The organism is Corynebacterium sp. c3Ub_189 (genome assembly GCF_039907195.1).
Taxonomy (GTDB): domain Bacteria; phylum Actinomycetota; class Actinomycetes; order Mycobacteriales; family Mycobacteriaceae; genus Corynebacterium.
Genome location: NZ_JASBOF010000001.1, coordinates 170,882 through 228,552, shown reverse-complemented (window position 1 = coordinate 228,552; position 57,671 = coordinate 170,882). Strand labels below are relative to the sequence as shown.

Here is a 57,671-nt window from a genome sequence, read left to right as displayed (position 1 = left end):
TGCGCACCGTAGGTGACCTGCAGCTTGTCGCCCTCTACCAGCGTTTGGATAGTGCGGATATCAGTAAACGGGACCATGTAGGCCACGTCGACCTTCTCGTAGTAGTCCTTTGGCAGGGAAAAGGCGAACTTCTGAACGGAGCCGATGGCCTCGACGTGGTCGAGGTTCATCTTCCAGTTACCTGCGATAAGTGGGGTGCGTGCCATGAATTTTTCCTCTCTTTCTGGCAAATTAAGAAGGCAGTTTTAGGCTTCCAGGACAGATACGCCCGGAAGCTCCTTGCCCTCGAGGTACTCGAGGGAGGCGCCGCCGCCGGTGGAGATATGGCTGAAGCCATCCTCGTCCAAGCCAAGCATGCGCACGGAGGCAGCGGAGTCGCCGCCACCAACGACGGAGAAGGAACCGTTCTTTGCGGTGGCGTCGATAATAGCCTGCGCTACACCAGCAGTGCCCTTGGAGAAAGCTTCCATTTCGAATACGCCCATCGGGCCGTTCCAGAAGACGGTCTTGGAGGAAGCAAGCACCTCTGCAAACTTTTCCACAGACTTTGGTCCAATATCCAGGGACATCCAGCCTTCAGGGATGCTATCGAGCTCGACCACCTGGGTCTCTGCATCCGCTGCGAACTTGCTTGCAGCAGCGAGGTCAACCGGAAGCACCAGCTTGTCGCCAAAGCGCTCGAGCAGGTCCTTGCAGTTTTCGATCTGATCTTCTTGCAGCAGGGACTCTTGAACGTTGTAGCCTTTGGCAGCCAGCAGGGTGTAGCACATGCCGCCACCAATGATGACCTTGTCTGCCTTGTCGGCCAGTGCTTCAATCACGCCGAGCTTATCCGAAACCTTGGCGCCGCCGAGGACAACCACGTACGGGTGCTCCGGCTCCTTGGCTACGGTGGACAGAACCGACAGTTCCTTTTCTACGAGCTTGCCTGCGTAAGCCGGCAGGCGCTTAGCGACGTCATACACAGATGCCTGCGCACGGTGGACAACGCCAAAGCCATCAGAAACAAAAGCGCCGTTATCGGCTGCCAGAGCAACGAGCTCGTCAGCGAACTGGCCGCGCTCAGCCTCGTCCTTGGAGGTCTCACGGGGGTCGAAGCGGACGTTTTCGATCAACATCACATCGCCATCGTTGAGGCCGTTGGCACGCTCATGAGCGTCTTCTCCGGTGACGTCGCGGGCTAGGGCAACGTACTGGTCAAGCGCTTCAGACAGCGCTTCCGCTACTGGAGCCAAAGAGAACTTAGGGTTTACCTCACCCTTTGGACGACCCAGGTGTGCGGAAAGAATGACCTTTGCACCACCCTCTACCAGTGCCTTGATGGTCGGAAGAGAAGCGTTGATGCGTCCGGGATCGGTAATGTTTCCCTCTTCATCAAGTGGAACATTGAAGTCAGAGCGGACGAGGACGTGGCGGGATTCGACGCCCTCCTTGAGAAGATCGTCAAGAGTCTGGAAAGCCATTATTTACTCCTTAAACAATTCGGACGGGTTAAAAGGCTATAGATATAAGAATACCGGCCGCGACGCAGCGCCGTTTAGGCTTGCATCGCGGCCGGATCCTCATTGCTAGAGCTCTAGTTTAGAGCTTGTCTGCCACCAGGTTGGTCAGTCGAACGAGCTGGGAGGTGTAGCCCCACTCGTTGTCGTACCAGCCCAGAACCTTGACCAGGTTGCCGTTGGAAACCTTGGTCATGCCGGAGTCGAAGATGCAGCCGTGCGGGGAGGTAACAATGTCGGTGGAAACCAGCGGATCCTCGGTGTATGCGAGGGTGTCCTTGAGCTCGCCCTCAGCAGCTTCCTTCAAGGCAGCGTTGATTTCCTCGGCAGTGACGTCGCGGGAAGCGGTGAAGGTCAGGTCGGTAGCGGAGCCGGTGATAACCGGAACGCGCATTGCGTAACCATCCAGCTTGCCGTCCAGCTCAGGCAGAACCAGGGATACGGCCTTAGCAGCGCCAGTGGAGGTAGGCACCATGTTTACTGCAGCGGCACGGGCGCGGCGCGGGTCCTTGTGCGGAGCGTCCTGGATGCGCTGGTCGCCGGTGTAAGCGTGAACGGTGGTCATCAGGCCCTTTTCAATGCCGAACTTATCATTGAGAACCTTTGCCATCGGTGCCAGGCAGTTAGTGGTGCAGGATGCTGCAGAGATGACGTTGTGGTTTGCCGGATCATAGGTGTCAGAGTTGACGCCGTAGACGAAGGTTGCGTCTACTTCCTTGCCCGGGGCGGAGATGATGACCTTCTTGGCGCCAGCCTCGAGGTGAGCCTTGGCGTCGTTGCCGTTAGTAAAGCGGCCGGTGGACTCGATGACGAGGTCTACGTTGTACTCGCCCCACTTGAGCTGCTTCGGGTCCTTTTCTGCGGTTACCACGATGCGGTGACCATTAACGGTAATGGACTCATCGTCGTGAGTAATTTCGCCATCGAAGCGGCCCAGCACGGAGTCGTACTTCAGCAGGTTAGCCAGCGTGCCGTTGTCGGTCAGGTCGTTTACTGCAACAACTTCGAGGTTGTTGTCACCCTGAGCGACTGCACGGAAAAAGTTACGGCCAATGCGGCCAAAGCCATTGATACCTACGCGGATAGTCACTGTATTTCTCCTCAAAGAGTCGAGTAAATGTGTGTACGGGTATGTGCGCGGGTCCTTCGATGAAGTCTGTGTTTGAGAAGCGCCCGAGCGGTTTCCCTTACATGGCCGATACTACCGAGCGTTTTTTGTCAGCGCAGGCTCCCAACGACCTTAAGAACTAGTAGATGACAGACTTTCCAAAAGCGCGTACACTCTTTCCGATCCTTTTTATTTCCCACATATAAAACCGCTGGATAAGCCCGAACACGTGGGTTTATGTTGGGTTTACCCTGTTACCATGAGATATATCACTACTACACTTTAGGGGTTGCGCCCGCCTCTGTCCGATCGGACATTGAGAAATGCTGCCGCTGACTCCCATCAAGACGACCGTATTGTCTCCGTGACGCCCACCGCACGATATGCTTTCCTTACTCACTGGCTCACAAAGCGTTTAAGGCAAACCCTGCCTGCTCTAGCGCCACCGTTGGTCACCGTGAGAATGCTTCATGTGCCCGTAATTTCCTACGGGCAAGACCACCGTAGAAACCAAGGACTTCTCTTGTTCGAAATAAATACCTCTGCTGTGGGTGACAGCCTCGGGCTTACCGCCCTGGTGGCGATTCTCCCGCTCATTGCATTCTTTATCATGCTGCTAGGCGTAAAGGCACGCGCGCATACTTCTGGTGCCGTTGCCCTGGCAGTATCCCTCATTATTGCCATCGCCGGCTTCTCCATGCCGGTAGATATGGCTTTGTCCTCCGCCGTACGTGGCGGGCTATTCGGGCTCCTACCCATTGTCTGGGTCATCATTACCGCAATCTGGTTCTATGAAATCACCGTAGCCTCCGGGCGCTTCGAGGACCTGCGCAAGACCTTTGACCTTTTGGGTGACGGCGATATTCGCATCCAGGCTATCCTCATCGCCTTCTGTTTTGGCGGTTTGTTGGAAGCCCTCGCCGGTTTTGGTGCCCCCGTAGCCATTACCGCGACCATGATCATGGCCCTCGGCGTGAAGCCACTGCGCGCGGCTACAGTAGTTCTGATTGCTAATACCGCTCCGGTTGCTTTTGGCGCGGTTGGCATCCCGGTAACCACTGCGGGCGAGGTTGCTGGTCGCAGTGCCGAGCAAACCCACGACATTGCAGCACTTATCTCCTTGCAGGTGCTGCTCATCGCCGCCATCGTGCCATTCCTCATCGCCTTCATCTTGGATGGCTTCCGCGGTGTCAAGGAAACTGCCCCGGCCGCTGCCGTGATTGGCATTTCCTTCGCGTTGGCTCAGTGGATGGCTGCGACTTTCTTTGCGTACCAGCTCACCAACGTCATCGCCTGCATCGTCTCTTTGGGCTGCGCTTTCGCCTTCCTCCGAGTATGGAAGCCGAAGGGCGTCAAGGAGTTGCGCGAGCGTCTCGAGCTTCCTGCCGCCGAGTCCACCACCGATCTCAACGGACGCCGTATCTGGATGGCGCTGCTTCCCTACGCCGTAGTGACCGTTGTCTTTGCCGTGGCCACCGCCGCCCCCGCTATTTTCGGATTCCTCAAGCTCCATTTTGCCTGGCCTTTGCTTGATGACGCGATTGTCGACGCCGACGGCAACCTCATGGATACCAGCTTCAGCTTCAATGTCTTTGGCAATCCGGGTACGCTCCTGCTGCTCTCGGGCATTATCGTTGCGGTTGTCTACCACTACTTCAATGAAAATGGCCGCTACAGCCTAAGCTTTGGGCAACCGGTGAGCGCCTTTGGGGACGTCGTCAGCCGCATGAAGTTCTCGGCTCTTACCATCATCTTGGTGCTAGCCTTGGCCTACACGATGAACTACTCCGGCCAGACTATTGCTATTGGTGAGTTCGTCTCTTCTGCCGGCAGCATCTTTGCGCTCTTTGCTCCAGTCCTGGGCTGGATTGGTACCGCGGTTACTGGCTCCGATACGTCTGCTAATGCCCTCTTTGCCAACCTGCAGGTTGCAGCGGCAGAGCGAATCAGCGTGAATCCTGACCTCATGCTCGCGGCCAATACCGCAGGCGGCGTTGTGGGCAAGATGATCTCCCCGCAGTCCCTTGCAATTGCGGCTACCGCCGTCAATATGGAGGGCAAGGAATCAGTCATCCTGAAGAACGTAGTGGGCTACTCCGTGGCCTTCCTGGCCTTTGTATGCGTCATCGTGTTCTTGATGACCAACGTCCTAGGATTCCTCGTGCCCTAGTTCTTTAGCGCTTCTGGCTAGCCGGTTGTGCACCTGCTAGCCGGGAAGGCACTAAAAATCTCCCCGCAGCTGCGCCTACCGCTTCGGTATCCGCACTGCGGGGAGTTTTGTCTTAGTTGATGCTTGCGAGCGTTAGGACTCGTTAAAGAGATCGTCTGTAATCGCTTGGTTGGTATCGGGGATATCGAGCTCTTCGGCTCGTTTATCGGCCATAGACAGCAAGCGGCGAATGCGCCCGGCCACCGCGTCCTTAGTCATGGGTGGCTCGGCCAAGCGTCCCAGCTCTTCTAGAGATGCCTCGCGGTGCTGAACTCGCAAGCGGCCCGCGTCTGCCAAGTGCTCAGGAACATCGTCACCTAAGATCTCCATGGCGCGGTCAACGCGCGCTGCCGCGGTAACCGCAGCGCGAGCAGAGCGCCGAAGGTTGGCGTCATCAAAATTGTCCAAGCGCCGAGACGTATCGTGCGCCTCCCGCTTAACTCGCTTCTTTTCCCAGCTCAATCGAGTCTCCTGAGCACCCATACGCGTAAGAAGCGCCCCGATAGCATCACCATCGCGTACAACGACGCGATCTTCGCCGCGAGTTTCCTTGGTCTTCGCAGAGATACCAAGGCGGCGGGCGCAGCCCACCAGTGCCAATGCAGTCTCTTGGCACGGGCAGGTAACTTCCAGCGCGGAAGAGCGGCCTGGCTCCGTGAGACTGCCATGGGCAAGGAAGGCTCCGCGCCATGCTGCTTCGCTATCGGCCACGGTGCCGGAGATGACCTGCGGCGGCAGACCCACTACTGCATGACCGGAGCGGGTGATAAGGCCCAGCCGACGAGTCAGCTCTTTCGCACCGGTGGAGATACGGACCGTTACGCGAGTCTTCTTGGTGGTTCCTGCCGGGCCAGCAACATGGCTATCGGCAGTGATCCCATAGAGGTCATCAAGAGCGTTCATGAAGCGCCGCGCAATGGCGTGGCTTTCTAGCTCCAGCTCATAGGACATGCTGTCACCGGAAACATCTAGTTCGCCGGCGAATCGCAACATCGCCGCCAGTTCGGCAGCGCGAGCGGACTGGCGTGGCACGACGACAGCCGTCAATTCTTCTTTGACCTGGTCGGTCAATGGTGTGGTCACCTAGTTCGCCCCATTTCTATTCTCACAGTCACAAAGTACGCATACCGGCTAGAGCCATTGCTTCCAGCCCAGTGCGGTGAAAGGATTTCTGACATCATACCGCGCGGGCTCGATCGCCGCGCAGTCGGTCGAGTGCGGCCGCTCGCACGATACCGCGGTGAATTAGCGCCGGTTCTAATCGCGAGTGCTGCGATAGTCCGAATAAAGGTCCAAGAGCGCCGCAGACAGCTTTTCCGGATCGTGCTTATTGATGCTGCGACCATTGGCATCAACTTGGCTCACATCCGCGAAGGTAGCGCGAGCGCCTAGGGACTGCGCGGCGCGCTGAATATAAACGCGCTCACTATCGGTGGGCAAAGCCGCCTCGTCCACCAAAATACGGTCAATCCGCAGATCAGGGGCGTGCTGCGCGAGCACGTGCAAGTGACGCTCTGCGGAGAAGCCATGAGTTTCGCCCGGCTCGGCCGAAAGGTTCAAAACAACGACGCGCAACGCATCGGAAGCAGAAATCGTATCCACTACCTGCGGGACGAGAGTATGCGGCAATACCGAGCTAAACCACGAGCCTGGGCCGATGGTAATGAGATCCGCGCGCTGGATGGCATCGAGGGCATCCGGATTCGCGCTGGGTCGTTCGGGCACGATGCGCACGCGCCGCACCTGGCCCGGTGTGGAAGCGACCGCAACCTGGCCGCGGACCTGGCGCATGACACGGGGGTCGTCGTCAAGCCCGGCAACATCCGCCTCAATCTCTAAGGCTTGATTGACCACTGGGAAAACTCGCCCCTGGGAATTAGTAAGTTCTGCGATGGTATCCAGGGCAGCTTGATAATCGCCGAGTACATCCGTTAATCCCGCAATCATCAGATTGCCTACCGCATGCCCTGCCATAGCGCCATTGCCGCCGAAACGGTGTTGCAAGGTTCGCGCCCACAAGTCCCCCACTGGGTCACTATTGGCCAAGGCAGCCAGCGCCATGCGCAAGTCACCCGGGGGAATGATTTCCAGCTCGCGGCGCAAACGGCCAGAGGAGCCGCCATCATCCGCGACGGTAACGATGGCAGAAATATCGGCCGCCTCGCTAAAGCGTGCGGACAGAAGGGTTTGATAAAGTCCATGGCCGCCGCCGAGGCAGACCATGTGTGAAGGATTGGTCATAAAAGCGTTAAAACTCCTGTGCTCTAGCCTCGTGCGATATCCCTATGCAAGGTGCTGACGTCCAAGGTGTCATTGTCCCGCAGTCGCGCCGCTATAGCCTCTGCGATGGCGACGGAACGGTGGTGGCCGCCCGTGCAACCGACGCCAAGCGTGATGAAGTTCTTGCCCTCATGGCGGTAGCCATCCAGCATGGTAGAAAACATCTGCAAGAAACTATCCACGAACTCCTGCGCCGCTGGCTGCGAGAGCACATAGTGGGCAACCGGGTCATCCGTGCCGCGGTATCCCCGCAGTTCTGGAACCCAATAGGGGTTGGGCAGGAAACGCACGTCTACCACTAAGTCAGCATCGCGGGGCGAGCCATTCTTAAATCCAAAGGACTCAACGGTGACATGTTGCTTTTCATTTTGCATCTCACCAAAGGCCGCCTCAATAGCGCGGCGGAGATCATGAATGGATAGGTTCGTCGTATCGATAATGATATCCGCATGGGAACGCACGTCTGCCACCGCCCGACGCTCGCGTTGGATACCTACTTTGAGCGTGTCCCCCTCCTGCAGCGGGTGGGTGCGACGCACCGAATCAAATCGGCGAATGAGCACATCATCACGAGCATCCAAAAAGAGCACGGTGGGCTTCATATTTAGTTCCGTAAGCTCATCCATAATCTCTAACAGAGACCCTGGAAACATGCGCGAGCGCACATCTGTTACGGCTGCTACCTTGCCCACCGGAGTCCCCTCTTGGTTGCACAGCTTGAGCAGGTCAACAATGGCGCGAGGCGGAATATTGTGGGCCACGTAGTAGCCCTTATCCTCAAACACTTTGGCAGCGGAACTCAACCCGCCGCCGGACATGCCGGTTATCAAAATGGGTGGAGTTTCGAAATGCGTCATGCCCAACAGTCTAGCGCTTTAGGATTCGCCGCTTCTAGGAGAATTCCACTTAGTTGCCCGAAGAATCATGCAAACTCTCGTAGACGGTCTGGGCCAGTTTTGGACCGAAGCCGTTTACCTCGCAGATCTCATCCACAGTGGCGGCCTTGAGCTTCTTCACCGAACCGAAATGCTTAACCAGATCGGTGCGCCGCTGCGGTCCCAATCCCGGCACGGAATCAAGAACTGAGGAACGCATCCGCTTTGAGCGCTGCTGCCGGTGGTAAGTAATGGCGAAGCGGTGGGCTTCATCGCGAATCTGCTGCAAGAGGAATAGCGCTTGCGAGTTTCGCGGCAGAATCACCGGCTCATCATCGCCGGGAACCCAGATTTCCTCGAGACGCTTGGCCAGGCCCACCAGGGTTACATCCACGATTCCTAACTCATCAAATACCTCTTGAGCTGCGGCCACCTGGGGCGCGCCGCCATCCACAATGAAAAGCTGCGGTGGATACGCAAAGCGGCGCCCTGCCTCGGCGGATTCTTCCGCCACCTTCTCCTCTGCAAAGGACGACTCTTCTACTTCCTCATCCGGATGGGCCAGCTTATCTTGTTTGTGGCGCTTAAACCTACGGCGCGTAATCTCTGCGATAGAACCGACGTCATCCGAGCGGCCATCACCAGCCGCCTCCTTGATGCGGTAGCGCCTATAGTCCGACTTCTTGGGCAGGCCATCTTCAAAGACCACCAGGGAAGCAACCACATCTGTGCCTTGAATGTGGGAGATATCAGTACATTCGATGCGCAATGGGGCTTGCTCCATGCCCAGAGCTTCTTGAATATCCTGCAAGGCCGCCGAGCGTGCGGTGAGGTCTCCTACCCGCTTGAGCTTATGCTGGCGCAACTGCTCCTTGGCGTTTTTCTCCACCGTGGCCATAAGCTGCTTTTTATCGCCGCGCTGGGGAACGCGCAGGTCCACCTGGGCACCGCGCAGCTCCTCCAACAACGCGACGACCTGCTCCGGTTCATCCGGCAGGGCCTGAACCAAAATCTGGCGTGGAATAACCTGCACGCGGCGGGATTTCATGTGCGATTCTTGGTCCACCCCGCGCCGCTTCACGTCCGCGGCGAGCGCAGCGTCTTCCTGCGCTTCTTGCTTCTCACGCTCTACTGCATCGGAATAGAACTGGATGAGGAAGTTCTGTACCAACGCTGGCAGCGCGGGATCAGGCTGCCCCTCTTCCAAGGGCTCTGAGCTTGCCTGATCGCCGGCGCGTTCGACTACCCAACCTCGCTGACCACGAATGCGCCCATCGCGGACATGGAAGATCTGCACCGCTGCCTCAAGTTCATCGGAGTTGAAAGCAATGAGATCAGCATCTGTGCCGTCTGTAAAGACCACGGCCTGCTGTTCCATGATCTTGTCAATCGCGCCCAAGTCATCGCGCAGGCGCGCCGCGCGTTCGAACTCTAGGTTCTCGGCGGCCTGCTCCATGTCCTGGGTGAGTTTGCGGCGCACTGAACCGGTGTTGCCATTCATGAAGGACACGAGATCGTTGACCGTCTCGCGGTGGTCTTCCTTGCTTACTCGGCCAATGCAGGGTGCATCGCACTTGCCGATGTATCCCAAAAGGCACGGACGCCCGAGCCGCTCATGCCGGTTATATACACCCTTCGAGCAGGTGCGCATGGGAAAGACGCGGGTAAGCAAGTCCAAGCTTTCGCGCACGGCCCAAGCATGGGAATAGGGGCCGAAATAGCGCACGCCCTTGCGCCGCGGGCCACGGTAGAAAAAGGCGCGAGGGACCGTCTCCCCGACCGAAACCGCGAGCATAGGATAGGTTTTATCATCGCGGTACATGACGTTGAAGTGTGGATCAAAGCGCTTGATCCACGTGTACTCCAACTGCAAGGCTTCCACCTCGCTGGCAACTACCGTCCACTCCACCGAGTTGGCGGTGAGCACCATTTGGCGCGTGCGTGGGTGCAGTTGCGTGATGTCCTGAAAGTAGTTGGACAGCCGAGCGCGCAAGTTCTTGGCTTTGCCCACGTAGATAACGCGGCGGTTTTCATCGCGGAACTTATAGACGCCCGGGTCGGTGGGAATGGTTCCCGGAGCTGGGCGGTAGGTGGTGGGGTCAGCCAATTGTTAATCCTGGGGCATGTACTTGGCTTCCACGTCGCGGAAGCGGCGGACGTTGTCAATGACGGTGTCCTTATCGCCGGACTGCAACGCCCAGACGGGAACGAACTCGAACTCGGGCAGCTCAAGGCGTGCCATACGCTGGCCTACGGGGAAGGAAAGTCCGTAGACCACCTGCCACGGATAAAAGCGGGTGCCCACGATATTGCGGACCTCTACCCCATCCTCATTGGCGCGCAAGCGTGGACGGTTAAGAGCGATCCAGGACAAAACGGAAATGAGAACACCAACGCCAGGGAAGGCGAATTTGTCGATGGTAGTCACGTGCGCACCGGTAAAGGACACATCCAAGGTGATTCCCATGAAGATATGGATGGCCAGAACGAGGATCACCCAGGCGATAGCCACCTTGCGCAAGAAGGGCGAGGTCGCCGTAAATTCCCACGGTTTAGAGGTGGTCTGTGCGAAGGGATCGGCACTGGTATAGGCCAATACTTCGGCGTCGCTAAGCTGGTGGCTGTGCTGCGGATTCTTTGGGGCCTGCGCCTCGTTCATGTGCATACTCCTTTGGGGCGCGCCCCGCCGGCCACCTTAGTGGTCAAGCATCGGGCGCTGACGCATTGCTAGAGGTTACTTCTGTGCTGCGTTTAGTGTACGCAACTGCAGCGCGGTATCTAAAGCCGCAATCATGGCTTCGGCGCCCTTGTTTTCTACCGAATCTGCAAAACCGGCGCGGTCGATAGCTTGCTGCTGGTCGTTAACGGTCAGGACGCCGTTAGCTACCGGGGTGGATTCATCGAGGGAGATGCGGGTCAGCGCCTGGGTGACGGAATCGCATACGTAGTCAAAGTGCGGGGTGCCGCCACGGATAACACAGCCTAGCGCCACCACGGCATCGTAGGCGCGGGCTGCTGCTTGGACGACAACGCCAAGTTCCAGGGCACCTACCACTCGGTATTCGGCAACCTCGGCACCATTATCGGTAGCGGTCTGCACTGCCTGGGCATGAAGCTGGTCGCAAATTTCTGCGTTCCACGTAGCAGTAACCACGGCAACGCGCAGTCCACTGCCATCTACCTGGGCAATATCAGGTAGTCCTTCTTTACTCATCGCTATCCTTTCGATTGGACGTCAAAGTTCTACTTATGTTCGGCGTCCCACTGGGCGACCTGCGGAAGGTCGTGGCCCATGCGGTCGCGTTTAGTACGCAAGTAGTCAATATTATCCGCGTGGGCAGGGGCTGCCAGCGGCGTGTGGTGGCTGGCGTCCACGCCAAAGCCACTCAGCCCCTCGCCCTTATGCGGATTATTGGTTAAGAGGTTTGCGGATTCTATGCCGAGATCGCGAAGGATCTGCCCGGCCACGGAATACTCGCGGGCGTCCTCGGGCAGTCCCTGCTCCAGGTTGGCATCGACGGTATCCATGCCCGAATCCTGCAGGCGGTAGGCCTCCAACTTGTGCAGAAGTCCGATGCCACGGCCCTCTTGACCGCGCAGGTAGATGACCACGCCGCGGCCTTCTTGGCTGATAAGGCGCATGGACTCATGCAGTTGGGGCCCGCAATCGCAGCGCCGTGAGCCAAAGGCATCACCGGTTAGGCATTCGGAATGGACGCGCACCATGACGTCGCGCGCGCCGCGCAGTTGGGCGGGATCCCCTGCGACCAACGCAACGTGTTCCTGCCCGTCTACCTCATGGTGGTAACCGATGGCGGTGAAGTGGCCGTATTCGGTGGGGAGCTCAGTGGCAACCTGGCGGGTGACCTGCGTTTCATTATGGCGGCGCCACTCGATGAGCTGCGCGATAGAGATCATGGAGAGTCCATGCGTATCGGCAAAGCGACGCAACTCTGGTGAGCGCGCCATGTCCGTGGGGTCATCTTCGGAGACGATCTCGCACAGCACACCGGCCGGGCGCAGGCCCGCTAAGCGGGCCAGATCAATGGAGGCCTCAGTATGTCCGTCCCGCTCCAGAACGCCGCCTGGGCGGGCACACAGCGGCACCACGTGGCCTGGCCGGGTGAATTCGCCCGGCGTGGTGTTGGGGTCTGCCAGACGCCGGATGGTTTCTGCGCGCGAGGTCGCAGAAATACCGGTACTACCCGTCGCTGCATCCACGGTCACCGTGTAGGCGGTGCCGCGAACATCCTGGTTGACCGCCAGCATCGGCGGTAGGTTCAGCCGGTTGCAATCTTCTGGCAGCAAGGGTGCACAGATATATCCAGAGGAATAGCGCACCATGAAGGCCACAAGTTCCGGGGTGGCTAGCTCTGCGGGGAAAATCAGATCGCCTTCGTTTTCGCGATCCTCATCGTCGATGACAACAACCGGCTTACCAGCGGCGATATCCGCGATGGCCTGGTCGATGGAATCTAGACGGATGGAATTCTCACTCGCGCTCATAAGGTAGCAGTCTAGTCCTTAGCCTCAGGGGGTTTAGCTTCGGGGTGAAGCATCTTTTCTACATACTTGGCCAGCACATCCACCTCGAGGTTTACCTCTCCTCCCACCGGCAAGGCGCCGTGAATGGTATCGCGCAAAGTGGTGGGGATAAGGGATACTTCGAACCAGTCGGGGCCCACGGCGCTCACGGTCAGCGAGGTGCCGCTCACGGCAATAGAGCCTTTTTCCACGACGTACCGGGCAAGCTCGGATGGCAAGCTAAACCGCAGCACATCCCAATTCTCGGAGCTAGTTCGGCTCTGCAGCGTAGCGGTGCCGTCTACGTGGCCCTGCATGATGTGCCCGCCCAGCCGGGTGGTGGGAAGCAGTGCCGGTTCGACATTGACCGGATCTCCCTCGGCAAGGCGCCCCAGTGCGGTGCGGTCCAGGGACTCCTGCATCACATCCGCACAAAAAGTATCCGCAGACAGATCCGCCACGGTAAGGCATACGCCGTTAATGGCAATGGAATCACCCAGTGCGGCCTCCGCAACGGTACGCGGGGCACGAATGCTCAGGCGCAGCGCGTCTGCGTGCGGTTCCATTGCCTCCACGGTGCCCAACTCTTGTACTAGCCCAGTAAACACGTCCAACCTTTCTCGCTCACTGCTATGTCCAGCGTCTAGCGCACGTACTCAATAAGAACGTCATCACCCAGCGCCTTCATTCCCACCCGGCGGAAACGGGTGGCCTCTGCCAGCGTCTGAGTCACGGGGTGCGCGAGTACACCGCGGCCCTCGCCTAGCAAGAGTGGCGCAATATAGGCGGAGATGGCATCCACCAAGTCGGCCTTGAGGAAGCTACTGGCTAGGCCTGCGCCTCCTTCCACGAGGACGTCGCGGGCACCGGTGGCGTAGAGCTCGTAGAGAGCTTCTTCAATGCTGTCGTACTGCTCGTACCCCAACTCGCGCAGGTGGCTTGCTGCACCGCCCGCCGATGCCAAATCACGCTTGCCAATGACCACCCGGCGTGGCTGGTGCGCGCGCAAGCTGCCGTCGCTAAAGCGCGCGGTGAGCGAGGGATTATCAGCCAGCGCCGTGCCGGTGCCCACCACGATGGCATCGCGGTGCGCCCTATCGGCATGCACCCAGTCGCGCGCTTCCTCGCCCGTAATCCATTGGCTGGTTCCATCGGCCGCGGCCGTGAAACCGTCCAGCGTTTGCGCGAACTTCAAGGTGACGTGGGGCCGTTGGGTGCGCACGGCGAATAGCCATGGCACCAAAGCATCCTCGCCGTGCGGGGGCTTTTCTAGCTTGGCGACGTCCACTCCAGCCTCCGCCAACACTTCTGCTCCACCCGCAGCCTGCGGGGTGGGATCGGCGTGGAGGTAGTACACGCGAGCCACGCCGGCATCGATAAGCGCCTGCGCGCAGGGACCCGTGCGGCCGGTATGCGCGCAGGGTTCCAAGGTGACCACGGCCGTGGCCCCGCGTGCTTTACCTCCGGCCTCCTGCAACGCCATGACCTCGGCATGCGCGCCTCCCACGGGCTGGGTGGCACCGACGCCCACAATTTCCCCAGCTGGCGACACGATGACCGCGCCTACCGGTGGGTTAGGGCTCGTGGTTCCACGGACTTCAGCACCCGCGGCCATTGCGCGCAATAGCGCAGCGGAGAGAGTGCTGTCTTGTAGCTCCGCACCCATTAGGCACCAGCCGCCAGATCACGCAGCTGCGTCACGACGCCGGCGGGATCGTCCGAGTTGAATACAGCTGAGCCTGCCACGAAAGCGTCGCAACCCGCCTCCGCGGCTGCCTCGATGGTCTCGGGCGAAATGCCGCCATCGATCTCGATGACGGCATCAAGGCCCTGTTCATCAATCGCACGGCGCAGCTTACGGACCTTCTCCAACATCTCCGGCATGAACTTTTGCCCGCCGAAGCCGGGCTCCACAGACATCACGAGCACCTCATCGAAATGGTGCAGCTTGTCCAACCACGGCTCGATGGCGGTGCCTGGCTTGATGGAAAAGGCCGCGCGCACACCCAAATCGCGAATGCGCTTGGCCAAGTTCACTGCCGCCTGGTCATCGGCGACGGCCTCCACGTGGAAGATAATCGTATGCGCGCCCGCCTTGGCATAGGTCTCCACCCACTTTTCGGGTTCCTCAATCATGAGGTGGACATCTAGTGGCTTATCGGTGCTGCGATGGACCGTGGCCGTGATATCTGGGCCGAAAGACAGGTTGGGCACAAAGTGCCCATCCATAATGTCCACATGGACCCAGTCTGCGGTATCAATCGCCGCTAGTTCCTCGCCCAAGCGAGAAAAATCAGCGGCCAGGATGGAAGGGGAAATAATCGGTGCGGACATGCCCACCAGTCTATCGCGATTAGTCGGCTGCGCGGCGAAGGGCCGCAAAGAACATGGCGTCGGTACCGTGCCGATGCGGCCACATCTGCACGGATTTCTCATGGCCCACATCGCCCATATCAGGAATGAGAGCATGTGCGTCGAGTTCTTCCGCGCCAAGTTCGCGCACAGCGCGGTCAACGATGCCCCGGGTTTCGCGCAGATCTGGCGAACAGGTGGAATAGATGACCACGCCACCTGGACGCACCAGGTTTAATGCGGAAGACAAGAGCTCGAATTGCAGCTGGTTAAGCTCGGCAATATCGGCCTCCGACTTGCGCCACCGCGCCTCGGGGCGGCGACGGAGCGCGCCAAGGCCGGAACAGGGGGCATCGACAAGCACGCGGTCAAAGCCCTCTCCCACGCCGGGATTGCGGCCATCGGCCACATGGACGTCCACGGGTAGATCGCTGACCGTCTTTTCAATCAGCGCCGCTCGGTGCGGGGATACCTCCACCGCATCCACGTGCGCGGAGTCGATGCGGGCAAGCGCGCCCATCAAGGCCGCCTTACCGCCGGGACCGGCGCAGAGATCCAGCCACCGGCCGGTGTCCTCGCCCTCAAGGGGCGCCTCGCATACCGCGCGGGCAATCAGCTGCGAGCCCTCGTCCTGGACGGCCGCCAATCCCTGGCGCACAGGTTCCAATTGGCCGGGGTCACCGGATTCCATGTACACCGCATACGGGGAATAACGCCCCTCCGCATTGCCGGTCATCAGGGCCAATTCCTCGGCCGAGATTTCCCCGGGGCGCGCCACTAGATGCACCGAAGGTCGATCCGAATCCGCCGCCAGGGCAGCCTCCAACTCCCCTAGGCCCAACACGCGGCTAAACGATTCCGCAATCCAGGTGGGGTGGGCATGCTTAAAGGCGATGCCGGCGATCTCCCCCTGTGGAGCGAGCTTGTCCAGCCAGGCCTTGGCCGGCGTCCGCGTAATGGTGCGCATGATGCCATTAGCAAAGCCCTTGGCCTTGACTTCACCGGCGGCTTCTACCAAACGAACGGTGGTATCAACCGCCGCGTGTGGCTCCACGCGGGTATAAAGAACTTGATAGGTGCCTAGGCGCAAGGCATCAACCACAGCTGGGGAAATGGCCTCGAGGCCGCGCGAAGAGCACTCTGCGATGACGGCATCAACTACGCCAAGGGTGCGCAGCGTCCCGTAGGTGATTTCGGTGGCGAAGGCGGCATCGCGCCCCTTGAGCTTTTGCTTGCGCAGCGCCTTGGGCAAAATGAGGTTGGCAAAAGCATCATCCTCGCTTACCCTGCGCACCACGTCGAAGGCGACCGCACGCGGCGCATCCACGCCCGCAGCCAGCGCGGCCTGAATCAGGCCGCTTTCCTGGCGCTTGCCGGGACGCTGGCCCTTAGCAGCAGCCTGCCGGCCCCTGTGCTGCCCACCGCGGCTAACATGCTGCTGCCGTTGCGGGCGGCCACCGCGGCCCTTCGCACCAGCGGATTTGTGGGAGTCCTGCGGCTTACCCGCCGGCGACTTATCCCCGGACTTGCTGCGGGAACGGAAACCACCACTCATTGAAACTTCACCTCGGCATCCTTGCCTAGTCCACGGGCCCAATCGGCCGCATTCATCATCTTCTTTCCCGGAGGCTGGATTTTACCCAGCTGGACTGGCTGCGTACCGGTACCGATGAATACGGCATTCTTGGCAATGTGCAGCTGCCCTGGTTCTAGTTCCTGTGGAACCGCCGCCTCTTCTATGAGGCTGACCGGTCCAATCTTCACGCGGGCCTCGTCCCACATGGTCCATGCACCCGGACCAGGCGTATGTGCGCGAATGTGCCGATCGATGGCAAATGCCGGTTGGGTCCACTCCACGCGGGCCTGCGCGGTAGAGATTTTCGGCGCATAGGTAGCCTCACCCTGCTGCGGTTGTGCCTCCAGCTGCCCCGCCGCTAAGCCATCCATGGTGGCCACAAGCAGATCGCCACCGGAATAGGCAAGGCGCGTCAACAGGTCATCAGCAGTATCGGTGCCTTTAATCTCCTCCGTCACGGTGCCGAGCACCGGGCCGGTATCAAGGCCCTCTTCAATGCGGAAGGTTGATGCGCCGGTCACGTCATCGCCTGCGGCAATGGCCGCCTGCACTGGTGCCGCGCCGCGCCATGCCGGAAGCAAGGAAAAATGCAGGTTTACCCAGCCATGCTGTGGTAGTTCCAGCAGGTCCTTAGTTACCAGATTGCCGTAGGCCACCACCGGAATCGCCTCTGGTTGCAATTCCTTTAAGCGGGAGCGCAGCGCCTGACCATCCTCCGAGTCAAGGCGCAGGGTGGTTGGAGTCAATACTTCAATGCCGCGTTCCTGGGCGAGCGCCTTCACTGGGCTCGGGTGAAGAGTGCGGCCGCGGCCCTTCTTCGCGTCTGGGCGAGTGATTACCGCCACCACCTCGTGCGACGAGGCAAGCAGCTTTTCCAAGGCCACAACGGCTGGCTCAGGGGTACCGGCAAAAATAATCCGCATGCGGGGAAACTCTCCTCTTAATGTCGTTCAAAATACTAGGCTACAACGCCGCAACGCTGCCGCCACAGCGAGCGGGCTACGAGGCGTTAAACCACTCGGATTCACGGATGGCGCGCATGGCCTCCTTGCGCACTGGCGCCTCCAAGCGTTGTAGGAAGAGCACCCCATCGAGGTGGTCCGTCTCATGCTGGATGCACCGAGCCATCAGTCCTGAGGCCACCATGGACACAGGGCGCCCCTCAATATCCTGGCCAGTCACAAAAACCTGGTTGAACCTCGTGGTTTCCGCGCTAATTCCCGGAATGGATAGGCATCCTTCCGGGCCTGTTTGCTGCTGCTCTCCCACCGGAGTCCAGGCCGGGTTAACAATCGCCCCACGCAGCCCAGATTGGGTATGCGAGCAGTCATAGACGAAGATTCGCTTCAAAATCCCCACCTGATTAGCCGCTAGCCCTACTCCCCCAGCTTTGTCCATGGTCTCGAGCATATCGCTCGCCAGAGCACGCAGACCGGCATCAAATTTACTAATTTCCTCCGCGCGGCTACCCAAGACTGGGTCGCCGTAGATGCGCAGCTCTCGAAGGGACATGGCAATCACACCTTTCTCATAGCACCGAGACCAAGCCGGCCGGCGGTGGCGGCTTCCTCCGTCGAGATTAGCGCATGAGCGCCTATGGCCCCGATATGGCTAACCCACGTGGATAGGGTCAACCACAATGCGCAAAGGCAGGTCATCCTTTCGGGCGCTGCGCGCGGCGTTGGCGCTGCGCAAAGCCCGCCCCAATTGGGACCGCGGCCCCAGCGGGGTGCGCACGACCAACCGCTGCGGTGGGCCAAAGCGCTGGCTATCGTAGTCACCAGGCAGGCTCTGCCCCGGCGGAAGGGGAACTGGTCCTAATACCTCCGCGTGGTCGGGAAGATCCACAAGCTCGGCAAAGCCATCCAAGGATGCATCCGCACCGTCGATGGCAGCAAAATGCACCGCGGGCGGGAAGCGCACTTCGCGCCGGGCAGCAAGCTCTGCCGCGGCCGCGCCCACCATATCCCAACGCAGGAAATGCTGGACTACGGTAAGCGAGTCATCGGCCGCCAGGATTACTCGACCACCCTTGAAATGCGGCTGCACCAAGGTAGCCGCCTGCGCCCACTTCGCTAGGGTATCCTCCGTGGCGCGCAGGTCTTGCCGGTTGAGCAATGCCCCGGCATCCAAGAGCAACGCCGCGCCATAGGCTCCATCGTTTACTCTCGGTTCCGCACCAGGGGTGGCAATGACCAGCGCCGGCGCATTGTCCACCGCATCGAGCACCTTGTTTCCGCCCGAGACCACCACCCGCGTATTGGGAAAGGCCCGGCCCATTTCTTCCGCAGTGCGCTCCGAGCCCAACACGATGGCCCGCAGGCGCGGAGACCCGCATTCGGTGCACCGATGCCGCGCCTCAATGCGACCGCACCAGCGGCAGGTAGGCATTCCCGCTTCGTCCGAGCCTGCGCTTGCCGACGCCCCCTTGGGCGGCAGCCCCAATGGCCCATTGCAATGCCGGCAGCGAGCCGGCGCTCGGCACTGGCCACAGGCCAAAATGGGCGCATACCCCTTGCGCGGGACCTGCACCAACACGGGCTCTCCTCTATCCAGCGCCTGGTGGGCGGCTTGGAAGGCCTGCGCCTGTACTTTTGTGGTGCCGCCCTGGAGGTCGCGGGCGATAGACAGACCGAACGACCCCACCGCCTCGATAGCCGGGCAACGCGCCGATATGGTCTGCTCTTTGGCCACCACGTCGTGCGCCCATCCGGATTCCACGAGCAGTTGTGTCTCTGCTGTCCGCGAATGGTTGGCCAAAACCATGCTGCAGCCTTCGAAGGCTGAGCGGGTGGTAAGTACTTCCCTCGCGTGGACATAGGGCTTGAGGTTGTCAACCAAATTATCATTGCCATCATCGAGGATCACCGCCAGTTGCAGGTCTTTGACTGGGGCAAAAGCGGCGGACCTGGTGCCAATGACCACGCGGGCTTGGCCCACTAGAGCGGAGAGATAGCGGCGATAGCGCGCCTGCGGGCCCATGCTATTAGTCAGCACCGTAATCTGCTTTGCCCCAAGGACCTGGCGAAGCGCGGCGTCTAAAGCATCAACGCCCTTCTGGTCCGGGGCGACGAGGAGAACCCCTCCTCCCCCAAGCGCCACTTTGGCAGCGAGTGCAGCCAGCGCATGTGCCCAATCATCGCCCGGGGCGATTTGCCAGGCGGCACGGGCGAGCTTGCCGGCCAGAATCGAATCGACGAAAGCCTCGCCATGTTGATAGGCCGACCATCCTGATAGGTCGGGCTCGGTCGTGGTGCCGAGCTCCTCCCACGGGGTTTCTAGGTCGGATTCTTCCGCTTTGGCGTGCCGCGGCGGGATGGCGGAGCGGATAATGTCTGAGCGTACCCCGCCGTAGCGGTCAGCGAGGGCGTCGACAAGCCGGGCCAGCTGCGGCGGATAAACCTGGAAGGGTGAGATGATGCGCTCGATAAAGCGCAGGTTGCCGCCAAAATCAGAATCATGCCGGCGTTCTATGACAATCGCGTCCACCAAGCGCCCGTTGAAGCGGATGCGCACCTTAATCCCCGGTTGGACTTCTTCCGAGTCTGCCTCTTCAACGAGGTAATCAAATCCTCGGTCCAGGTGCGCAACCCCTAAAAGAGGCAACACCCGCGCAACCGGCTTCCGGGTGGCGGGTGTTTTCTTAGGCATAGGCCTCGATTCTACAGACCAGCGGCAGCACGCAATGCTTCCACTCGGTTCAACTGCTCCCACGGCAGCTCAACGTCGGTGCGGCCAAAGTGTCCGTAGGCCGCAGTTTGCGCATAGATGGGACGCAACAGGTCGAGCTCGCGAATGATAGCGGCCGGGCGCAGGTCAAATACCTGATTCACCGCAGCCTGGATATTCGCATCGCTCAGCCCTTCCTTGGCGGTACCAAAGGTCTCCACATACAAGCCGACCGGCTTGGCGCGGCCGATGGCATAAGCCACCTGGACTTCAGCGCGATCTGCCAAGCCCGCCGCGACGATATTCTTAGCCACCCAGCGCATGGCATAAGCAGCGGAACGGTCCACCTTGCTTGGGTCCTTGCCGGAGAAGGCGCCGCCGCCGTGGCGAGCCATGCCGCCGTAGGTATCGACGATGATCTTGCGGCCGGTAAGACCGGCATCGCCCATCGGTCCGCCAAGAATGAAGGAACCGGAAGGGTTGACCAACAAGGTCGTCTCTTCGGTGTAGTACTTGTCCAAGCCGGCGTCCTTGATAACCCATTCAAGGACCTCACTGCGCAAGGGACCTTCCAACCAAGCGCTATCGACCTCGGCATCGTGCTGCGTGGAAATGACCACGGTATCCAGGTGGGACGGCTCATTGTCGTCGGTGTAAGCAAAAGTCACCTGGGTCTTGCCATCCGGGCGGAGGTGATCGACGATGCCTTCCTTACGTACCTGCGTCAGGCGGCGGGACAGGCGATGCGCCAAAGCGATAGGCAGTGGCATGTACTCTGCGGTCTCATTGGAAGCATAGCCGAACATCAGGCCCTGGTCGCCTGCGCCAGCGGTATCGTTTTCGGCATCATAGTCCTCGTCGTGGGCGCGGGCTTCAGTGGAGTTATCTACGCCCGCGCCAATTTCCTGGGACTGCTCGCCGATGGCGATATTCACACCGCAAGTATTGCCATCAAAGCCGACTTCTGAAGAAGTAAAGCCGATGGATTTAAGGGTGTCACGCACCAGCGCCGGGATTTCTACGTATGCCTCGGTGCGAACCTCGCCCACCACGTGGACTTGGCCGGTGGTTACCAACGTCTCAACGGCCACGCGGGATGCTGGATCCTTTTCTAGCAGGGCATCAAGGATGGCGTCAGAAATGGCGTCACAAATCTTATCGGGATGGCCTTCCGTAACGGACTCGCTGGTAAAAAGACGAGTTGCCACTGCAGCGTTATCAGTCACAAAAACTTCCTTATGTTCTCACTGTTGATTCGATGCTGTGGGTTTTCTACGCCCAAGCCTAATACCTCGCAAGCCTAGACCAAGCGGTCTATAAAAGCAATTTTAGTTGTCTACCCTTGAAACATTTCATTCACGGCCGAAAGAATCTGAGCGGCGACAACCTGCTTCGAGCCATGCTCCACGCGTTGCGGCGCGGAATCCGGGCGCAAGATCCACCCCTCGCTGGACTTTTGACCAAAAGTCTTTCCACGCCCAACCTCATTGGCCATGAGCACATCGCAGCCTTTACGCGCAAACTTTTCCTGGGCGTAGTCCAAGGCGGACTTCTGAGCATCACCGGTTTCGGCGGCGAACCCCACAATTACGCACTCGGCAGGGATTTCCGAGCGCTCGCGCGCAGCGACGAGCCCTTTGAGCACATCCGGGTTTTCCACCAGATGGAGCGTCGAGAGTGCATCGTCTGCCTGTCCCTTCTTCATCTTTGATTCGGCGACCACCGCCGGACGGAAGTCAGAGACTGCAGCGGCCATGATCACCACGTTCGCATCGCGGGACTCCTCGCGCATGGCGTCCTCCAACTCACGGGTGGAGACAATGTGCCGGAGCTTCGCACCGCTTGGCACAGGAAGCTGGGCGGTATTACCCGCAACGAGGGTGACCTTGGCCCCCATCTGGGCGGCCCATTCCGCGAGCGCGAATCCCTGCCTGCCGGAAGAGCGATTACCCAAGTATCGGACCGGATCCAGCTCTTCCTGGGTACCGCCGGCCGATATGACGACTTTCTTGCCCTGCCAGGTGTGCTGCACTCGATAGCCTGCCAGTTCAGTACGGATAATCTCGGCGATTTGTTCCGGCTCCGGCAAACGACCTGGGCCAGAATCCTTGCCGGTAAGGCGTCCGTGGGCGGGCTCGATGACGGTAATACCGCGGCGTCGCAAAGTAGCCACGTTGTCCTGCGTAGCGGGGTTATGCCACATCTCAGTGTGCATGGCCGGGGCCACAATAACCGGGCACGTTGCGACCAATACGGTGGCCGTGAGCAAATCGTCTGCTCGGCCTGCAGCCAAGCGCGCGATAAGATCCGCGGTGGCGGGCGCAATGACCACTGCATCCGCATGCTGTCCTACGTTGACGTGCTGCACCTCATCCACGGCCTGAAACACACTCGTGGCGACGGGATGGCCGGACAGTGCCTCAAACGTGGCCGCGCCCACGAAGTTCAGTGCACTTTCCGTGGGGACAACGCGGACATCATCGCCCCCTTCTTTGAGGTTGCGCACGAGGTGGCACGCCTTGAAGGCAGCGATGCCGCCAGCGACGCCCAGAACAATATTGCGAGAGGTATCTTTATCAGTCACACCGCCCGATGGTACCTGCCGACGTAGAGAAAGGCTCCACCCGCCGCGACCAAGAGGTGCACCCTAATTCGGGGATGCACATCCGTGGCGGCGCGTGGAGCCTTAAAGCTATTACACGCTTAGTGCTAGCTACTTGCCTTCCTCGTGGTCAAGCAGGCCAGCATCAATCTCGCGCAATGCGATGGACAAAGGCTTTTCGCCTGGCTCTGGGGTAACCAGCGGGCCTACGAACTCGAAGACACCTTCATCCTGCTCTTGGTAGTAGCTATTGATCTGGCGTGCGCGCTTAGCGGCAAAGATGACCAAAGCGTACTTAGAGGAAACCTTGTCCAAAAGCTCATCGATCGGGGGATCAGTAATGCCGATCGGATCATCAAATACTGGTTCCGCCTTTGCGGCTTCAGTGTTAGAAGGGGTGGTCACGTTAGTCACATGCACCTTTACATTGATTGAAGATGGTCAAAAAGGAGGTCTATGCCCGCAGGATATCACTAATGGCAGATACTGCCTCGTCCAGATCCTCGTTCACAACGACGTGATCGAACTCGTCCTGTGCGGCTAGTTCCTCATGCGCAGTTTGCAACCTACGGTCAATGACGTCTTGCGGCTCGGTACCGCGGCCGGTAAGCCGCTCCACAAGTACCTCCCATGACGGGGGTGCCAAAAAGACCAGGTCTGCCTCCGGCAGCGCTTTCTTAACACTCCGAGCACCCGCGAGGTCAACCTCAACGAGTACCGGCCGGCCAGCGGCCAAAGCTTCCTCTACCGGCTGGGCAGGCGTTCCAGAGCGCTGCAACCCGCCGTGGATATCAGCCCATTCGAGCATCTCCCCGGCATCGATTCGCTGCTGAAAGATTTCTGGGGTGACGAAGAAGTAGTCGACACCGTCCTGCTCCCCGGGGCGGGGCTGGCGCGTGGTCATAGACACGCTGAAATACAGCCCCTCGACGTCACTGCGCAGACGCGAAACTACGGTGGATTTTCCCACTGCGGAAGGCCCCGCCAATACGACGAGGCGCCCGCGTGTAGTTGCGTCAGCCATGGTTGTGACTATTCGCCGTAGCCGAAACGCTCGAGGAGAGCACGACGCTGACGCTCACCTAGGCCGCGCAGACGACGGGTCTGAGCAATCTCCAGGTCCTCCATGATTTCCTTAGCCTTGACCTTGCCAACCTTCGGCAGAGCCTCGAGGAGTGCAGAAACCTTGGTCTTGCCGATGATCTCATCAGTCTCGGCCTTTTCGAGCACGTCCTTCAGGTCGGTCTCGCCGCGCTTGAGCGCAGCCTTGAGCTCGGCGCGAGCCTTGCGGGCCTCAGCGGCCTTTGCGAGAGCTTCCTTGCGCTGCTCATCAGTCAACTTTGGAAGGGCCACGGGTTTCCTCCGATTCATTAGATTGATTCTGTTACGTCTAGTACTTGGTACCAGATTACGGTTGCCTAACGCAGTTAATACACCGCGGAAAGTTATTAATAACCTTCGAGCAAACCGACTTCTGGTAATCCTAGCACTGCTCATTGAACGGTGACGATTAGCGGGTCCAAAAGCACGCCTATTTTAGCACGTCACCGCACATACCTTAAACAAAGTACCAGGTAAACGGCGCGGCTGTTAATCAGCCACGCCGCCCCTTTTAGTCCCGGAACTCCGCTGCCACCTGAGCAACTGCTTTGCGCAGGTCAGCGACGTCCGGACCCTGCTCCAGCACTGCTCGGGACACATTGGCAAATCCCAGCGATGGATGAGCAGAAACAATGCCGTGCACCTGCTCTGGGCCAGCGCCCTGGGCGCCAACACCGGGCAGAAGCACCGGACCATTGAGTGCATCGAGGCGCGGCGGATTGTCCAACGTAGCGCCGACGACTACGCCGACATCGCCAGGCTTGTCGGCCTTGTGTGCCTCGACATTGAACGCGGCGCATTCATCAACGACACCCTGAGCGATAGTGCTCTCCTCGCCCACCGGGACCGACTGAATGGCACGTGCCTCCGGGTTGGAGGTAGCCGCCAGGACGAATACACCGCGGCCGGTTTCTTCGGCCTTGGTGAAAACCGGCCCCAGTGCGCCAACGCCTAGATAGGGTGACACGGTCACAGAGTCTGCGCGCAGCGGCGAGCTTTCGCCGAGCCACGCATCTGCATAGCCGGCCATGGTGGAACCAATATCGCCGCGCTTGGCATCGGCGACAGTCAGGCACCCCGCTTCCCGCAGGGAAGCTAGGACTTCTTCGAGGACCGCAAAGCCCTGAGAGCCAAAGCGCTCAAAGAAAGCGACCTGTGGCTTTACCAAGGCGGCGGTATCGCTAAAGGCTTCAACGCAGCGCATGCTAAAGGTCCGCAGACCTTCAGCGGTGGGCTCCAGCCCCCATTTCTCCAAGAGATATGGATGCGGGTCGATGCCAACGCACAGGCGCCCACGTTCCTGCCCGGCTTCTTCTAGCCGCTCGCCAAATCCTTTAGTGCTGTGGGCCATGCTCAAGCTCCTGGAGTGCGCGTACCTGCAGGTTGCCAATGCGCATAGCTTCGATGCCTTGGACGGCCGCGGTTACACCCTGCACGGTGGTCACCAGCGGGATCTCCATGTGCACGGCGGCGGCGCGGATATCGTAGCCATCGTGGCGGGCACCCGCGGAGCCGGCAGGAGTATTGAGAATCCAGTCAATCTCGCCATTGAAAATCTTATCCACGATGGACTCTTCGCCATCCTTGGCCTCAGAGACCTTGGCGGCAACCTCACACTCGATACCGTTGCGGCGCAGCATCTGCGCGGTGCCGGCGGTAGCGACGATGTTGTAGCCCATGTTGGCCAGGCGCTGAATGGGGAAGATCAGGGTGCGCTTGTCGCGGTTGGCAACAGAAACGAAGACGGTGCCCTCCGTGGGCGGTACGGCAAAGGCCGCGATTTCGCCCTTGGCATAGGCCGCACCAAAGTTGGTAGCCAAGCCCATGACCTCACCGGTGGACTTCATCTCTGGCGAGAGCAGCGTATCGAGAAGGCTGCCATCAGGGCGGCGGAAGCGGTTGAACGGCAAGACTGCTTCCTTGACGGCAATCGGGTGTTCCAGCGGCAAAGAGCCACCGTCGTATTCGGAAGGAATCATACCTTCGGCACGCAGATCCGCGATGCTCGAGCCCATCATGACGCGAGAAGCTGCCTTAGCCAGCGGTACGCCAGTGGCCTTGGATACGAACGGCACGGTACGGGAAGCACGTGGGTTCGCCTCGATGACATAGAGGATGTCGTCCTTCAAGGCGAATTGGACATTCATCAGGCCCTTGACGCCAATGCCCTCGGCGAGCAATCGGGTGGACGTGCGGACCTTTTCAATGTCCTCGGGTCCAAGTGTCATCGGAGGCAGCGCACAGGAGGAGTCACCGGAGTGGATACCGGCCTCCTCGATGTGCTCCATGACGCCACCCAAGTAGACCTCGGTGCCGTCGCACAGCGCATCAACATCAATCTCGATAGCGGAATCCAAGAAGCGGTCCACCAGAACCGGGTGGTCCGGAGACAGCTCTGTGGCACGTTCGATGTAGTCTTCCAACGCCTTTTCGTCGTAGACGATTTCCATACCGCGGCCGCCCAGCACGTAGGACGGACGAACCAGTACCGGGTAGCCGATGGAGGAAGCAACCTCGCGGGCCTCCGCGAAGGAGGTGGCGGTGCCGTATTCCGGTGCTGCCAATTCTGCCTCATCGAGGACCTTGCCAAATTCGCCGCGGTCCTCGGCGGAGTCGATAGCTGCGGGGCTGGTGCCCACAACCGGAACGCCTGCCTCCTCTAGGCGGGCAGCGAGGCCCAGTGGTGTCTGTCCACCCAGCTGGACGATCACACCGGCAACGTCACCGGAAGCGGCCTCCGCGTGGTAGACCTCCATGACATCCTCGAAGGTCAGCGGCTCGAAGTAGAGGCGGTCTGCGGTGTCATAGTCGGTGGAGACGGTCTCCGGGTTGCAGTTGACCATGACGGTCTCGTAGCCCTGATCCGAAAGTTCCAGGGCCGCGTGAACGCAGGAGTAGTCAAACTCGATACCTTGACCAATGCGGTTAGGGCCGGAGCCCAAAATGATGACCTTGCCCTTGGAGCCTTCCGGTGCCGGGCGAACCTCGGTCTCGGCATCCGGGTCAAGCTCATAGGAGCTGTAGTGGTACGGGGTCTGTGCTTCGAACTCGCCAGCACAGGTATCTACCGTCTTGTACACGGGGCGGATGCCCATGCGCCAGCGCAGGCTGCGGACGCCATCCTCGCCGTTGAATTCGGGGCGAAGGGCGGCAATTTGGGCGTCGGAAAGCCCAAAGACCTTGGCCTCGCGCAGCAGCTCCTCGGTGAGCACTGGGGCGTCGATAAGCTCCTGGCGGAAGGCCACCAACGTGGCCAGCTCAGCGATGAACCATGGGTCTACGCCGGAAGCCTCATGGACCTCGTCTACAGAAGCGCCAAGACGAAGGGCTAGCTCGATGTCGTACATGCGGCCCTCGGTTGGGCGCTCCAGATCCTTGAGCACGGCCTGCAGGTCAGTGGCACGCTCGCCCGCGAAGTACTCATCCGGCTTGGTCCAGAAGCCATTCGGCTTGTTTTCCAAAGAACGCATGACCTTGTTCAGGCCCGCGATGTAGTTGCGGCCGATGCCCATGGCCTCGCCCACAGACTTCATGGTGGTAGTCAAGGTGTCATCGGCACCCGGGAACTTCTCAAAAGCAAAGCGTGGGGCCTTGACAATGACGTAGTCCAGGGTCGGCTCGAAAGCTGCCTTGGTCTCGCCGGTGATGTCGTTTTGCACCTCGTCCAAGGTGTAGCCAATGGCGAGCTTGGCAGCCAGCTTGGCAATCGGGAAACCGGTGGCCTTGGAGGCGAGCGCGGAGGAACGGGAAACGCGCGGGTTCATCTCGATGACGATGATGCGGCCGTCGTCCGGGTTGACCGCGAACTGGATATTGCAGCCGCCGGTATCGACGCCGACCTCGCGGATGATGGCAATGCCCAAGTCACGCATCTTCTGGAACTCACGGTCAGTAAGCGTCAGCGCCGGGGCGACGGTGACGGAATCGCCGGTGTGCACGCCTAGGGCGTCGACGTTTTCTATGGAGGCAACGACCACGACGTTGTCATCGCCATCGCGCATGAGCTCGAGCTCGTATTCCTTCCAGCCCAGGATGGATTCCTCAATGAGCACGTTGGCCTCAGGGGATGCGGCCAAGCCGCCGCCGGCGATGCGATCCAGGTCCTCATTATTAAAGGCCAGACCGGAGCCCAGGCCGCCCATGGTGAAGGAAGGGCGGACAACAACGGGCAGGCCAAGCTTGTCGACGGTCTCGTGGACCTCATCCATGTTGTGGCACACAGCGGAGCGGGCGGACTCACCGCCGATGGAGGCGACGATGTCCTTGAACTTCTGGCGGTCCTCGCCGCGCTCGATGGCGTCAATATCTGCGCCGATGAGCTCTATGCCGTACTTGTCCAAAATTCCTTGGCGGTCGAGCTGAACTGCGGCATTTAGCGCGGTCTGGCCGCCCAGGGTAGCCAGCACGGCGTCGATGGGGTGTCCCTCTTCGCGTTCCTTGACCAGAATCTTTTCGATGTATTCCGGCTCAATGGGCTCCACGTAGGTGTGGTCCGCAAACTCAGGGTCGGTCATGATGGTGGCCGGGTTGGAGTTGACCAGCGTTACGCGCAGGCCCTCCTCCTTGAGCACGCGGCAGGCCTGGGTACCGGAGTAGTCAAACTCGCAAGCCTGGCCGATGACGATCGGGCCGGAGCCGATGACCAGGACGTGGTTGATGTCGTTGCGCTTTGGCATAGTTATTCTTCCTTTTCCTGGTGGTCTACTTATTTGGGGTGTGGTTAGCCATCAGTTCTTCAAACTGATCAAATAGCGGGTTGGCATCGTGCGGGCCCGCCGCGGATTCTGGGTGGTACTGCACGGAGTAGGCCATGCCGTTGCGCAATGCCACGCCCTCGACGGTGTCGTCGTTGAGGCAGATGTGGGTGACCTGGGCGGGGCCGAAGTCGGTGGCGAACTCGGCGTCCTTGCTGTCTAGGTCGTAGCCTTCCGGTGCCTTCAGCGCGAAGCCGTGGTTCTGAGAGGTGATATCAATCTTGCCGGTCACGTTATTGCGCACCGGCACGTTGATGCCACGGTGGCCGAACTTCATCTTGTAGGTGTCCAGGCCAAGCGCGCGGCCCAGGAGCTGGTTGCCAAAGCAGATGCCAAAGAACGGGATCTTGGCTTCGAGCACCTGCTTGATGATGCCCACCATTTCGTCGGCGGTAGCCGGGTCGCCCGGGCCGTTGGAGACGAAGACGCCGTCCGGGTTATAGGACTTCACCTTGTCAAAGGAGGTATTTGCGGGCACGACGATGGTTTCGATACCGCGCTGGGAGAAGTGGCGCGGGGTTGCGCTCTTCACACCCATGTCGAAGGCAACGACGGTGTACTTCTTCTCCCCTACGGCCTCAACCGTGTACGGCTCGTCGGTAGATACTTCTGCGGCAAGATCAGCGCCTTCCATAGAGTCCTGGGACTTAACTTCCTTGAGCAACTCTTCTACTGGGCGCTTTGCATCTTCGCCGGAGAACAGGCCGGCGGCAATGGAGCCGTAGTTGCGCAGGTGGCGCACCAAGGTGCGGGTATCGATGCCGCGGATGCCAATGACACCCTGCTTTTCCATCTCCTCGCTCAGGCTGCGCTCCGCGCGCCAGTTGGATACGCGCTGCGCGAGGTCGCGGATGACGAGGCCCGCAACCCAGATGTGGTTGCCGTGGGACTCATTGTCCTCGTCGTTCCAACCGGTATTGCCAATGTGCGGCGCTGCGGAAACCACAATCTGGCGGTGGTAAGACGGGTCCGTCATGGTCTCCTGGTAGCCGGTCATCGCCGTGGTGAATACGGCCTCGCCCAAGGTGGTGCCGGTGGCGCCAAAGCCATAACCGCGGAAGGTGCGCCCGTCCGCGAGAACGAGGATTGCTGGGGTTCTATCAGTCACGTCGTGGCCTTTCTCTGCCATATAGGTGGTCTCAGTGTGCAAGGTTAGTCTTCTTCGGAGGCTGCCAAGTCAAAAGTAACGGCACCTCGCAAAATGGTGTGGGTAACGCGGGCACCAAATTCTTCGCCAGCGTACGGGTTGTTTTCGGACTTGGAGGCCAGCTTGGCGGAATCAGAAACCCAATGGTGGTCTGGGTCCACAATGGTCAAGTTGGCAGGCTCGCCTTCTGCGATGGGACGGCCATGGCCCGGCAGGCGGGTAATTTCTGCGGGGCGTTCGGACATGACGCGAGCGACAAAGCGCCAATCAGCCAGGCCGGACTCGACGAAGATCTTGGCGATGACGGCCAAGGAAGATTCCAGGCCCAACATGCCAGGGCGGGCATTTTCAAACTCCACGCACTTGTCTTCGGAGCCGTGCGGGGCGTGGTCGGTGGCAACGCAATCGATGGTGCCGTTAAGCAGCGCCTCGCGCAGGGCCTTGGTATCGCGCTGTTCGCGCAGCGGCGGGTTGACGCGGAAGAGGCCATCGTAGGTGCGCAGCTTGTCATCGGTCATCAACAGGTGGTGCGGGGTTACCTCGGCGGTGAGAGGAATATCCTGCTCCTTTGCCCACTTCAGCAGCTCCACGGTGCCCTGGGTCGAGGCGTGGCAGATGTGCACGCGGTTGCCGTAGTCGCGCGCCAATAGGGCGTCGCGGGCCACGATGGATTCTTCCGCCACGCGCGGCCACCCGCGCAGGCCGAGCTTGGCCGCGGTCTCGCCTTCATGGGCGGAAGCACCGGCGGTCATGCGGTCATCCTCGGCGTGCTGAGCCAGCAGCACGTCCATGCCCTTGGCGTATTCCAAGGCGCGACGCATCAGCTGCGGATCTTGGACGCACTTGCCGTCATCGGAGAACATGCGGACCTTGGCGTCCGAGCGCGCCATCATGCCGAACTCAGTGAGGGTCTTGCCTTCCAGGCCCTTGGTAATGGAGCCCACCGGGTGGACATCGCACAGCGCCAGTGCTTGGGACTTGGCCCATACGGACTCAGCGATGATTGGCTGGTCGGTCACCGGGTTGGTATTAGCCATGGTGAACACGGCGGTGAAACCGCCCTTGGCGGCAGCCTTGGAGCCGGTCTCGATGGTCTCGGTGTCCTCGCGGCCGGGCTCGCGCAGGTGCACGTGCATATCTACCAGGCCTGGCAAGAGCACGTTGCCCTGGCCGTCGATGACCTGTGCATCCTCGGCTTCTGCCGTGGCGCCAATCGTAGCGATGATGCCGTCCTTGACCACGACATCGGTGGGCTCGCCTTCGCCGTACAGGCGCACATTCTTAATCACCAGTGGGGTTTCCGCCGGCGCGGAAAGGCGACCGGTTTCCGGGTAAGTAGTCATTGTCTCTCCCTAAAGTTGAGTGTGGGTCGCGGGTTTAAATGCCGGCGTTTTCGCCATTGGTCAGCAGGGTAAACAGCACCGCCATGCGGGCGTGTACACCGTTGTGCACCTGCTGCAGGACCGCAGTCTTGTCCAAATCTGCGACGCCGTAGTTAATCTCCATGCCGCGCAGCATCGGGCCTGGGTGCATGACGATGGCGTCCTTATGCATGGCCGCCGCGCGATCCTTAGACAGGCCAAAGAGGTTGGCATACTCGCGGTGGGAGGGGAAGAAGCCGCCGTTCATGCGCTCCTGCTGCACGCGCAGCATCATGACGACGTCGGCGTCTGCGATTTCCGCATCAAAGTCATAGGACACGCGCACTGGCCAATTCTCTACCCCAAAGGGCATGAGGGTGGCTGGGCCCACGAGGGTTACCTCAGCACCAAGAGTGGTGAGCAAATCTACGTTGGAGCGTACGACGCGCGAGTGCAGGCAATCGCCCACAATCTTGACCTTCAGGCCGGCAAAGCCTTCGTCGCTATGCAGTCCCAGGCGCTGACGCACCGTGACGGCGTCGAGAAGCGCCTGCGTTGGGTGCTGGTGCGCGCCGTCGCCCGCGTTAATCACTGAAGGACCCTTGCCATTAGGGGCAACCCACTGGGCTAGCTGCTGGGGCGCACCAGAGGAAGGGTGGCGCATGATGATCGCATCGGCGCCGATGGCGGCCAAGGTAAGGCCCGTATCCTTCAGGGACTCGCCCTTCTTTACCGAGGAGGTGGAGGCAGACAGGTTAATGACGTCCGCGGACATCCACTTGCCGGCCGTTTCAAAGGAAGAGCGGGTGCGGGTGGAGTTTTCATAAAAGAGGGTATAGATAGTCCGCCCCCGCAGGGTCGGCAGCTTCTTTACTTCGCGGCCTTCTAGGGCCTCCCGGAAGCGATCCGCTTCATCCATCAGACCGATAATTTCGCTTCGGTCCAGCTCTGCCATATCGATGAGGTGCTTCATGGTTATGCCTCCCCCGTTTCGGAGCCAGCTCCGTCAGTTGTTGCGGCGGCTCGGGTCAATACGACCGCATCCCGGCCGTCAATCTCGCTGTTGTATACGGTGACGTCTTCTTCTCGCGCGGTGGGCAGATTCTTACCCACATAGTCGGCGCGGATAGGAACCTCGCGGTGGCCGCGATCTACCAAGACGGCCAGCTGAATAATGTCCGGACGGCCCACGTCACTCAACGCGTCCAAGGCGGCGCGGATTGTGCGGCCGGAATACAGCACATCGTCGACCAAGATGACGATGGCATTATCGATGCCACCGGTGGGAATCGTCGTCGGTTGGAGTGCGCGATGCGGCTTATTCAAAAGGTCATCGCGGTAGAGAGTGATATCGAGAGAGCCCCATGGGACTGCGACCCCGGAAAATTCTTCAATCTTGTGCGCTAGGCGCTGTGCAAGTGGCACGCCACCAGAGGGAATGCCAAGCAGAATGACCCGCGGTGCGTCCGCGGAATCGAGCGCCGTTTTTTCAATGATCTGGTGCGCGATGCGTGCAACGGTACGCGAAACATCATCGGAGCTTAAAAGCTCTAGCTGCTTCGCGGTAGCGTCAGTTCCACTCATCGTGACCTCCTTCCCCGCCTCACGGTGCGGTCTTTAAAGGATGCCGGTTGATGGTCTCAAAAATGTCTATGCTCTTAGACACAGAATACTCTAGCACCTTCCCCACCATTTGGGTGAGGGCGAAAAGAAGGAGGCGTATCAGTCAGTGAGTTTTTCCGCCGAACACATAGTCCCCGCCCCGCGCGAGCAGGTCTGGCAATGGCATACCCGCCAAGGCGCTTTAACCCGTCTGAACGCGCCCTTTGCCTTCATGAAACCCATCCAGCAAGCAGAGAATCTGGGCGATGGCACCTCCATCCTGGGCCTTCCGGGCGGCCTGCGCTGGACTGCTCAGCATAAACTTTCCCAGTATCGCGAGGGCTATGAGTTCACCGATGTGTGCGTGAACTCGCCCATTCGCAAATTTGCCACATGGCAGCACCACCACACCTTTGCGGATCACCCGGACGGCACGCTCGTTCGCGATGAAGTCACTACCCGCATCCCTTCGGCGGCGCTGGAATCGGTCTTTGCTTATCGGCAGCACCAGCTCATTGAGGATTTTTCCTTTCTCCGGCGGCTTGCCGACGCCTCCTTAAACACCGAACCACTAACCATCGCCGTAACCGGCTCCCGCGGCAGCGTGGGTGCAGCGCTCAGCGCACAGCTGCGCACCGCCGGGCACACGGTGATCCAGCTCGTGCGCGGCACGGCTTCCAAGGGCCAGCGCACCTGGCGCCCGGAGCAGCCCGATCCCGACCTCCTACGCGGCGTCGACGTCCTCGTCCACCTGGCGGGCGAGCCCATCTTCGGCCGCTTTAATGACGAGCACAAGGCCGCCATCCGCGATTCCCGCGTTGGCCCCACCGAGCGCCTAGCCCGTCTAGCGGGCACCACGGATTCCGTCGACACCATGGTCTGCGCCTCTGCCGTGGGCTACTACGGATCCGACCGCGGCGATGAGGTCCTCACCGAAGACTCCGCACCTGGCGAGGGCTTCCTGGCAGACGTGGTGGTCGACTGGGAGCGCGCCTGCGAACCCGCCCGCGCCGCGGGCACTCGCGTAGTCAATATTCGTACCGGCATCGCCATGTCGGGCGGTTCCGGCCTCCTGCCGCTGCTGCGTGCCCTCTTCTCCACCGGCCTAGGCGGCCCCTTCGGCGACGGTGAGTTCTGGTTCAGCTGGGTCGCCCTCGATGACCTGACAGATGCCTACTTCCGCGCCATCGTGGACGATTCGCTAGAAGGCCCCGTCAATGCGGCCTCGCCTAACCCGGTACTCAACAAGGACTTCGTCAAAGCCCTTGGTGCCGAGCTACATCGCCCAGCCCTGCTCCCCGTTCCACCCTTCGGTCCCGCAATCTTGCTGGGCAAGGAAGGCGCCCAAGAGTTGGCCTTGGCGCAACAACGCGTAAGCCCCACCGTTCTTCAAAACACCGGGCATACGTTCCGGTACCCCACGATCGATACTGCTCTCGCCCACGAACTTGGCGGCGAGCACCTATGGCAGTCCCAGTAGCTAGATAAGAACTTAGGTAAACTAGCAAAGGTTGACCTTTATCCCCGATTAGTACATGGATTGAGACTACTTAAGTGTCTGAAGAACCAACCCTGTATCCCGATACGCCGGTAGAGCCCGTAACTCTCGAGCGCATCGGCGAGATCTTTGCATCTGAGAACCTGGAATACCGCCTCGAAGAACAGCCAGTAAGCGAGGAAGAAACCGTGCAGATCCTGCGCACGGGTTTCTCCAACGTCGCCATCGCCATGCAGGTGCGCGATGATGTGCTCGTGGCGGATTCCGTCTGGCGCGGCAATGTGCCTTCTTCTGAGGGCCCAAGCCTGTTGACGGCGCTCAACCAGTGGAACCAGCAGCACTTCGCGCCGACCCTGCGCTTCTTTGAGTCCGCCGAGAATAACCTCGCCGTCTCCGGCGTGCGCGAGATCAACATTGCCCACGGTTTGTCCCGCAATCAGATCGGCGCCTTCGTGATGTCCACGCTGGATTCTATGCTGCAGTCCTTCGCCTTCGTGGAAGAACACTACCCACAGCTCGTGACTTGGGAGGAGCACAACCATGACTAATGCCTCTACCGAAAACAATCTGCCGGAGATCACCCTGGACCGCGTTGTCGAGGCCATGCGCACCTTCGACATCGAATTGACCAAGATGGACAGCGATATTGAGGCAGCTACCGCCAACCTCAACGGCCTGCCCACTATGTTCGCCGTTCTCGACTCCGTAGTTATTGTCCGTTGCGATGTGCCTACCGACGCCGCCTATTCCAAAGCCGACGCCGGCCTCTTCCTCGCGGCTAACCAGATCAACTCCGTAGCCTTCGGCGCCCGCGCAGTTATCTCGGAGCACGATGACATGCTCGTGGTGCGCACCGAGCGCGATATCCCTGCCGCCGCCGGCATGACCGACGAGCAGCTGCAGGCTGCCCTGAAGACCGCCGTAGATGGCGTCATTCGCGGCCAGGATGCCATGGTTTCTGCCGCCGAAGAGATGGCCAAGCTTGGCTCCGAGACCGCAGCCAAGGCTGGTTCTGACGATGCCGCCGCAGGCGACGCTGCGCAGAGCTAAGCCGCTCTAGTCTCCACTGCTCTCCCCTCTCCTTCCGCCTTAACAACGGCGCAAGGATGACGGGGAGAGTTCTTTTTCCTCTTGGCCGTTCTGGGCACATGGAGACACGAAAATGGGCGTCGATTGGCTCTGTCTTGGCCATGAAAATACCGCCCGCCACAGCTCTTCACCATCGAGCTGGGCGGGCGGTTTAAGTATGCGGGCCAGTCTAAATCTGGCTATTCCGCAGTGGGGTCCTGCTGCGCAGAACCGTCTGCTACAGCCGAGCCGTCGGCCGCGGCAGCGGAGTCCGAAGCGGTGGATGCGGAGGTATCCTCGGCCGCATCTTCCGCGTTCTTAGAGTCTACCGACTCCTCGTCGGTCGTATCCTCGCCGTCGGCATCCGCATCGCTGCCCTGGTGTTCTGCGGACATCGGGTTTTCCGCAGAACGGGATTGCGCCACGTCATCCAACACGGCGTGAATGTATGGAGCCGCTTGGTCGTTAGAGTACTGGGAGGCAATCTCCACGCCTTCCACGACTGCAGTAGCGGTGGGAATATCCGGGTTGAACAGCAGCTCCCACACCGATAGGCGCAGGATCGCACGGTCAACGGCCGGGATGCGGTGCAGTTCCCAGTCCTCGGCAAGGAAGCGAGAGATGGTGTCATCGATGGCATCCAGCTCTTCAGCGACGCCCTTGACAATGACCTGCGTGTATTCGGCGACAGGTGCTACCGCATTGCGATCCTCACGTGCCAATGCGATGCGATCCTCCACGATGGCAACGGGGTCAACGTCCCTGTTTTCTGCCTCGTAGAGGATATCGGCGGCACGACGACGCGCGCGGTACCGCGCGGTGTGCCGCTTGTAGTTGATATCGCGCTTAGGGGTGTTATCAGACACAGTCAGATGCCCTAGTTGTTAACGCGGGAGAGGTACTCGCCGGTACGGGTATCGATCTTGAGGACGTTGCCGATCTCAATGAACAGCGGAACCTGGATCTCAGCGCCGGTTTCCAGAGTGGCGGGCTTGGTGCCGCCGGAAGAACGGTCACCCTGCAGGCCAGGCTCGGTGTGCTCGACCTTAAGGTCTACGGAGATAGGCAGTTCGGCAAACAGTGCCTCATCCTCGTAGAAGGAAACCTGAACGCGCATGTTCTCCAGCAGGAAGCGAGCGGCATCGCCGAACTTCTCCGGCGGGAGCTCGAACTGCTCAAAGGTCTTTTCATCCATAACAACGTAGCTGGTGCCATCGTTGTACAGGTAGGTCATATCGCGGCGGTCCACGGTAGCGGTCTCTACCTTAACGCCAGCATTCCAGGTCTTGTCCACGGTCTTACCGGAGACAACATCCTTGAGCTTGGTACGCACGAAGGCTGGGCCCTTGCCCGGCTTCACGTGCTGGAACTCAACGATCTGCATCAGTTTGTTGTCGATCTTCAGAACGAGGCCGTTCTTGAAATCAGTAGTATCAGCCATTGCGGTTAAACTCCCGAAAATTGTGGACTAAAGGTTGAAAACAATGTTTAAGCCTACCGGACAACTGCCCCTTGGGGTATTACCGGTCCCCCATTTCTTCCCCACAGTTACCAGCGGAGTGACTTTCGGGGCCCGTCGCCTGCCCTAAACCATCAGACACGCGAACAATCAAAGGTTTTTATCCAGCAATAACTCGCTGTACGATAAGGCTTTGCTTTATTGATTTTTCACATATCTACCAAGGATTTTTGCGATGCCTCTCAAGAAGCTTTACGCCGCGGCTACCGCTACTGGCGCAGCCGTAGCAGCACTCTCCGCTCCGCAGGCCATGGCGGCAGACGCCCAGACCGTGATGTTCGGCGATTCTGTCTTTGCCAACCCAACCTATGGCCAAATTGGCACTACCTCGAGCCTGTCCCCTTCGGCAAGCACTACGCTCTCGTCTGCTACCCACGGCATCGAAGACGCTCCTGGCGCGCCGTCCCCACAAGGCTGCCCGCAGGGTCAGAGTAATGTCGGCCGCGAATTGGGCCGTGTTTCTGGTCAGCACGTAGCCAACTACGCATGCTCTGCGGCGAAGGCCGCTGGCCAGTCGCACCGCAAGGACTTCGGTGAACAGATCAACGGAGCCATTGCCAATAATGATCTCAATGGCGAAACGAAGAACGTATTGATTCAGTTTGGCGCCAATGATCTCCAGGAAATCGTGCGCCCATCGCTTTCTTCTTCCAACCCTTACTACGACGGTATGAAGCATTCGATCCAGCGGGTCCGGCACGCCGCCCCGAATGCCCGCATCACCGTTGTAGGCTATCCCGCCATCTCCGCCCGCAATGGCGCGGTATGCCCGCTGCGCACCTCCGCACCGGGATCCTCTGAAGCCGGTTTCAACATGGACTACGCGGGCCTGGTCCGCACCGGTGAGGACCAGGTCAATAGCGCCATGTACAAGGCAGCACGCGCAAACGGCGTGCAGTACTACGACCTACGCGCCGACTCCATTGATCACGGCATGTGCGCGCCGGACAGCTCCCGCTGGATTTCCGGCAAGTGGGAGTACTCCGTACCGCACAATCTCTTTAATCACCTCACGCACCTGGGCAATCGCAATGTCGCCCAGCTGCTTAACTCCAAGGTGCTGGCTCACTAGGCGGGCAGTTCAGTAAATTCCTTCGTCGCGGCGGTAATGATTTTCGGCGCACCATCGGTAATGATGAGGGTGTCTTCGATGCGCACGCCACCCTTGCCTGGCACATAGATGCCCGGCTCGATGGTCAGGGTCATACCTGCGGCGAGTTCGCCCTTACCGGTTTGTGCCGCGAACGGGGCTTCGTGGACGTCGAGGCCCACGCCGTGGCCCGTCGAGTGCACAAAGTAGTCGCCATAGCCGGCGGCGGAGATGACATCGCGGCAGGCTGCGTCGACGTCGGCAAGCTTAGCGCCCGGCACCGACGCTGCCACGCCTGCCTTTTGGGCGCGGAGCACCACATCATAGATTTCCTTGGCAAAATCATTCGCCGTGCCCACGACGTAGGTGCGGGTGCAATCGGAGTTGAATCCGCGCAGGTGGGCACCGAAGTCGATGGTCACTAGGTCGCCGTCCTCGATGACCCGGTCATCGGCACCATGGTGCGGCATCGCCGAGTTCGGGCCGGACGCCACGATGGTATCGAAGCTCACTCGCTCCGAGCCGAGCATGCGCATACGATACTCCAAATCGGCGGCCACTTGGCGCTCGGTGCGGCCGGCACGCAACTCACCAGCGGCGAGTAGATCCTCCAGCGCCTGATTTGCCAGCGCGGCAATCTCTTCCAGCTTTTCTAGCTCGAGCGAATCCTTGACCAAGCGAATTTGTTCAATGACCCCGGCGATGGGAACCAAGGTAACCGACTCCGGGGCGGACTCTTCCAGCTCCTTCAGCTCGGAGACCGAGAGGTAGTCTGCTTCAAAACCGACTCGAATCGGTCCCTCGACATCGGCAAACTGCTGCAGGAGCACCTTTCCTACCGCGCGGCCTTGGATAGCCTCCAGATCGGGAACTTCGCGGGCGATCTGCGTGGTGTACCGGCCGTCGGTAGCAACCTGCGCGGTAAGGTCCTTGCGCAGCAATAGCCCGCCATTCGAGCCGGAGAATCCCGAAAGGTAGCGCACGTGCGTGAGGTGGGTGACCAGAACGGCATCGATGCGCTGGCCGGCTAGTTCCGCGGCAAGCTTGCGGCGCCGGTCACTAAAACGGGTATCTGCCAAAGCCATGATTTCATCCTTTTAGGGTCGACTGCGGTGTAGAAAGTATCCACCCAGTATATCGACCCTGCCCCTGCAGTTGGGCGGAATTCTTTCTAGCCGGCTGCCGCCCAGCCCGTTCGAGGGGTGCCTATTGGCAGAGGTAGTCCACTGCCGCCACGTAGCCGAAGACCCCCAACCCCGCGATGACGCCGCGGGCGATAGGACTGAGATAGGAATGATGGCGGAAGGGCTCGCGCGCATGCACATTAGAAATATGCACCTCTACGAATCCGGCGCCATCGGCTACCTCAGCCAGGGCATCCCGCAGGGCCACTGAAGTATGGGTAAAACCGCCGGGATTGATAATCACTGGGTGGCCCGCATCCGCGGCAGCATGCACCTTCTCAATGAGCTCACCCTCATGGTTGGACTGGAAGCACTCTACCTCTGCACCGTGCGTGGCGGCGCGCGAGGAGATCATCTGTTCTACATCCGCCAAGGTGGTGGAACCGTAGACATCCGGTTGCCGCTTTCCTAAGCGGTTCAAGTTCGGGCCGTTGAGGAAAATAATCTTCATTTCTACTCCGAAATCGCGGCGTAGGCCGCCTCTAGCTCTTCCGTGGTGGGGCCTTCGAGACGGGTCGTTTCGCCCACCCCGGTCAAGGCTACAAACCGGATCTTTCCGTCGCGGTTCTTCTTATCGTGGGTCATTGCCTCATACAGGTCCGCGAACTGACCTGCCTTATACGAGGTTGGCAGCCCAATGCTGTGCAGGATTCGGCGGTGCTTTTCCACGAGTTCCGCGTCAATGAGGCCGCGCGCATGCGCTAGGTGGGCGATAAACATCATGCCCACCGCCACCGCATTACCATGGCGCCACTGATACTGTTCATGGCGCTCCACTGCATGGCCAAAGGTGTGGCCGTAGTTGAGCGTTTCACGCAGGCCCGATTCTTTCAGGTCCTCGCCCACCACCGCGGCCTTCACCGCGATAGAGCGCTCGATCAATTCTGGAAGATAGCCCTGCGGGTCCACGCATGCACCGGGGTCACTGTCATAGCGTTCAAGGATCACCGGGTCATGGATGAATCCGGTTTTGATGATTTCTGCCGAGCCTGCAATGATCTCCGCCGCGGGGAGGGTATCGAGGCGCTCCAGATCCACAAACACAGAATCCGGCTCATGAAAAGCGCCAACGAGGTTCTTGCCGGCGGCGGTATTGATGCCGGTTTTGCCGCCGACGGCCGCGTCAACCATGGCCAATAGCGTGGTCGGTACCTGAATGACCTTGATGCCGCGCATCCACCCGGCCGCCGCGAACCCAGCCAAATCGGTGGTGGCGCCACCGCCGAGGCCGATGATGACGTCACGGCGGCTAAAGCCTTTCTCCCCCAGCTGATCCCACACGCCGCCGATGACGCTGAGCTGCTTGGCGGCCTCGGCATCGGGGACATCGATAAGCGTAGGCTCCACCCCCTCAGCGGCGACGAGTTCTGCTAAGCGCTCGGCCGCGGCACGCAGGGGCGGCTGGCAGATAATGCCCGCCTGGCCTGCACCAATCTGCGCGCAGCGCTGCGCGATGTCCCAATTGAGATCGGCGCCAATGCGAACTTCATAGGGCTGTGGTCCATTAACGGCAATGCTGGGCATGATGGTCCTTTCCGTTCGCCGCCGAGCCAAGGGGGGCGAGGAACTAGTGGTAGAGCGGCGGGAATCTACAAAGTATCGAGGAAGCCGAGAATATCGCCCACTACCTGCTGTGGGGTCCGGGCATCGGTGCGTACCCGGTAATCGGCCACCTCCTGGTAATACGGGCGACGCGCCTCCACAAGGTTGCGGTAGTGCTCGAGGGGATCGGCGGCCGCAAGCACTGGCCGATTGCTATCCCCGGACGTCCGCCGTGCACCTTCTTCAGGAGAGATATCCAAAAAGATGACACTATGGCGCTCCAGCAGCTCACGGGTGGAGTCCGTCAGCACTGCCCCGCCGCCGAGGCTGACTACTCCACCAGTGCGCAGCGCCGCAGCAACGTGCTCGGCTTCGAGCGCGCGAAAGTCTGGTTCACCCAGCTCGCTAAAGACTTCCCCGCACGGCTTGTCTTTATCCTGTTCAATGAGGTGATCCGAATCCACCAGTTCGCAGCTCAAGGCGTGGGAAAGGCGGCGGCCAATGGTGGATTTACCCGCACCTGGCGGGCCAACCAAAACAACGCGTGGACGGGGCAGGCCCGTAACGGCGGTTGGGGTGGTCATAACTTACTCCTGGTCAAAAGCAAGACGGTCCGAAACGTATTTATCATACGCGGCGATGGCTGCAGAGGTTTCTTCGAGGCTATCGCCACCGAACTTTTCTAGCACGGCGCGCGCAAGGACGAGGGCAACCATTGCCTCTGCAACGACGCCCGCCGCGGGAACCGCGCACACATCGGAGCGTTGGTGAATGGCAGTAGCTTCAGCGCCGGACTCCATATCAATAGTGCGCAAGGCACGCGGAACGGTAGAAATCGGCTTCATCGCCGCCCGCACGCGCAGCTGCTGCCCGTTCGTCATGCCGCCTTCAAGTCCGCCTGCACGGTTGCTAAGGCGGGATACGCCTTCTTCGGTTCGGACCATCTCATCGTGGGCAGCGGAACCGCGACGTCGGGCCTCGGCAAAGCCATCGCCAATTTCCACGCCCTTGATAGCCTGAATGCCCATCAAGGCGCTAGCCAATTGTGCGTCCAAGCGGTCATCGCCGGAAATATGCGAGCCCAGCCCGATAGGCAGACCATCGACCACAACCTCAACGATGCCGCCCAAGGTATCGCCCTGCTTCTTTGCGGCCTCAATTTCCGCAATCATGGAGGCTTCAGCCGCCTTATCGCAGGCGCGGACCGGCGAATCATCGATAGCCTCGATGTCAGTGAACGCTGGCGCAGGCCCCTCATAAGGCTCGGAAGCGCCAATGGAAATCACGTGAGAGAGAACCTCAACGCCCAAGGTCTCGCGCAGGAAATTGCGCGCAACGGTAGCTGCGGCCACACGGGCCGCCGTTTCACGCGCAGAAGAGCGCTCGAGGATGGGGCGTGCTTCACTGAGGCGGTACTTCACCATTCCGGCAAAGTCCGCGTGCCCGGGGCGCGGCCTCGTCAAGGCGGCACCGCGGCCGGAGTTCATCGCTTTAATAGTGTCTTCATCGTCCATATCCAGCGGATCAGCCGACATAATGGTGGTCCACTTGGGCCACTCCGTATTGCCAATCATGATGGCGATGGGACTACCCAAGGTGAGCCCGTGGCGGACTCCGCCCAGCACGGTCACCTCATCAGCCTCAAACTTCATACGGGCACCGCGGCCATAGCCTAGGCGGCGCCGGGAAAGCTGATGGGAAATATCGGCGCGGGTAATGGGGACCCCAGCGGGCATATGCTCCAACATCGAAATAAGAGCTTGGCCGTGGGATTCACCTGCAGTAGTCCAACGAAGCATGCGGGTATTATCGCACGGCCTGGCCAATCCAGTACCAACTTGGTCCCGCAATATATTCTTCCACCCCCTCAAAGAGGGTGTGCACATGCGATAATGACCGTTGCCGCTAGCAGCATTGCGGGACCATGCGGGCTCTTCTTCTGCCGACTGCACGCGGACCACAAAAGCGTCAGAAGGGACGCGCTGCCGCTTGCCGCTACCACGCCCATAAACCCGGCCACATGCCCCACCAGCATTCCCAGGGGCCAGGCGAGTTTTATGTCGCCTCCACCCACGCCTGCATGGGCCAGCCCTAGCACGAGGTACATCCCCGGCCACCACAGCCCACTCCAATTGGCAACGACGAGCGAGAGCACCGCAGCTGGAAGGGTTAACCAGTCTGGCAATCGGCGCTGCCGAATATCCCACCAAGACAAGGCTGCTGCCCACAAACCATAAATAATTCCCCCGACTATTAGCACGGGGATCACTCTAAGGCACGCTGTGAGGAAGCGCTGGGCGTCAATGTCTACATGGCGAAGTCTGCAGTTCCTACGGCACGAGGGTTGCCGGCCCCGCTTGCCGACGCCCCTCCTACTTAGTCGTCTGCGACCGCTTCTGCAGCTCCTGGTTCAATGCCTTCAGCATGTCTTCCCGCGGGGCGGCCACCCCAGTAAATTGCTCGAACTGACTAAATGCTTGGTAGGCGAGCATGACATGCCCGCCCACAGTCTTGTACCCATTGGCCGCCGCACACGTGGTCAGCGGTGTAGGCCAGGGATCATAGATGACGTCCAGCACCGGTGCGTGGGCGAGGTCAAAGACATAGTCTTTCACCGCCGCTGACGGAACCGTGGACACAATGACATCGGCTTCCCGAGACAGGACGGATAAGTCCCCGTCGAAACTGATAAAGGAAAGCTCCAGCCCTAAGTTCTGGGCGAGCGGCAACAGTTCGGCGCTCCGGTCGGAACGATTGAGGACCGTAACCTTTTTCACCCCGCGCTCGGAAAGCGCCCACAACGCCGGACGGGCGGTGCCCCCAGCACCAATGAGCAGCGCATGACCTGCCGGACTATCCCCCAGGAGCTCGGCGAGCGCACCGCGTACGCCCTCGGTATCGGTATTGTCCGCAAACCACCCATCAGCCCTGCGCACCAAGGTGTTTGCCGAGCCAATCAGTTGGGCCCGGTCACTTACAATGTCCGCAAAGCTGAGGGCAGCAAACTTGCCGGGCATGGTCACGGAGAAACCAACAAACTCTGAGTCGCTTGCCGCCACCAATTCCGGCAGCCCCTCCGCCGATGACTCAAAGCGGGTGTAGTCCCAACCGGCCAGCCCGGCGGCCTCGTAGCCAGCATTGTGAAGCACCGGAGACAAGGAGTGCTCGATGGGGCTACCAAGGACCGCCGCACGTGGCATGGTGTTTCTACCTCTTTGTGGTTATCGCGACTTTACTGGGCGGGCTGCTCGGCAGCGGCGTCGCCGTTGCCGGAACCAGCGCCCTCTCCTTCGCGCTTCGAGTCAAGCACGCCGGAGCGGATGGCGTCATCAACGCGGCCCAAGTGCTCATCGTAGCTATCGGAGAAGACGGTAGTGCCTTCCTGGTCCACGGTGACGAAGAACTTCCAGTTGCCCTCAGCCGGCTCTTCCATGGCCTTGATTGCATCGTCCGAAGGAGAAGCAATCGGGGTATCCGGTAGGCCTTCCTTCGCGTAGGTATTCCACGGGGTCTTCTCCCCACGGGCCTCATCGGTGGTGGCCAGCTCAACGTCTTCCAAGCCGTAGTTCACGGTGGAGTCAAACTCCAGGCGCATTGGCTCGTCCAAGCGGTTAAGGATAACGCGGGCAACCTTGTCGAACTCGCCTGCCGGTGCCTCGCGCTCCACCAGGGATGCGGAGGTGAGCAGCTCATAAGGGCTCAAACCGATAGCCTGCGCGCGTTCCTGAATATTGGTCTCGTTGTAGCGCTTGGTGGAGCGGGTGATGAGGTCCTTGAGGATGTCCTTGGCCTCCATATTGGGGTCCAAGACATACTGACCTGGGGCGATAAGGCCCTCAATGCGCTTTGGGTCATTACCGCGCTTGTTGATAGCGTCCAAGGCCCACTCCGGTGCGCCCAGCTCGGCTGGGTCGGTTTCCGCGGCAACCTTTTCCAGGTCCTCCTTCTTCAGGCAGTTGCCATCGTTGCAGCTGACCTCAGAAATCAGGGAGTAAATGCCGTAGCGGACGTCTCCGCCCACAACCTTGACGTCCTCCAAGGTGGCGCCGCCTTGCACCTCGAGCATGTCCACGCGGTTATTCTCATCCAACAGTGCCTCGACTGCGGCGTCCGCGCTCATCTCTTCCTGTAGGCGATAAAAGCCCGGCTGGATTTGGCTCGCGCTGTGGTTCATCGACGCAGCAGAATCGAAAGCGTCCTGCGTCTTCACCACGTTCTTTTCTACCAAAGCAGGTCCGAGCTCGGACATGGACGAGCCTTCCGGCACCTCCACCAGCTGGGTGGTACCGTTGCCGGTTCCTTCATAATCGGCGGAGGTATTGCCGAGGCGGAATCCGATGTAGATAAGGGCGCCAAGGATGACGATGATGGACGCAATGACAACGGCAATGCCGCGCTGGCGGCGCTTGACGTATTTCGGCTCCATCGATCGGCCGAGGCGTTCTTGGTTACGGCTCACGTGTTTTAGTCTCCTGAGTCTGAAGGCTGGTCTATTGCATCTTGGGTTCGTAGCGCGCTCGCACGCCCATCCAACCAAGTCTGCAATATCTCCACCGCTGCTGCTTGGTCGATGACTTTACGGCCCTTCTTCTCGGACACGCCAGACGCGCGCAGCGCGGTAGTTGCTGCCACGGTGGTCAGACGCTCATCAGCCAAACGTACTGGTGGTGGAACTTTATCTATATTTGCATCTCGATTCAACCGACGGCGGATCCGAAACGCAATTTCCTTAGCATGTTTTACGCTTTTTGAGCCATTTCCCTGCAGGTCCCGCGGCAGCCCTACGATGACCTCTACTGCGCCATAACAATCAATCAGTTCTAGGATGCGGTCAATATCGCCCTTATCGCGGTCCTTGAACCCGGTTTCCCGGTGCACGGTCTCCACTGGGGTGGCAAGCGTGGCTTCCCTATTGGACACTGCCACGCCAATGCGCACCGTGCCGACATCGAGTGCGAGCCGACGGCCCTGCCCCGGATCATCAACTCCGGGGGTATCTGGTTCCACTTTTGCCACGGTCGAACTCCTACAGGGACTCGAGCATGTCCTTGACGGCCTCGAAGCCGCGCTCAGCACCGGCCGCAGTAGAACCAGAGCCCTGAGCCATATCCGGCTTACCGCCGCCGCGTCCGTCAACGTACTGGCCAAACTGCTTGACGATGTCCCCGGACTTCACGCCGCGCCCAACGGCCTTGTCCGTGGCCGCCGCGATGAACGGGAACTTGCCTTTGTCCTCGGCGCCCAAGACGATGACGGCTTCTTCCTCGCGCAGGCGGTTGCGCAGGTCCGTAGCAACGGTGCGCAGGTCCCCGCCGGTGGTGCCTTCCGGCAAGGTCAGCGCAATGACCTTGAACCCATTGATGTCCTTAGCCGCGCTGACGAACTCGGAGGCACGCGCAGCCAGCTGCTGCTTGCGCAGGGTTTCAATTTCCTTCTCCGCTGCCTTGAGCTTTTCAGACAGCTGAGCAATGCGCTCCGGCAGGTCCTCGGTTTGTACCTTCAGCTCGCGAGAAACGCCTTCCACCAAGGCGGTCTCCTTGGAGTAGTAACGGAAGGCATCCAAACCGGAGTAGGCCTCGATGCGGCGAGCACCAGAGCCAACGGAGGACTCACCGAGCACGGACACCGGTCCGATTTCAGCGGAGGAACCAACGTGCGTACCGCCGCACAGCTCGATGGAGAACGGGCCACCGATCTCTACCACGCGGACTTCCTTGCCGTAGTTCTCACCGAATAGTGCCATAGCGCCCATGGCTTTGGCCTCCTCCAGGGAGGTCTCAATGGTGTTGACGGCAAAGTTGGAGTCGATTGCCTGGTTAGTAATCAATGCAATCTCTTCCAACTGCGCCTGACTGAGCTGCTCGGTGTAGTTGAAGTCAAAGCGTAGGTAGCCCGGGCGGTTCATGGAGCCGGCCTGGACGGCGGTGGGGCCAAGCACCTGGCGCAGTGCGGCGTGAATGAGGTGGGTTGCGGAGTGCGCCTGGGTGGCACCGTGGCGCCACTGCTCGTCGACGGCTGCTTCAACGGACATACCCAAGTCAAGGCCGCCGGCGGTAACCGTGGCCTTGTGGACCCACAGCTTCTTACCAATCTTCTGGACGTCATTAACCTCAAGGAGGGATTCGCCGGCCATAATGCGTCCGCGGTCTGCCATTTGGCCGCCAGCTTCGGCGTACAGCGGGGTGTGGTCCAAGATGACCTCAACCTGGTCACCTTCATGCACCTGGTCGACCTTCTCGCCTCCGCGGACGAGGCCGATCACGCGGGCGTCGGAAGTAAGCTCCTCAAAGCCGGTGAAGACAGTGGGGTTATTGTCTACCCAGTCGCGGTAGAGGGAAAGGTCAGTGTGGCCGTGCTTCTTGGCCTGATTATCGGCCTTGGCGCGGCGGCGCTGCTCGCCCATGGCATCGTTAAAGCCATCCATGTCGACCTCAAGGCCGGCCTCCTGGGCCATCTCCAAGGTCAAGTCGATGGGGAAACCATAGGTATCGTGCAGCTCAAAGGCCTTCTCGCCCGGCAGGACCTTTGCGGTCTTCGCGCGGGAGGTGGACTTGAGCTCTTGGACGGCATCATCGAAGAGGCGGGTGCCGGACTCGAGGGTCTTCAGGAAGGCCTTTTCCTCATTCACAGCAACGCGCAGGATGCGCTCGCGGTTGTCTGCAATCTCCGGATAAGACGGGGTCATGGTGTCCATGACCGTATTCATGAAGCGCTCCATAGTCGCGCCCTTAGCGCCCAGCAGCTTGGCGGAACGGATAATGCGACGCAGCAGGCGGCGCAGGATGTACCCGCGGCCCTCGTTGCCCGGGGTCACGCCATCCAGGATGAGCATCATGCCGGTACGGGAGTGGTCAGCTACCACGCGGAAGCGGATATTGTCCTCGTGGGAGGCCTTGTCACCATAGGTGGCGCCGGTAAGCTCCTCGGCTACGTCAATAACTGGGCGCAGCAGGTCCGTTTCATAGACGTTGTCTACGTCCTGCAAAATGCAGGCCACGCGCTCGATGCCCAGGCCGGTATCGATATTCTTCTTCGGCAGCTCGCCGACGATCTCAAAGTTGCCCTTGCCAATGCCCTCGCCGCGCTCATTTTGCATGAAGACCAGGTTCCAGATCTCCATGTAGCGGTTGTCATCGGCGATCGGGCCGCCGTCCTTGCCGTACTCAGGACCACGGTCATAATAGATCTCGGAGCACGGGCCACAGGGCCCAGGGATACCCATGGACCAGTAGTTGTCCTCCATGCCGAGGCGCTGAATGCGCTCTTCTGGAACACCGATCTTGTCGCGCCAAATTTCGGCGGCCTCATCATCATCTAGGTAAACGGTGACCCACAAGCGCTCTGGGTCTAGGCCAAAGCCGCCCTCATCAACGGAGCCGGTAAGCAAGGTCCACGCATTGGTGATGGCGCCTTCCTTGAAGTACTGGCCAAAGGAGAAGTTGCCGGCCATCTGGAAGAAGGTGTTGTGGCGGGTGGTAATGCCCACCTCATCAATGTCCAAGGTCCGCACGCACTTTTGGATGGAAGTGGCAAGGCCCTTGGCAAAGGGCGGGTTCTGCTGGCCCAAGAAGTAGGGCTTAAACGGAACCATGCCGGCATTAACGAAAAGCAGGTTAGGGTCATCCAGGATCAGCGAGGCGCTTGGTACTGCCTCGTGACCAGAATTGACGAAGTGCTGGGTAAACCGTTCCCGGATCTCATGAGTCTTCACGAGCAACAATCCTAACTGTCTGAGCTTTCATCTTCTATCAAGAAGTTTCTAACCCGCCCAACTCTACCCTTCGCTGCACAGCGATTTCCCATCGGTGGGGATCAGCGAGGCCGGCGCGCGTTTTTGCCGGGGCCGCGTTTGCCACGAATAATGCTGCGCAAGCGGCCTATATAGTCATAAACACGCTTCTCAGCCCCGTGATCGGTGGGTTCATAGTAAACCGAACCCTCCAGCTCATCGGGCAGGTACTGCTGCTCTACTACGCCGCGGGGATCATCGTGGGGGTAGACATAGCCCACGGCATTTCCCATCCGCTTGGCGCCCTCATAGTGCCCATCGCGCAGGTGCGGTGGCACGTGGCCCACCTTGCCGGCGGCTACATCGGCTTGCGCCTGCGTGATGGCAGAAATGACCGAGGGCGATTTCGGCGCGGTCGCCAGGTGGATGGTGGCCTGCGCCAGCGGAATTCGGGCTTCTGGCATGCCAATGAGCTGAGCGGCCTCGGCCGCTGCCACGGCCACCTGGAGGGCGGTGGGATCGGCCATGCCGATGTCCTCGGAGGCGTGCACAATGAGCCGCCGGGCAATAAAGCGCGGGTCCTCCCCCGCTTCTACCATGCGGGCGAGATAATGCAGCGCAGCGTCAACATCGGAGCCGCGAATGGACTTAATAAACGCGGAAACCACGTCATAGTGTTGGTCGCCGTCGCGGTCATAGCGCACCACTGCCTTATTGACGTTGTCCGTGACCGTTTGTGGGGTAATCTCCCCGCCATCGTCAACCGCCTCGGCCGCGGCCTCGAGATAGGTCAGCGTGCGCCGCGCATCGCCACCGGCGAGGAGCACCAACTGATCCAAGGCTTCATCGGTAATCCGAATGTCGCGCTCACCTAGGCCACGGTCGCTTTCGAGCGCGCGCTTGGCGACGCCCCTTAAGTCATCGTCGCTTAGCGAATGCAGCTGCAACAGCAGCGAGCGAGACAGAAGCGGCGCGACGACGGAGAAGGAAGGGTTTTCCGTGGTTGCCGCGACGAGCAATACCGTGCGATTCTCCACGGCCGCAAGGAGCGCGTCCTGCTGAGTCTTGGAAAATCGGTGCACCTCATCGATGAACAGCACCGTGCGCCGACCATGAATGAGCTCTTGCCGAGCGTGGGTGATGACCTCGCGGACCTGCTTGACGCCCGAATCGAGGGCGGAGAGGCCCACGAAGTTCTGCCCCATTTGGCTAGCGATGAGCGAGGCAATGGTGGTCTTGCCGGTGCCCGGCGGCCCGTACAAGATGACAGAGGCCTCCCCTGAGCCTTCCACGAGGCGGCGTAATGGCTTGCCGGGAGCCAGAAGGTGGTCTTGTCCGACCACTTCATCTAGGTTTTGGGGACGCATCCGCGCCGCCAGTGGCGACCCGGCGTGGGTGGCGAAAAGGTTCTTCCCGGGCAGCGGCGACGCGCTGCGGTCCGGAGTGGGCCCGCCAAATAATGAGTCTTGAGACACTGGAAAGCTACCTCCTAAAAGCGTGCGGGCACATCGCGATTGTCTATTCGTCGTCCAAGCGGCGCGCAATGGCGCTGCCAAATTCCGCAATGGGCGCGCAGGCGGGGCCATCGCAGCGCGCGGCATATCGAGATAGCGCCTCAAAGGTTTCATAGAGGTCGCGGCGCACGAGCAATTCATCTTCAGTGAACGGTCCGTGATCGGCCGGACGCAAAATGGAGCGCTGCGGATCGTGGACGACCTCGGCTTCTCCCCTAGCTAGGGCAACCAGCCCTTCGATGCCGCCGGCGTGCATCGTGGTCACGCTCGATAGCGCCCAGCCAATAAGCGACGCCACGATAAGGCCGTGGATTTCTTCCGCATTGGAAAATAGCGGCCACACCTCAGATACGGCACGGGACCAGGCAGAGATGAAGATGTCTGCCTCTTCGTCCGTAATCGGCTTGGAGAAGAGGAACTGTGGGAATCCGGCGATAACGCAGGCTACGTCGAAGCCAACATTGCGGAATCCTGCCCATTCATAGTCCAAGAAGTGCAGGCGCTGGGACACAATAATGTTATCCGGCGAAAGGTCAAAGGGAGTAAAGGCCCGGTCTTTGCCGGATGCTAGGGAGCGTGCGGCTTGACCCGCAAGATCCCGGAAGCTTGCCGGTGCTTCAAGCCCGGCCTTATCCAGCAAGTCGAGGCCGATGCCAATGGAGCGCTCCAGCGCCTCATCGCGCACGGACTGGTGCGGGGCCAAGTCCGGGTTCTTGCGCAGCATCCTAGTGAGCAAGGTTTCATAATCTTGCTCATGGCCCGCGGTTCCAGCGTGCATGTGGCCCAGCGCGCTGCCCAGGGAGCGCAGCACCCGCACGCGGTCGGCATCGGTGGACTGTACAAGGACGTCGGCAAGCGTTTCGCCCTCGCCCAAGTCCGTCAACACGATAATGCGCTGCTCCAGATCGTGGGCAAGAAGTACGGGCCCCGGGCGCACGTCCTCAGATAACGCGGTGGTGAACTGATAAGCCACCACCTCGCGCAGCATCGCGGCATCATCGACGCCATAGCCGGTGACCGGGTTGTATTTAATGACTACCGAGCGATGCGGCAGGAAGGCTCCAGGGGCAATCCTGGCTCGCAGGACCAATGCATTGCCGGAACCGTCCAAGCGCTCCACGCTCGACATCTCCGGGGTGCCACCAAAACGGCGCGACAGCATCTCCGAGGCGGCTTTGATGACGTCCTCGGGTGACAGCACAGCTTCGTTATCAACCATAGTTCTATCCAGTATGCCCCCTCACACCAAAGCGGGGTCACAAGTTCGCCCGCAGCGAAATTGCCGCGGACTACGATGTGCCCCGCACGGTGCGCCTGAAAGGCCGAGGTTTAAGCTCCCGGTCTACTTCTCCTCAGCGGTTTCTTCCGTAGTGGAACCGGCCTTGTCCTGTTCCTTCTTCTTTTCCGGCTTGTAGTCTACGCCGGTCTCCTTACGCTGTGCGGCAGGGATTGCCGCCGGGGCGTCGGTAAGCGGATCCACGCCGCCGCCCGACTTCGGGAACGCAATGACGTCGCGGATGGAGTCGAAGCCGCCCAACAGGGAGACGATGCGGTCCCAGCCGAAGGCGATGCCACCGTGCGGTGGGGCGCCGTACTGGAATGCATCGAGCAGGAAGCCGAACTTCTCCTGAGCTTCCTCGTCACCGATTCCCATGACGTCGAAGACGCGTTTCTGTACGTCCTGCTGGTGGATACGGATGGAGCCGCCGCCAATCTCGTTGCCGTTGCAGACAATGTCATAGGCGTACGCCAGCGCCTCGCCCGGGTTCTGGTCAAAGTTGTCCAGGTACTCCGGCTTCGGGGAGGTAAAGGCGTGGTGAACCGCGGTCCACTTGGAGTGGCCCAGCGCGACGTCACCAGAAGCGGTCGCATCAGCGGAAGGCTCAAAGAGCGGAGCGTCTACAACCCAGGTAAAGGCCCAGTCGCCTTCCTTAATAAGGTCCAGCTTCTTTGCAATCTCGCCACGTGCAGCGCCCAACAGGGCGCGGGAAGACTTGGTGTCACCGGCGGCAAAGAAGATAGCGTCGCCCGGCTTAGCGCCGACGTGCTCTGCAATGCCCTCGCGCTCGGCGTCGGTAATGTTCTTAGCTACCGGACCGCCCAAGGTGCCGTCCTCGCCCACGGTGATGTAGGCGAGACCCTTGGCTCCACGCTGCTTTGCCCACTCCTGCCAAGCATCGAACTGACGGCGTGGCTGGGAGGCGCCGCCTTCCATGACCACGGCGCCGACGTATTCGTTCTGGAAGACGCGGAAAGTGGTGTCCTTGAAGAACTCGGTGCACTCTACAATCTTGATGTCGAAGCGCAGGTCCGGTTTATCGGAACCGTAGTACTTCATCGCATCGGCATAGGTCATGCGCGGGATTGGAGTCTTGATCTCGTAGCCGATGAGCTTCCACAGCTCGGTGACAATCTCTTCCGCCAAGGCGATGACATCGTCCTGGTCTACGAAGGACATCTCCACGTCCAACTGGGTAAATTCCGGCTGGCGGTCAGCCCGGAAGTCCTCATCGCGGTAGCAACGCGCGATTTGGTAGTAGCGCTCCATGCCCGAGACCATGAGCAGCTGCTTGAAAAGCTGCGGGGACTGCGGCAGTGCATACCAGGTGCCTGGCTTCAAACGCGCTGGTACCAGGAAGTCGCGTGCACCCTCCGGGGTGGAACGGGTCAAGGTTGGAGTCTCGATCTCAGCAAAGTCATGAGAATCCAGCACCTTGCGGGCCGCGCGGTTGGCAGCAGAACGCAGGCGCAGTGCCTTTGCCTGGCGCTCGCGGCGCAGGTCCAGGTAGCGGTACTTCAGACGAGTCTCCTCGCCTACCTCACCCGAGGTGGAAGGATCATCAATTTGGAATGGCAGCGCTGCGGACTTATTCAGAACCTCAAGATCCGCGACATTAACCTCAATCTCACCGGACGGCAGGTTGGAGTTTTCCGAGCCTTCTGGGCGAGGCTCCACGGTACCGGTGACCTTAACGCAGTATTCGGAACGCAGGTCGTGGGCGCGCTCCGCCACGTCAGATTCACGGAAGACAACCTGGGCAATGCCGGAGCGATCGCGCAGGTCAATGAAGATCACACCACCGTGATCGCGGCGGCGGGAAACCCAACCGGTTAGGGTGACGGTCTCTCCTGCGAGTTCTTTGCGGAGCTCACCTGCTAAGTGGGTACGCAGCACTGTTGTTCAATCCCTTCTGAAAATTGTGTCACTTGCGGGTCCCGCCACGCGTAAACAGCGCGCGCCAAACCAAGCACAAGACTAGGAACGCGCACGATTCTACATCCCTACCGGTACGCGGAGCGCAGTTAGGTGGACGCAAGCTAATCCCGAAGGTCGCAGAAGAACCACCGTTTCCCTCCTTCAGCCTCTTTGCAACAATCTTCATCCTGTGTATGAGGGGGCCATGTGGCACTATTTAGGCATGACTTTTAGATCAGGTGCCGATTTCGGCGGCAAGGAAGCGCGTTCGGGTGGCGGCGGCGGTGGCATCGCCATTGGCGGTGGCGTCGGCTCGATTGTTCTCGTAGGCCTCTTCCTCCTGTTGGGCGGCAATCCCTCAGACTTGGGCGCAATTCTGGGCAGCGAGCAGACCCAATCTGACGGCGCTGCACAGGGCGAAAGCCCCGAATGCGAAACTGCAGAAGATGGCAATACCAAGGATGAATGCCTCGTAGAGTTCACCGGGCGTAGCGTAGACAACGTCTGGTCCAAGGTCTTGCCGGAACAGGCAGATATCCAATACACCGAGCCGGAGCGCGTGGTCTTCCACGGCGGCGTTAATACCGGTTGTGGCTCGGCCTCTTCTTCTACTGGTCCCTTCTACTGCCCGCGCGATGAGTCCGCTTATTTCGACACCGCGTTCTTTGATTCCTTGCGCAACTTCGGCGCGGAAAATGCCCCTTTGGCCCGCATGTACATCGTGGCCCACGAGTTCGGCCACCACATTCAAAACCTTGAGGGCACCCTCGGCCTGTCGGACTATAACGACCCAGGCGCCGATTCCAACGCGGTGAAAATCGAGCTCCAGGCTGACTGCTACGCAGGCCTGTGGGCTTCCTACGCCGACAAGGGCGATAACCCCTTGCTCGAGCCGATTACTAAGGAACAGGTCTCAGACGCTGTCGCAGCCGCCCAGGCGGTGGGCGATGACAATATCCAGCGCCGCTCCGGCGGCCAGGTCCAGCCCGATTCCTGGACGCATGGTTCCTCCGAGCAGCGTGAGAAGGCATTCCTTGCCGGATATAACTCTGGCAAGATGTCCCAGTGCGACACCCTTGAGCGCGGCGCCTACCGCGGCTAATACTCACAACGTGGCCGTCATCTAAAAGCGGCGGCCATTATGTTCGCAAATAGCCACATTGCTTTTACGAACTCCACATCTTGAGTTCACTTTCCCGACACCTAGGGCCTTTAGTCTGAGCGTGCATTCTCTACATAAGAATTTCCTTTGAGAATCCTTTTCGCCACGCTGACAAGCGCGGCCATACCCCTCGTGCACGCTTTCCTGAAAGGTTCTTCCTGTGTCTTCCCCTACCACCCAGATGACGGACATTGACGCCGTCAACGGCAAGGGAAACGACTGGATTTGGCACGCCATCTTTGGCGGCCTCACAGCCGTTACCCTCATCGGTTTTATGATCTGGGGCCACGACTATGTCGATGGCTCTAAGCCCATTCTCCTGGGCACCGCCATTCTCTTCGCTCTCTTCATGGCCTTCAATATTGGCGGCAATGACGTTGCCAATTCTTTCGGTACCTCCGTAGGTGCCGGAACGCTGTCCATGAAGCAGGCACTCGTTGTCGCCGCCATCTTCGAGGTCTCCGGCGCCATCCTCGCCGGCGGCGAGGTCACCGATACCGTACGTTCTGGCATCGTCGACCTTGACGCCATTGATGGCCTAGACCCCATGGAGTTCGTCTACATCATGATGGCTTCCCTTCTGGGTGCGGCCATCTGGCTTCTTGTTGCCACCCGTATGGGTTGGCCAGTGTCTACCACCCACTCCATCGTCGGCGGCATAGTCGGCGCCGCGCTCACGGTCGGGTTCATCACCGGCAAGGGCGGCTTGGACATGGTGCAGTGGGGCGGGATCGGCACCATTGCCATCTCGTGGGTGCTCTCCCCCGTCCTCGGCGGTCTCGCTGCGTTCATCCTGTTTAAGTGGATTAAGACCTCCATCTTGGTCTACAACGAGGAAGCAGACCAGAAGCTGCGTGAAATCAAGACCCGTCGTGCGGAGCTGCGCCAAGAGCACAAGACTCGCTTTTCGCGCCTCAATGAAATCCAGCAGATCAGCTACACCAACGCCATGGCCCGGGATGCTGCCTTGGTGGCAGAAGAAGACTTTGATCCGGATCAGCTGGAATCTGAGTACTACCGCGATCTGTATAACCTCAACAAGGACATGGATGATGTCAAGGCTCATCGCGCCCTGGAGAGCTGGGTACCGGTACTAGCCGCCATCGGTGCCATCATCATTTCCGCCATGGTGATGTTCAAGGGACTGAAGCACACCGGACTCGATTTCAGCGTCCTTCAGAACCTGTTGGTCATGGGCATGGTCGGCGCGGTGGTGTGGATGGCCGTCTTCATTTTCGCCCGTTCCTTGAAAAAGAAGTCGCTGGCTAAGTCCACCTTCCTTCTCTTTTCTTGGATGCAGGTATTTACCGCTTCCGCCTTCGCCTTCTCCCACGGTTCCAACGATATTGCCAATGCTATTGGCCCCTTCGCTGCGGTTATTGACGTCCTCAAGACCGGCCAAGTAAGCGATGAAGCAGCCGTGCCCGTTGCCGTCATGATTGCCATGGGTGTCGCCCTGATTTCTGGCCTGTGGTTCATCGGCCGCTTCGTGATTCAAACCGTGGGCTCGGGCCTAACCCAAATGCACCCTTCCTCCGGCTTCGCTGCTGAGCTTGCCGCGGCCGCTGTGGTGATGGGTTCATCGATCTTGGGCCTTCCGGTTTCTTCCACCCACATCCTCATAGGCGCCGTGCTGGGCGTAGGCATTGTCAACAAGGCAGCTAATTGGAACCTGATGAAGCCTATCGCTTTGGCGTGGGTCATCACCCTGCCCGCCGCGGCAGTCATCGCTGCCATCACCGTGTCAGTGCTGCGCTTAGTCTTCTAGGGATAGCTCAGCGCCGCATATCCTCAGCACCGCCATGCATCCGCTAGCCGCACCGGCCATCGAGCCGGGGCTAGCGGATTTTCCAATGGTTGGCTTGGACTAACGCCCTGCTTGGCGACGCCCCCTTCTCTACACTGGCCCATATGACCGTGCACCGAGCTACTGCATTCCTGGCCGCATTCAACGACATAGAACAACACTTGCGCTCGGCTCTCAACGCTGAGAACTCAGATTCCTTTTGGTGGATAGTAGATAAGGCACGAGACAAACACATGCTTTCTGGCAAGCAAGCCTAGGCACTGAAAGATTTTTCTAACCTTCGCAATGCCATTGCCCACGGGCGTTACTACAAATCAGAGCCCATCGCTGAACCGCACGAAGCAGTGGTCAAGCAAATCTCCGCCCTCCGAGACATAGTGGTTTCCCCACCCGACGCACTCCACGTTTTGCAGCCACAAAAGGTATTTACCTTGACATCTGCCACATCAATCATGGAGGCATTTAACGTCATAAAGGATAAGGACTTCTCCGAAATCCCCATCTATGATGAGGGCCGCTTCACCGCTTTGCTAACCACCAACACTATCGCTCGATGGGTAGCCAGAAACCTCAGCGATAATCACGTGCTCGATGCCGCGGACATCGCGGACATTGTGGAATATCAAGAACCCAGTGATCGCGCTATCTTTCTTGCCCGCACAGTAAGCGTGCAGGAAACGGTGGACGCCCTTTCAGAAACCGACAACCAAGGACATCACCCATGCGCCGCGGTCATCACGGAACACGGCAAGGTCACTGAGAGGCCCCTGCGCCTCGTTGCACCGGCCGATCTACCGGCACTTTTTGATGCCCTAGAATGGGAATAATTCTCCCGCAGTCGGCTTTCCCGCAGTCGGCACTGCGTCTATCTGTACTCCTGTGCACCGCATAGAAAGGCAACCATGCAATTCGGCATCTTCAGTATTGGGGATTTGACCACTGACCCCATCTCAGGAAAGACCCCCACTGAGGCTGAGCGCATCCGCAACCTAACGGAAATTGCGCTTAAAGCCGAAGAGGTTGGCCTTGATGTCTTTGCTACCGGCGAACACCACAACCCACCTTTCGTGCCGTCCTCTCCTACAACGCACTTGGCCTATATCGCGGCGCAAACAAAACGCTTGCAGCTATCTACTGCGACCACGCTCATTACTACCAATGACCCTGTAAAGATCGCAGAGGACTATGCCTTTCTGCAGCACCTTGCTGACGGCCGCGTAGACCTCATGCTCGGCCGCGGAAATACCGGCCCGGTCTATCCCTGGTTCGGCAAAGACATCCAGCAAGGCATTCCTTTGGCTATTGAGAACTATCACCTCCTGCGCAGGCTGTGGCGCGAGCCCGTCGTTAACTGGCAAGGAAAGTTCCGCGCGGGACTAGAAGGGTTTACCGCTACTCCGGCACCGCTGGATGGAATTCCGCCCTTTGTCTGGCACGGCTCCATTCGTTCGCCGCAAATCGCTGAACAAGCCGCATACTACGGCGATGGCTTCTTCCACAACAATATCTTCTGGAATAAGGAGCACACCGCCCAGCTGGTGGATCTCTACCGCCGTCGCTTTGAAAGCTATGGCCATGGTCAAGCGGACCAAGCAATCGTCGGACTCGGTGGCCAAGTCTTCATGGGCGAAACCGAACAAGAAGCTAAAGACTTCTTCCGCCCCTACTTCGACAACGCCCCAGTCTATGGCCACGGACCAAGC

Annotated in this window: 53 protein-coding genes (2 of these 53 running past the window's edge); 10 read left to right on the top strand and 43 right to left on the bottom strand. The window is 59.9% G+C overall.

The genetic code is table 11. The features are described 5' to 3' along the window. The 3 genes from tpiA to gap all read right to left on the bottom strand — a co-directional run. A protein-coding gene (gene tpiA, locus QKD99_RS01105) for a triose-phosphate isomerase (protein WP_225746913.1) crosses the window boundary here: on the bottom strand, positions 1-206 show its 5' portion. 577 nt of this gene lie to the left of the window's left edge; 206 of the gene's 783 nt are visible here — the first part of the coding sequence; its start codon is at positions 204-206; its stop codon lies off the left edge, out of view. Between the two features lie 39 nt (positions 207-245). Then, the gene (locus tag QKD99_RS01100; RefSeq protein WP_347950484.1) at positions 246-1,463 is read right to left on the bottom strand and encodes a phosphoglycerate kinase; all 1,218 of its coding nucleotides are present in this window, start codon (positions 1,461-1,463) and stop codon (positions 246-248) included. A 118-nt stretch (positions 1,464-1,581) separates the two neighbouring features. Beyond that, the gene (gene gap, locus QKD99_RS01095; protein ID WP_239277695.1) at positions 1,582-2,589 is read right to left on the bottom strand and encodes a type I glyceraldehyde-3-phosphate dehydrogenase; all 1,008 of its coding nucleotides are present in this window, start codon (positions 2,587-2,589) and stop codon (positions 1,582-1,584) included. Between the two features lie 481 nt (positions 2,590-3,070). Here gap and QKD99_RS01090 point away from each other — a divergent pair, with 481 nt between their 5' ends. Continuing rightward, on the top strand, positions 3,071-4,777 hold the full coding sequence (locus QKD99_RS01090) for an L-lactate permease (RefSeq protein WP_284766589.1): 1,707 nt from the start codon (positions 3,071-3,073) through the stop codon (positions 4,775-4,777). A gap of 132 nt (positions 4,778-4,909) precedes the next feature. On the opposite strand, the gene whiA is transcribed toward QKD99_RS01090, so the two are convergent. The 25 genes from whiA to pyrR all read right to left on the bottom strand — a co-directional run bounded on the left by whiA (position 4,910) and on the right by pyrR (position 32,641). Beyond that, positions 4,910-5,899, bottom strand: a complete 990-nt coding sequence (whiA, locus tag QKD99_RS01085) for a DNA-binding protein WhiA (RefSeq protein ID WP_347950483.1) — start codon at positions 5,897-5,899, stop codon at positions 4,910-4,912. Positions 5,900-6,073: 174 nt separating this feature from the next. After that, on the bottom strand, positions 6,074-7,057 hold the full coding sequence (yvcK, locus tag QKD99_RS01080; RefSeq protein WP_284766518.1) for a uridine diphosphate-N-acetylglucosamine-binding protein YvcK: 984 nt from the start codon (positions 7,055-7,057) through the stop codon (positions 6,074-6,076). Positions 7,058-7,080: 23 nt separating this feature from the next. After that, on the bottom strand, positions 7,081-7,962 hold the full coding sequence (gene rapZ / locus QKD99_RS01075; protein WP_347950504.1) for an RNase adapter RapZ: 882 nt from the start codon (positions 7,960-7,962) through the stop codon (positions 7,081-7,083). A 40-nt stretch (positions 7,963-8,002) separates the two neighbouring features. Beyond that, on the bottom strand, positions 8,003-10,078 hold the full coding sequence (gene uvrC / locus QKD99_RS01070) for an excinuclease ABC subunit UvrC (protein ID WP_347950482.1): 2,076 nt from the start codon (positions 10,076-10,078) through the stop codon (positions 8,003-8,005). Positions 10,079-10,081: 3 nt separating this feature from the next. Beyond that, a complete protein-coding gene (locus QKD99_RS01065) occupies positions 10,082-10,630 on the bottom strand; it encodes a PH domain-containing protein (RefSeq protein ID WP_284769214.1) in 549 nt (182 codons plus the stop codon). Positions 10,631-10,705: 75 nt separating this feature from the next. Beyond that, positions 10,706-11,185: a 6,7-dimethyl-8-ribityllumazine synthase gene (gene ribH / locus QKD99_RS01060; RefSeq protein ID WP_239277687.1), complete on the bottom strand. Its 480-nt coding sequence runs from the start codon at positions 11,183-11,185 to the stop codon at positions 10,706-10,708. Positions 11,186-11,214: 29 nt separating this feature from the next. Continuing rightward, on the bottom strand, positions 11,215-12,477 hold the full coding sequence (locus QKD99_RS01055) for a bifunctional 3,4-dihydroxy-2-butanone-4-phosphate synthase/GTP cyclohydrolase II (RefSeq protein ID WP_347950481.1): 1,263 nt from the start codon (positions 12,475-12,477) through the stop codon (positions 11,215-11,217). Between the two features lie 11 nt (positions 12,478-12,488). Next, a complete protein-coding gene (locus QKD99_RS01050; RefSeq protein WP_284766521.1) occupies positions 12,489-13,103 on the bottom strand; it encodes a riboflavin synthase in 615 nt (204 codons plus the stop codon). Positions 13,104-13,138: 35 nt separating this feature from the next. Further along, complete coding sequence (gene ribD / locus QKD99_RS01045; protein WP_347950480.1) at positions 13,139-14,161, bottom strand: bifunctional diaminohydroxyphosphoribosylaminopyrimidine deaminase/5-amino-6-(5-phosphoribosylamino)uracil reductase RibD; 1,023 nt, start codon at positions 14,159-14,161, stop codon at positions 13,139-13,141. After that, positions 14,161-14,829: a ribulose-phosphate 3-epimerase gene (gene rpe, locus QKD99_RS01040; RefSeq protein ID WP_347950479.1), complete on the bottom strand. Its 669-nt coding sequence runs from the start codon at positions 14,827-14,829 to the stop codon at positions 14,161-14,163. Before rpe ends, ribD begins: the two co-directional genes overlap by 1 nt. A 19-nt stretch (positions 14,830-14,848) precedes the next feature. Continuing rightward, positions 14,849-16,402 (bottom strand): transcription antitermination factor NusB, encoded by a 1,554-nt coding sequence (locus QKD99_RS01035; RefSeq protein WP_347950478.1) that lies wholly within the window; start codon positions 16,400-16,402, stop codon positions 14,849-14,851. Next, a complete protein-coding gene (gene fmt, locus QKD99_RS01030; RefSeq protein WP_347950477.1) occupies positions 16,399-17,346 on the bottom strand; it encodes a methionyl-tRNA formyltransferase in 948 nt (315 codons plus the stop codon). Before fmt ends, QKD99_RS01035 begins: the two co-directional genes overlap by 4 nt. A gap of 76 nt (positions 17,347-17,422) precedes the next feature. Continuing rightward, on the bottom strand, positions 17,423-17,935 hold the full coding sequence (gene def / locus QKD99_RS01025) for a peptide deformylase (protein ID WP_347950476.1): 513 nt from the start codon (positions 17,933-17,935) through the stop codon (positions 17,423-17,425). A 99-nt stretch (positions 17,936-18,034) separates the two neighbouring features. Beyond that, positions 18,035-20,074, bottom strand: coding sequence for a primosomal protein N' (locus QKD99_RS01020; protein WP_347950475.1), 2,040 nt, complete (start codon positions 20,072-20,074; stop codon positions 18,035-18,037). A gap of 11 nt (positions 20,075-20,085) precedes the next feature. After that, positions 20,086-21,318, bottom strand: a complete 1,233-nt coding sequence (gene metK, locus QKD99_RS01015) for a methionine adenosyltransferase (protein ID WP_239277672.1) — start codon at positions 21,316-21,318, stop codon at positions 20,086-20,088. A 110-nt stretch (positions 21,319-21,428) separates the two neighbouring features. Continuing rightward, the gene (gene coaBC / locus QKD99_RS01010; RefSeq protein ID WP_294164651.1) at positions 21,429-22,676 is read right to left on the bottom strand and encodes a bifunctional phosphopantothenoylcysteine decarboxylase/phosphopantothenate--cysteine ligase CoaBC; all 1,248 of its coding nucleotides are present in this window, start codon (positions 22,674-22,676) and stop codon (positions 21,429-21,431) included. 129 nt (positions 22,677-22,805) lie between these two features. Beyond that, positions 22,806-23,108: a DNA-directed RNA polymerase subunit omega gene (gene rpoZ / locus QKD99_RS01005; RefSeq protein WP_005324891.1), complete on the bottom strand. Its 303-nt coding sequence runs from the start codon at positions 23,106-23,108 to the stop codon at positions 22,806-22,808. A 40-nt stretch (positions 23,109-23,148) separates the two neighbouring features. Then, positions 23,149-23,718, bottom strand: a complete 570-nt coding sequence (gene gmk, locus QKD99_RS01000) for a guanylate kinase (protein ID WP_347950474.1) — start codon at positions 23,716-23,718, stop codon at positions 23,149-23,151. 8 nt (positions 23,719-23,726) lie between these two features. Beyond that, positions 23,727-24,047, bottom strand: coding sequence for an integration host factor, actinobacterial type (mihF, locus tag QKD99_RS00995; protein ID WP_005328460.1), 321 nt, complete (start codon positions 24,045-24,047; stop codon positions 23,727-23,729). A 259-nt stretch (positions 24,048-24,306) separates the two neighbouring features. After that, positions 24,307-25,146, bottom strand: a complete 840-nt coding sequence (gene pyrF / locus QKD99_RS00990; protein WP_347950473.1) for an orotidine-5'-phosphate decarboxylase — start codon at positions 25,144-25,146, stop codon at positions 24,307-24,309. After that, positions 25,130-28,471, bottom strand: coding sequence for a carbamoyl-phosphate synthase large subunit (gene carB, locus QKD99_RS00985; RefSeq protein ID WP_347950472.1), 3,342 nt, complete (start codon positions 28,469-28,471; stop codon positions 25,130-25,132). Before carB ends, pyrF begins: the two co-directional genes overlap by 17 nt. A 25-nt stretch (positions 28,472-28,496) precedes the next feature. Beyond that, entirely contained in the window at positions 28,497-29,678 is a 1,182-nt protein-coding gene (gene carA, locus QKD99_RS00980) for a glutamine-hydrolyzing carbamoyl-phosphate synthase small subunit (RefSeq protein ID WP_284867900.1), read from the bottom strand. A gap of 23 nt (positions 29,679-29,701) precedes the next feature. Continuing rightward, positions 29,702-31,039 (bottom strand): dihydroorotase, encoded by a 1,338-nt coding sequence (locus QKD99_RS00975; RefSeq protein ID WP_347950471.1) that lies wholly within the window; start codon positions 31,037-31,039, stop codon positions 29,702-29,704. 34 nt (positions 31,040-31,073) lie between these two features. Further along, the gene (locus tag QKD99_RS00970; protein WP_284814700.1) at positions 31,074-32,030 is read right to left on the bottom strand and encodes an aspartate carbamoyltransferase catalytic subunit; all 957 of its coding nucleotides are present in this window, start codon (positions 32,028-32,030) and stop codon (positions 31,074-31,076) included. A gap of 2 nt (positions 32,031-32,032) precedes the next feature. Beyond that, positions 32,033-32,641 carry a bifunctional pyr operon transcriptional regulator/uracil phosphoribosyltransferase PyrR gene (pyrR, locus tag QKD99_RS00965; RefSeq protein ID WP_239277663.1) on the bottom strand — a complete coding sequence of 203 codons (609 nt, stop codon included), beginning with the start codon at positions 32,639-32,641 and terminating at the stop codon, positions 32,033-32,035. Positions 32,642-32,786: 145 nt separating this feature from the next. Between pyrR and QKD99_RS00960 the strand changes: the two genes are divergently transcribed. The 3 genes from QKD99_RS00960 (at position 32,787) to QKD99_RS00950 (ending at position 35,207) form a co-directional block, all read left to right on the top strand. Continuing rightward, complete coding sequence (locus tag QKD99_RS00960; protein WP_347950470.1) at positions 32,787-34,139, top strand: TIGR01777 family oxidoreductase; 1,353 nt, start codon at positions 32,787-32,789, stop codon at positions 34,137-34,139. 74 nt (positions 34,140-34,213) lie between these two features. After that, a complete protein-coding gene (locus tag QKD99_RS00955; RefSeq protein ID WP_297846708.1) occupies positions 34,214-34,705 on the top strand; it encodes a YbjN domain-containing protein in 492 nt (163 codons plus the stop codon). Beyond that, positions 34,698-35,207, top strand: a complete 510-nt coding sequence (locus tag QKD99_RS00950; protein ID WP_284814681.1) for a YbjN domain-containing protein — start codon at positions 34,698-34,700, stop codon at positions 35,205-35,207. The genes QKD99_RS00955 and QKD99_RS00950 overlap by 8 nt, the downstream gene beginning before the upstream one ends. A gap of 218 nt (positions 35,208-35,425) precedes the next feature. Here QKD99_RS00950 and nusB read toward each other — a convergent pair whose 3' ends face one another. Both nusB and efp read right to left on the bottom strand, forming a co-directional pair. Continuing rightward, positions 35,426-36,091 (bottom strand): transcription antitermination factor NusB, encoded by a 666-nt coding sequence (nusB, locus tag QKD99_RS00945; protein WP_239277658.1) that lies wholly within the window; start codon positions 36,089-36,091, stop codon positions 35,426-35,428. Positions 36,092-36,102: 11 nt separating this feature from the next. After that, positions 36,103-36,666, bottom strand: coding sequence for an elongation factor P (gene efp / locus QKD99_RS00940; protein ID WP_023021466.1), 564 nt, complete (start codon positions 36,664-36,666; stop codon positions 36,103-36,105). A 253-nt stretch (positions 36,667-36,919) separates the two neighbouring features. Here efp and QKD99_RS00935 point away from each other — a divergent pair, with 253 nt between their 5' ends. Next, entirely contained in the window at positions 36,920-37,816 is an 897-nt protein-coding gene (locus QKD99_RS00935; protein ID WP_347950469.1) for a GDSL-type esterase/lipase family protein, read from the top strand. Here QKD99_RS00935 and QKD99_RS00930 read toward each other — a convergent pair. The 13 genes from QKD99_RS00930 to aspS all read right to left on the bottom strand — a co-directional run bounded on the left by QKD99_RS00930 (position 37,813) and on the right by aspS (position 52,978). Continuing rightward, on the bottom strand, positions 37,813-38,919 hold the full coding sequence (locus QKD99_RS00930; RefSeq protein WP_284867895.1) for an aminopeptidase P family protein: 1,107 nt from the start codon (positions 38,917-38,919) through the stop codon (positions 37,813-37,815). The genes QKD99_RS00935 and QKD99_RS00930 overlap by 4 nt on opposite strands. Before the next feature lie 121 nt (positions 38,920-39,040). Next, positions 39,041-39,469, bottom strand: a complete 429-nt coding sequence (gene aroQ, locus QKD99_RS00925) for a type II 3-dehydroquinate dehydratase (RefSeq protein WP_347950468.1) — start codon at positions 39,467-39,469, stop codon at positions 39,041-39,043. Between the two features lie 2 nt (positions 39,470-39,471). Next, positions 39,472-40,542: a 3-dehydroquinate synthase gene (gene aroB / locus QKD99_RS00920; protein ID WP_347950467.1), complete on the bottom strand. Its 1,071-nt coding sequence runs from the start codon at positions 40,540-40,542 to the stop codon at positions 39,472-39,474. 65 nt (positions 40,543-40,607) lie between these two features. After that, on the bottom strand, positions 40,608-41,144 hold the full coding sequence (locus tag QKD99_RS00915; RefSeq protein ID WP_284814671.1) for a shikimate kinase: 537 nt from the start codon (positions 41,142-41,144) through the stop codon (positions 40,608-40,610). 3 nt (positions 41,145-41,147) lie between these two features. Further along, entirely contained in the window at positions 41,148-42,359 is a 1,212-nt protein-coding gene (aroC, locus tag QKD99_RS00910; protein ID WP_297846663.1) for a chorismate synthase, read from the bottom strand. Between the two features lie 68 nt (positions 42,360-42,427). Beyond that, on the bottom strand, positions 42,428-42,820 hold the full coding sequence (locus QKD99_RS00905) for an A24 family peptidase (protein WP_297846662.1): 393 nt from the start codon (positions 42,818-42,820) through the stop codon (positions 42,428-42,430). A gap of 112 nt (positions 42,821-42,932) precedes the next feature. After that, positions 42,933-43,760: a shikimate dehydrogenase gene (locus tag QKD99_RS00900; RefSeq protein WP_239277647.1), complete on the bottom strand. Its 828-nt coding sequence runs from the start codon at positions 43,758-43,760 to the stop codon at positions 42,933-42,935. 32 nt (positions 43,761-43,792) lie between these two features. After that, a complete protein-coding gene (gene mltG, locus QKD99_RS00895) occupies positions 43,793-44,986 on the bottom strand; it encodes an endolytic transglycosylase MltG (RefSeq protein ID WP_239277765.1) in 1,194 nt (397 codons plus the stop codon). 38 nt (positions 44,987-45,024) lie between these two features. Continuing rightward, positions 45,025-45,576 (bottom strand): Holliday junction resolvase RuvX, encoded by a 552-nt coding sequence (ruvX, locus tag QKD99_RS00890; RefSeq protein ID WP_239277646.1) that lies wholly within the window; start codon positions 45,574-45,576, stop codon positions 45,025-45,027. 10 nt (positions 45,577-45,586) lie between these two features. Further along, the gene (gene alaS / locus QKD99_RS00885; RefSeq protein WP_347950466.1) at positions 45,587-48,271 is read right to left on the bottom strand and encodes an alanine--tRNA ligase; all 2,685 of its coding nucleotides are present in this window, start codon (positions 48,269-48,271) and stop codon (positions 45,587-45,589) included. Positions 48,272-48,372: 101 nt separating this feature from the next. Then, complete coding sequence (locus QKD99_RS00880) at positions 48,373-49,764, bottom strand: replication-associated recombination protein A (protein WP_284766548.1); 1,392 nt, start codon at positions 49,762-49,764, stop codon at positions 48,373-48,375. Positions 49,765-49,807: 43 nt separating this feature from the next. Beyond that, positions 49,808-51,022, bottom strand: a complete 1,215-nt coding sequence (locus QKD99_RS00875) for a phosphotransferase (RefSeq protein WP_347950465.1) — start codon at positions 51,020-51,022, stop codon at positions 49,808-49,810. 123 nt (positions 51,023-51,145) lie between these two features. After that, positions 51,146-52,978, bottom strand: coding sequence for an aspartate--tRNA ligase (gene aspS, locus QKD99_RS00870; RefSeq protein WP_347950464.1), 1,833 nt, complete (start codon positions 52,976-52,978; stop codon positions 51,146-51,148). Between the two features lie 244 nt (positions 52,979-53,222). Between aspS and QKD99_RS00865 the strand changes: the two genes are divergently transcribed. The 5 genes from QKD99_RS00865 to QKD99_RS00845 form a co-directional block, all read left to right on the top strand. Further along, on the top strand, positions 53,223-54,101 hold the full coding sequence (locus QKD99_RS00865) for a neutral zinc metallopeptidase (protein WP_347950463.1): 879 nt from the start codon (positions 53,223-53,225) through the stop codon (positions 54,099-54,101). A gap of 241 nt (positions 54,102-54,342) precedes the next feature. Then, positions 54,343-55,929 carry an inorganic phosphate transporter gene (locus tag QKD99_RS00860; RefSeq protein WP_347950503.1) on the top strand — a complete coding sequence of 529 codons (1,587 nt, stop codon included), beginning with the start codon at positions 54,343-54,345 and terminating at the stop codon, positions 55,927-55,929. A 143-nt stretch (positions 55,930-56,072) separates the two neighbouring features. Then, positions 56,073-56,225, top strand: coding sequence for a hypothetical protein (locus QKD99_RS00855; protein ID WP_297846102.1), 153 nt, complete (start codon positions 56,073-56,075; stop codon positions 56,223-56,225). A 174-nt stretch (positions 56,226-56,399) separates the two neighbouring features. Then, the gene (locus tag QKD99_RS00850; protein WP_347950462.1) at positions 56,400-56,795 is read left to right on the top strand and encodes a hypothetical protein; all 396 of its coding nucleotides are present in this window, start codon (positions 56,400-56,402) and stop codon (positions 56,793-56,795) included. 75 nt (positions 56,796-56,870) lie between these two features. Further along, on the top strand, positions 56,871-57,671 hold the 5' portion of the coding sequence (locus QKD99_RS00845) for an LLM class flavin-dependent oxidoreductase (protein WP_347950461.1). It continues 312 nt past the right edge of the window; the window shows 801 of its 1,113 coding nt (coding positions 1-801); its start codon is at positions 56,871-56,873; its stop codon lies off the right edge, out of view.

Excerpts from the sequence above, each read along its gene's own strand:
- QKD99_RS01100 (WP_347950484.1), bottom strand. The coding sequence starts at position 1,463 with ATGGCTTTCCAGACTCTTGACGATCTTCTCAAGGAGGGCGTCGAATCC.
- QKD99_RS01090 (WP_284766589.1), top strand. The coding sequence starts at position 3,071 with ATGCTTCATGTGCCCGTAATTTCCTACGGGCAAGACCACCGTAGAAAC.
- yvcK (WP_284766518.1), bottom strand. The coding sequence starts at position 7,057 with ATGACCAATCCTTCACACATGGTCTGCCTCGGCGGCGGCCATGGACTT.
- QKD99_RS01065 (WP_284769214.1), bottom strand. The coding sequence starts at position 10,630 with ATGAACGAGGCGCAGGCCCCAAAGAATCCGCAGCACAGCCACCAGCTT.
- ribH (WP_239277687.1), bottom strand. The coding sequence starts at position 11,185 with ATGAGTAAAGAAGGACTACCTGATATTGCCCAGGTAGATGGCAGTGGA.
- QKD99_RS01055 (WP_347950481.1), bottom strand. The coding sequence starts at position 12,477 with ATGAGCGCGAGTGAGAATTCCATCCGTCTAGATTCCATCGACCAGGCC.
- ribD (WP_347950480.1), bottom strand. The coding sequence starts at position 14,161 with ATGGGTGCGGAGCTACAAGACAGCACTCTCTCCGCTGCGCTATTGCGC.
- rpe (WP_347950479.1), bottom strand. The coding sequence starts at position 14,829 with ATGTCCGCACCGATTATTTCCCCTTCCATCCTGGCCGCTGATTTTTCT.
- QKD99_RS01035 (WP_347950478.1), bottom strand. The coding sequence starts at position 16,402 with ATGAGTGGTGGTTTCCGTTCCCGCAGCAAGTCCGGGGATAAGTCGCCG.
- fmt (WP_347950477.1), bottom strand. The coding sequence starts at position 17,346 with ATGCGGATTATTTTTGCCGGTACCCCTGAGCCAGCCGTTGTGGCCTTG.
- def (WP_347950476.1), bottom strand. The coding sequence starts at position 17,935 with ATGTCCCTTCGAGAGCTGCGCATCTACGGCGACCCAGTCTTGGGTAGC.
- QKD99_RS01020 (WP_347950475.1), bottom strand. The coding sequence starts at position 20,074 with ATGCCTAAGAAAACACCCGCCACCCGGAAGCCGGTTGCGCGGGTGTTG.
- gmk (WP_347950474.1), bottom strand. The coding sequence starts at position 23,718 with ATGGCTGACGCAACTACACGCGGGCGCCTCGTCGTATTGGCGGGGCCT.
- pyrF (WP_347950473.1), bottom strand. The coding sequence starts at position 25,146 with ATGGCCCACAGCACTAAAGGATTTGGCGAGCGGCTAGAAGAAGCCGGG.
- carB (WP_347950472.1), bottom strand. The coding sequence starts at position 28,471 with ATGCCAAAGCGCAACGACATCAACCACGTCCTGGTCATCGGCTCCGGC.
- carA (WP_284867900.1), bottom strand. The coding sequence starts at position 29,678 with ATGGCAGAGAAAGGCCACGACGTGACTGATAGAACCCCAGCAATCCTC.
- QKD99_RS00975 (WP_347950471.1), bottom strand. The coding sequence starts at position 31,039 with ATGACTACTTACCCGGAAACCGGTCGCCTTTCCGCGCCGGCGGAAACC.
- QKD99_RS00970 (WP_284814700.1), bottom strand. The coding sequence starts at position 32,030 with ATGAAGCACCTCATCGATATGGCAGAGCTGGACCGAAGCGAAATTATC.
- pyrR (WP_239277663.1), bottom strand. The coding sequence starts at position 32,641 with ATGAGTGGAACTGACGCTACCGCGAAGCAGCTAGAGCTTTTAAGCTCC.
- QKD99_RS00950 (WP_284814681.1), top strand. The coding sequence starts at position 34,698 with ATGACTAATGCCTCTACCGAAAACAATCTGCCGGAGATCACCCTGGAC.
- efp (WP_023021466.1), bottom strand. The coding sequence starts at position 36,666 with ATGGCTGATACTACTGATTTCAAGAACGGCCTCGTTCTGAAGATCGAC.
- QKD99_RS00935 (WP_347950469.1), top strand. The coding sequence starts at position 36,920 with ATGCCTCTCAAGAAGCTTTACGCCGCGGCTACCGCTACTGGCGCAGCC.
- QKD99_RS00930 (WP_284867895.1), bottom strand. The coding sequence starts at position 38,919 with ATGGCTTTGGCAGATACCCGTTTTAGTGACCGGCGCCGCAAGCTTGCC.
- aroQ (WP_347950468.1), bottom strand. The coding sequence starts at position 39,469 with ATGAAGATTATTTTCCTCAACGGCCCGAACTTGAACCGCTTAGGAAAG.
- aroB (WP_347950467.1), bottom strand. The coding sequence starts at position 40,542 with ATGCCCAGCATTGCCGTTAATGGACCACAGCCCTATGAAGTTCGCATT.
- QKD99_RS00915 (WP_284814671.1), bottom strand. The coding sequence starts at position 41,144 with ATGACCACCCCAACCGCCGTTACGGGCCTGCCCCGTCCACGCGTTGTT.
- aroC (WP_297846663.1), bottom strand. The coding sequence starts at position 42,359 with ATGCTTCGTTGGACTACTGCAGGTGAATCCCACGGCCAAGCTCTTATT.
- QKD99_RS00900 (WP_239277647.1), bottom strand. The coding sequence starts at position 43,760 with ATGCCACGTGCGGCGGTCCTTGGTAGCCCCATCGAGCACTCCTTGTCT.
- mltG (WP_239277765.1), bottom strand. The coding sequence starts at position 44,986 with ATGGAGCCGAAATACGTCAAGCGCCGCCAGCGCGGCATTGCCGTTGTC.
- QKD99_RS00875 (WP_347950465.1), bottom strand. The coding sequence starts at position 51,022 with ATGGTTGATAACGAAGCTGTGCTGTCACCCGAGGACGTCATCAAAGCC.
- QKD99_RS00865 (WP_347950463.1), top strand. The coding sequence starts at position 53,223 with ATGACTTTTAGATCAGGTGCCGATTTCGGCGGCAAGGAAGCGCGTTCG.
- QKD99_RS00860 (WP_347950503.1), top strand. The coding sequence starts at position 54,343 with ATGACGGACATTGACGCCGTCAACGGCAAGGGAAACGACTGGATTTGG.
- QKD99_RS00855 (WP_297846102.1), top strand. The coding sequence starts at position 56,073 with ATGACCGTGCACCGAGCTACTGCATTCCTGGCCGCATTCAACGACATA.